We start from the raw sequence: 57,671 nt of genomic DNA, 5'->3' as shown, positions 1-57,671 counted from the left end.
AACACTGCGCAGCAAGTTCAGACATGGTGTTTTGTGCATCAACAACCGTAAAATCCTCCATGGATTCTATCTGTATAGCACTAATAGAAAAATATTTACCAGAAAATCCTATAGCTACAATTGACTTTTGTTCACTACCATCCCGAGTGAACTCACCTGCAGTGGTACAACCAACAATGTCTATACCTTTTAAGCAAAGTGTCATTGCGGCTGCTAATTCATCTAATTGATAGACAGCTGAACAGTAGAAAAGTACAAAATCAATATCAGGATGATTTAATTGTTGTTGTATTTCTTGACTGGCTTTTAAGGGATCAATTGATTTACTAACAGCGACTATTGTTTTTATATTTGTCATGTCTCGGCCTAATAGTGTTAACGTTTTTATATGCCAATGCAGGTTGATTAGGTACATTTTATTATTTGAAATGAACATAGCAAGTGACGTTATCAATGAACACTTGAGTAAACTACATAACTATAATAACTATACTTTTTAATAATATATGCTAACAAAGGCCTTAAATCTATATAAGTCTATTTTATCGGTTTAAACTAATATTTGGTGATATAAATGTGATCATATTTATATCAAGTTGTTAATTAGGATACCTTTTTTATTTTAATAGGCCGATTACCATACTTATTAACAACACATAATTTGGGACTTTCAATAGTAACTAAGCACTCTAAACACTGTATACATTCACCGTAATCAATTGAACCATCTTGATTGATAGCGTCAATATCACATTTTTTGTTACGACATAATTGACAAGGGCTGCCACATTCTTTTCTTCTTGTTAACCATTTCAGTAAAGGAAAACGACCAATAATGGCTAATCCTGCTCCTAAGGGGCAAAGATACCGACAATAAAACTTATGAATTTTTAAGCTTAATAATAATAAAAGAACAGCGTAGAGAACAAAAGGCCAATAGCGAACAAAATTTAAGGTGAGACTGGTTTTAAAAGGCTCAATTTCGGCAAGCTTCTCTGCTAAAGAAAGTGAATAAAATGATGTGCCAACTAAGATGAATAAAATAATGTACTTAATTTTTTGTGCCTGTTTATGATGTTTAGGTGATATTTTTATCTGTCTTATACTGAGTTTTTTTGCTAATAACCCCATCATTTCTTGAAGGGCACCAAAAGGGCATAACCAACCGCAAAAGAGTCCCCGTCCGAAAATAAATAGACTAATGAATACAAATAGCCATAGGATGAAAATAACCGGGTCTAATAAAAATACTTCAAGTGTAAAGCCATTACTTACTGACAATAATAAGGTATATATATTGACAACAGAAAGTTGTCCTTGGGTGTAGTATCCGATGTAAAAAATAGTAAATATTAGCATAGTAAAACGTATTCTATGGGTAGCATTAACATGGCTAGCGAGTTGCTTTTGTTTCAAAAACAGTAAAGATAAAATAATTAGGTATAGTGAGATTACTGCTATTTCAACTGTACGGCTGAGCCATATTCTTATCCACAAAGGTTGTTTTTTTTCTATCACAACGTCAGGCGTGTAAAATAATTTTTCCGGTAAATCCAGATCAGTGGTGAATTGGTATTGCTGTTTAGACAAGAATGACTGGTTATAATTGACGGCGAGCGATACCTCGAAGGGTTTACTTATTTCAAAGCCAGATTGTGATTTGATTCTGAATACTTTTTGTTGATTAATATCCGGGATTTCCATATTGAACGAAGGTTCATAGTAGCTATAAAAATCGATATCACGAATATCTACCGGAAACTCGCCTTGAATAATACTTAGGCGAGGAGGGACTGTTTGGGGAATAAAATTTTCACTGACATAAGAATAAGTACCACGATTAAATACCATTAAAGCATGTTCACCAGGCTTTAGGCTTTCAAGTAAGCGTTGATATTCCATTTCACCTAAAAGGTTTTTACCGATAATAGGAATGTTAACAAAGGCAAAATACAACTCAATAAAGTCTCTACCTTTAGCGTCAGACGATTGGGCTAATTCAGTAATAACGCTTACTAATTCACTGGAGACGTCTTCAGCAAGTTTTAAGCTTTGCTTGGTACTTATTTTCCAATGCGATATATGGCCTTGTTCAATAAGTTGTTTAAAGCTGAGTTTTTGAAAAAAATCTGTTTTAATTTTTACCGTTGCAGTGGCGGCGAAACCTTCTAATTTAGCCCTAGCAACTTTCAAGGCTGAGGCAATAATAGTATCGTTAATCACCATAACAGATATCGTTGCTCTTGTTATGCCATCAAAGTTAGTTATACCTAGGGTATTTTCGTCTTGGGCATTAATAATAAAACGCTCTTTGATAGAATGCCCTTCATACTGGTCGATAAAGTCGAACATAGGCTTTTCGCCAAGACCATGTAAAAAAATAGGTTCATGATGATTTAGTACTTTAAAACCGGCAAATACGCCATTGATATCAATACCCATTAATAGATTAATGGTTTGACCTGAAAAACCGATGAAATTAGTGAAATCGTCAGATTCAAAAACATAACCTAGTAGTTGACTAAGTTGGTAAACAGGGATTATGGCTAAATCGGGGTCAGCAGTGCCAATACGTGTAGCACTAGGGAAAATAGCTTTTATGTTTGCAGGGATAGCCGTTACTTCACTGTTTTCAAATGAGTTTGACTCTTGATAAGCAAAGGCAGGTGTTAAATAAATACAAAAAAATAAGCAGACAAAATAAAAAGGGAGTCTTAATAAGGTCACTATGTTCAAATTAGACTCCAAAGCTTATGAGTTAAAGCCCTTCTAGGGGAAGTGAAGGGCTATGTTACTATTTAAAAGAAACCTAATGGGCTTGTGCTATAACTCACTAATAAGTTTTTAGTTTGTTGGTAATGATCAAGCATCATTTTATGTGTTTCGCGGCCAATACCTGATTTCTTATAACCACCAAATGCAGCATGAGCAGGGTATAAATGGTAACAGTTAGTCCATACACGACCAGACTCAATACCACGACCCATACGGTGAGCAAGGTTAGCATCACGTGTCCAAACACCAGCACCTAAACCAAAGGCACTATCATTAGCTATTGCTAACGCTTCTTCAGCATCTTTAAAGGTAGTAACAGAGATAACCGGACCAAAAATTTCTTCTTGGAAAACTCTCATTGAGTTATTACCTTTTAAAATAGTTGGTTGGATGTAGTAACCACTACCTAGTGGGCCGTCTAAATTTTCAGCAGCACCACCAGAAAGCACAACGGCACCTTCATCTTTACCAATTTGTAGGTAACCTTGGATTTTTTCATATTGTTCTTTAGAAGCTTGTGCGCCAACCATAGTATTAACATCAAGCGGATTACCGCGAACAATATTTTTGGTTTTCTCAAGTACTTTTTCCATGAACTCATCAAAAATATCTTCTTGTACTAGGGCACGAGAAGGACAGGTACATACTTCACCTTGGTTAAAGAAACCTAAAGCAAAACCTTCAGCACATTTATCAAGGTAATCATCTTCAAATTGAGTAATATCACTAAAAAATATGTTTGGTGATTTACCGCCAAGCTCGACAGTCGAAGGAATTAAATTTTCAGCCGCACATTTTAATATATGCTGGCCAACAGGTGTTGAACCGGTAAAAGCAATTTTACCAATACGGGTACTAGTGGCTAGTGCTTCACCGGCTTCTTTACCGTAACCATTAACAATGTTTAATACACCATCAGGTAACAAGTCAGCAATCAACTCCATAAATATCAGAATACTTGCAGGTGTTTGCTCTGCAGGTTTAAGAATAATACAGTTACCTGCGGCAAGTGCTGGAGCTAATTTCCATGCCGCCATTAGCATAGGAAAGTTCCAGGGAATTATTTGACCAACAACACCGATAGGCTCATGGAAATGATAAGCAACCGTATCGTCATCTATCTGTGAAAGAGTACCTTCTTGAGCACGGATACAACCCGCATAATAACGGTAATGATCAGCAGCTAACGGGATGTCAGCATTCAATGTTTCACGAACTGGTTTACCATTATCCCATGTTTCTGCTACCGCGATTAATTCAAGGTTTTCTTCAATACGGTCGGCAATTTTTAATAAGATGTTTGAACGTTCTTGCACTGAGGTTTTCCCCCATGCCGCTTTTGCCGCATGAGCCGCATCAAGTGCTAATTCAATATCTTCAGCACTTGAACGTGGAATTTCACAAATGACTTCACCTGTCACAGGAGTCGTGTTGGTAAAATAATTCCCTTTTACCGGAGCAACCCATTGACCGCCGATAAAATTTTCATATCTTGATTTAAATGTAACTACAGAATTTTCGCTTCCGGGATTTGCATAGATCATAATTCACCTCAGATGTTAGACCCACCAAAATTTGATCTGTTTTGGGGGGCTGTATTATTATCGCGTCATTAATTAAACAGTGTTTGTCTATGGATATAATAGGGTCTTATTGGCAAGTTAAACTATGCTCCCTTGGCATAAAAAAACTCATACTTTAGGATGGGAGCTGTTGGCTAGCACTTGTAGATAGGCAGATATGGCAGTAGAAGTAATGTTAATGAGTTGGCTATTATCAAGGTGGTACGCCTGGCAATATTTAATTTTAGCTAGGGCTAAACTCAGACGTATAAAATGTTTATCTTGGCTCAATGTTAATAAACAAAGCGGTATTGCTTTTAATCGAGTGTTGGGGTTAACATCAAAAGCACTATATATAACGAAATAAGCTGATTTTTCAATTGTTAATGCTTGCGTTGCGTAGCAAAGGCCTTGACATCGAGGCGCTAAAAAAAGTGGGTATGCACTAATAATATAGCTGGTAATCGTGGCGAGTATTTGTTCAGTAGCGGCAATATCTGCTAGCCATAACGCATTACGTTGATCACTTACACAGACTTGATTTCTCTGAAAGCTTGACTCATTTATGAGCTCATTTATAGTTAATTGTTTTTTAGCTTGCTGGTATAGTTTGGTGAACAAGTTAGGTAGTGATGTTTTATTTGCTGATTGTTTTATATTAAGACATTTTTTGCCCACATTAATCGCTTGATCGCTATTAACGTCTTTTATTAGCGTATTAGATAAGATGACCAATGGCAATATTAAGTTGCTACTAGGCAGTGTGGGTAACGACTCTGTGTTGGTTTTAAGCGGGGCGTTAGTGCTTTTAATTTCACCGTAGTCATCAATTTCTTGGTAGTAGGGATCTTGCAACCATAAATGATAGCGTGTAATAAGCGTGTTGATTGCTGGGGAATATTTTTTTTGATGATGTGGGTGACTTTCATTGCCCTGTGCATTTTCTTGGACATTATTTTTTGACTGTTTTCTGTTTTTATCTAACGCTATTTTTGTCGGTTTAGGTTGCTTTGACTGATTAGCCTGCTTAGGTAATAAAGCAATTAAATTTGCTATTTTTTCACTATCAGCATTAGCGGTAACTAAGGTAATTTTAGTTGCTTGGTAAAGGCGTTGATGAAAAGTCGTTAAGTCGTTAAGTGATAATTTTCCAATGGTTGCGCTAGTGCCGCCGTGGCAAAAATCATTTTTATTATTATCTAGATTGTTGTTTTGGACGCTGCTTTCAGGGCTTTCTTTATTTGCTTGTTCTGCGCCGATCAACTCCTGATAAATAACACCTCTGTCATTACCATCATGAAGTTCACAGTGTAAATCCTCAGCATCGAAAATAGGATTAAATAAACCGTTTAATAAGTAATTAATCGCTAACATAAAGGTATGAGAGCACTGGCTTTGGCAATGAAAATAAGTGGTTTTTGCAAATGTTGATGCATTAATTTTAGCATCGGTTAGTGATGTCAGTTGAAATAAAGTTTCTGCTTTGGGAAAAGCCGTGCTGCGACGAAAAACCATATGTTCAACGGCATGAGCAACACCACTATTATCAAAAATGGGCGTATTAACAACAAAAAGTGCGCTAAAGCCATCATTATTGAGTATATTAATATGTTTCAAACCATTTTTATGGCGATAAATAGCTTCTATCATTTGGTCATTTTTTTCATTGCTAAAGCCAAGATCATACTTTCATACGTGCAATGTTTAACCTGGTGTCTTTAGCATGTTTCATTGCCTTCTGGTTAACACGCTTTACTATTGGTTTTGATGGGGTAGTTGCATTGGCTATCGCCTGTTGAATTAAATGGTGATCTTCAGATTTACTACAGACGGGATCAGTTTTATGCATGTCGCCAGTCATCATAAAGGCTTGACAACGACAACCACCAAAGTCTTTTTCTTTTTCATCACAACCTTTACAGGGTTGTGGCATCCAATCATCGCCGCGAAAATAATCAAAAGAAAAGTCTTGCAGCCATATATCGGCAATAGATTTGTCTCTAACATTAGGAAAAGTGAGTGGCAGCATTTTTGCGCTATGACAAGGTAAAGCTGAGCCATCAGGTGTAACAGTTAAAAAGGTTGATCCCCAGCCATTCATACACGCTTTGGGACGCGTTTCAAAATAATCAGGCGTGACAAAAATAAAATGCGGCCCTTTGCCTTGTTGCTCATCTCTAAATTCATTAACAATACGTTCAGCTTCAATTAGCTGTTCTCGCGTCGGTAATAAATGGTCACGGTTTTCATACGCCCAGCCATAATATTGGGCTGTTGCTAACTCGACATAGTCAGCCTCTAGCTCACAACTTAAGCGCATAATATCAGCAATTTGGTCAAGGTTTTGTTTGGATAAAACAAAGTTAAGCACCATAGGGTAACCTTGCGCTTTAACCGATTTAGCCATATTAAATTTTTGTTGGTAGGCATTACCGCGACCTGCAATCGCATCATTTAACTCAGGATCAGCCCCTTGAAAACTTATTTGGATATGATCTAAGCCGGCTTCTTTGAGCTTAGCTATACGTTTTTCGGTTAAACCGATACCCGAAGTAATTAAATTGGTATAAAAACCTAAATCTCTAGAATGTTTGACCAGTGCTTCTAAATCTTTTCGTAGTAAAGGTTCACCACCAGAAAAACCGAGCTGTACCGCGCCAAGGTCTCTTGCTTCGCTAAATACCTGACACCATTGCTCTGTGCTTAACTCATTTTTTGTTTCACTTAAATTCGTTGGATTTGAGCAATATGGGCAGTGCAGAGGACAATCATAAGTTAGCTCTGCAAGTAGCCAAAGTGGCGGGCCAACTATGCCAGCGGAAATGGTAGTTGAATCTTGCTTTGAGATGTCAGTTATGGGTTGATTAGTCATAATAAAGCCACTTTTTTTCAATTGCTGTGGTGATAAACTCATTTACATCTGTGGTTAAGTCTCCGGCATCTGGGAACTTAATGTGCAATGCGTCAGTAATCTGTTGTACGTTTTTCTCGCTATCAATAAGCTGCATAATTTCGCCAGCACCGCCATTGAGTTTAACCATGCCCTCCGGAAATAATAACACAAAGCAGTCTTGCGCTTTTTCCCACTGAAAGCGGAACATCGCATTAAGTGATGGGGTCATTGTCGGGCTTATTTTTGAGGGTATTATAGGTGTAGTCACTTAAATAGTCCTTTATGATAAATAGGGTTACTAAGGGTTTCTTGACCAAGTATCACTTGATAAGGCGCTCTATTTTGTTGATAAGCCAAGGTCATTGAATCTAACATACTCCATAAAATGTCCAGTTTAAATTGTAAAATATTTAAGGCATCTTCTTGTGCTTCGCGGCTAGTAAAATGATCTAAGGTTATTTGCAAACCATGATTCACATCACGACGGGCTTGCGACAAACGCATTTGAAAATATTCTAACCCTTCAGGTTTTATCCAGGGATAATTTTGTGGCCAACTATTAAGGCGGCTTTGATGTATTTCAGGCGCAAACATTTCAGTTAATGATGAACAGGCTGCTTCTTGCCAGCTAGCTTTGCGTGCAAAATTTACATAAGCGTCTACTGCAAAACGTACACCGGGAAGTACAAATTTTTCATCCAATAAATCTTGTCTGTCTAGGCCAACCGCTTCGCCTAAACGTAACCAAGCTTCGATACCACCTAAGGTTTTTTCACCGGCATTGCCATCGTGATCTAGAATACGCTGGATCCATAAGCGTCTCGTTTCTATGTCACGACAATTTGCCATAATTGCGGCATCTTTAATCGGTATATTTACTTGATAATAAAATCGATTAGCAACCCAACCTCTAATTTCTTCTTCGCTACACTCTCCTTTATGCATAGCAATATGGAAAGGGTGGTGAATATGGTATAGCTGACCTTTGTCTCTAAGTTTATGTTCAAACTGTTCTTTGGTCCAAGCTTGCATAAAAGTGGATCCTTTAAAGTGAGGTTAAATCGTGATTTCCATGCCATCGGTGGCAATTTCAACATCATTGTCTAAAACAAACTGATGCTCAGGAGATTCTTCATTTAAAATGGGGTTAGTATTATTAATGTGGATAAGGATTTTTCGATCTATTGTAAATTTATTCAATAGAGCAACCGTACCAAAGTCACCATTGACAGGCATATGCCCCATCTCAGAGCCTAATTTAGTCCCCACACCTTGGGCAATCATTTCATCGTCTAGCCATAACGTACCGTCAATGAGGACGCAGCTTGCTTCGGATAATATGCGTTCAACTTCTGGCGTGCTTTGAACAATACCCGGCAAATAAAATAAATATTTACCGGTACTTTTATCAATAATTTTTAAACCAATATTATTACCATCCACCACTTTATCGCGATAGCGTGAATAAGGCGGAGCATTTGATTCGATAATAACAGGCACGAAGGCTAACCCGTCAACACCCTTTACATCAAAGGCTTGTTGTTGTTCGGTATCTATTTTGGTGAAATTTAGACCGCCATGCCAATGTTCTAGCAAGTTAAATAATGGGTAAGCCGTTGTTAAATCTTCATAGACAACATCACTGCAATACACATCAAGTGGCAGGCCTTCACGCAAGGTTACTAGCCCAGTGGTATGATCTATTTGGCTGTCAGTTAAAATGGCTGCACGAATGTTAGTACCACGACTACCTTGCTCAGGCCAAAGTTGTGGAGATTTATTTATTTGTTCACGAATATCGGGAGATGCATTGATCAATACCCAATCTTTGCCATTAGGGCTGACGGCAATAGACGATTGAGTGCGTGCGGTTGCTTTCATTGTACCGTCACGTAAGCCTTTACAGTTTGCGCAGTGACAATTCCATTGTGGAAATCCACCGCCTGCAGCTGAGCCTAGAACTAAAATTTTCATATGTGCCTCGAAATCAAGACAAAGGGGGAAATAAAAAATTGCCTAGTGATAAACTAATTACCTCAGTATTTAAGCATTGGCTATCACTGAGGTAATTTATTCTTATTAATTTTTTTAATTAACGATTACTGATGTAAAGAGTTACTTCAAATCCTAAACGCATTTCTTCAAAGTTAGGCTTAATCCACATAATTTATTCCTCGCTGGTTAATAATATTAATTTATTTTTTATTTAGTACCCTTTTACTATATTTAATTTTCATTTAATAAAACATCCTACTTTAGATGGAAAAGGATGGGGCGTAGGCATGAATAAGTTGTGAGTTATTAGGTGCTAGGTGGTGTGATTGGTGATTAGGCAAAAAAACCATTCAATTATGAATTAAAGCACAGGCTTTACATATGTACGTTTTGCAAAGTGGTTAGTTGCCTTAACTAAAGCGTTAATAATTTTTGGTTCATTGGCAACATGTCCCGCCATTTCAATGATTGAAAATTCAGCTTCAGGCCAGTGTTGTTTTAATAGCCATGCTTGTTGAAGTGGGCAGACCATATCATGGCGCCCATGAATAATTTTTGTTGGGATGTGTCGAATATTATCGATAAGTTCAAGCAAAGGCTTTTGGGCAATAAAACATTCATTTATTGAATAATACAGCTGAATAATGGCAGGGGACTTATCGTCTTCATTTATTGATTTTTCCATTGAACTTTCTTCAACGCTTAATGATTTTTGCCAATAGATAAGACTAGCTTCCCAGTGTTGCAATTTATTAAAAATAGCGTCTGATACCTTAGTGTCATCACTGGTGAGTTGTTGATAAATTGCTGATAGCGGTTGCGCTTGTTGTGATAAAGGTAAATGGTTAACTAAGTTATGCCACGCCTCAGGATAAATTTTCGCTGCGCCATTTTCGCTGTAAACCCAATCAATATCTTCTTTACGAGCAAGAAACACTCCGCGTAATATTAAGCCGGATACTTGCTCAGCAAAGTGATGGGCATAATATAAAGCGAGTGTGGCTCCCCAAGAGCCACCAAAAACTAACCATTTTGTAATACCAATATGCTGTCGTATGGCCTCCATATCTTGAATAAGATTCGCAGTGGTATTTTGTGTTAATGACCCATAAGGTCGAGACCGTCCACAGCCTCGTTGATCAAATAAAATAATATGATAAAGCTGAGGATCAAAAAAACAGCGATGTGATGGTCGACATCCAGAGCCTGGCCCACCATGCAAAAACACCACCGGAATTCCTAAAGGATTTCCGCATTGCTCTATATAAAGGTGATGAGCTTGCGTTGAGTCTTCAGCTGTTATTGCGTCAGTTAGCACATCATTAGTGACGGTTAGATGATAATGATTAAAAGGCTCAATGGCCGGGTAGAGTGATAACATTTACTTATACCTGTTATTTTCAGCTTATCTTTTTTGACTAAATTTAGGACTAAAGCTGATCAGTGCTAATACGGCTGTTATTAACGTGGCGCCTAGTACTACGGCAAAAGCGGTCAAATTAAGTTGCCCAAACAGTGCGAAGCGCAATAATTCAACACAATAAGTAAAAGGATTGTACTGACATAGCCAGTATATCCAAATGCTGGCTTCTTGCATTTTCCACAAGGGATATAACGCACTAGAAAGAAAGAACATGGGGAAAATAACAAAGTTCATCACCCCGGCAAAGTTTTCTAACTGTTTGATTAAACTCGATAAAAGTAAGCCTAAAGCGCCAAGAAAAAAAGCAATCATAAAAACAGCGGGTGCTGCCGTTAAGTAACCTAAAAGCGATATATCAACATCAACCAGTTGTGCACAAAGTAAAAAAACATACACTTGCATTAAGGATAAAAGGGCAATGGAAATCAGTTTACAGCACAATAAAAAAGGCATAGGTAACGGACTCATTAACAATACTTTCATACTGCCCATCTCGCGATCATACACCATTGACAGTGAGCTTTGCATGCCATTGAATAGTACTATCATGCAGCATAAGCCGGGAATGATATATTCTTGGTAGGTAATATAGGTGCCATAGGGTTCCATAATAGAAACGCCCAATGCAGCCCTAAAACCAGCGGCAAAAACAATTAGCCATAACAGGGGGCGAACCAAGGCGCTAAATAAGCGCGAACGTTGTTGAAAAAAACGTGATATTTCACGTTTAACAATACCTAAGCAGCAATAAAAATAGTGGTTTAAGGTCATACTGCCTCCGTATTTTTGGTTAAAGTAAAATACAATTGGTAAATATCATCGACATTATATTGTTCACACAATTGACTACTTTGAGCTTGCGCTTGAATTTCACCTTTGTTGATAACAATAAGTTGATCGCTCGGCTCTACTTCATCCATTAAGTGTGTTGTCCACAACACACAAATTTCCCGTTGGGCGCATAAATTGCGAACGTAAGAAATAATTAATAAACGGCTATCAACATCTAAGCCAACGGTGGCTTCGTCAAGTAATAACACTTTAGGTTGATGAATGAGTGCACGTGCAATTTCTACCCGTCGTCTATGTCCACCATTTAAGGTTCTTACTTTATCGTGTAAACGCTCAGTTAAACTTAATTGAGATAAAATGAGTTCAATATTTATCAGTGCTTTTTTCGGTGCTATACCATGCAAAGAAGCGTAATAGAGGAGGTTTTGTTTTACTGATAAATCTAGGTCTAAGGTGCTTTGTTGAAAAACAACGCCCATTTCAGACATTAGCTTTGATTTATGATCACTTAAATTATTTTCGTTAATCTTAATTGTGCCATGCACGGTTTGAGTAAGCCCTGTTAATAATGAAAACAAGGTACTTTTACCTGCGCCATTGGGACCCAATAACACGTTAAATCCGTTATTTAATGTTAGATTTACATTGTTCAGTGCTTTTTTTTTGCCATAAGCGAAAGATAAATTGTTGGTCACTATGCCCATACTATTATTTCCTCACTTATCGTTAATGTGTTTGATAGCCACACCCCAAGGGTAACGACCTACTTTTATTGATTTTATGACTTTCATTTTATTGACATCAATAATAGATACATCACCACTAATACCGTTGGTAGTAAGCAGTTGGCTTTGATCTTGATTGAGCGCTAATTGCCAAACTCGGCGGCCCACTAATAAATATTTCTCAATCTCCATGCTTTCTCTATTAATAACAGCGATATGGTTTGCTGGCCCTAAAGCAACAAACGCATAATGGCCATCACGACTTAATTCTATGCCGACAGGTTGTACTCTATCTCGGTGAATGCCGCGAATATTGAAATTAAATTCTTTGACGATTTTTTTACTAGCCACATCAATAACAACGACAGCGCCACCTATTTCAGAGCTTACCCATAAATGCTGATTATCTCGAGTGAACTGTGCTGATCTAGGCCTTGCCCCCACTAAGGTATTAGCAATGATTTTATTGGTTTTAGTGTCTATCCAGTGCACCATGTTAGTTGTTTCTGAGGTAACAACAACCAGGTTGCCATCAGGACTTACCGCCAAACCTTCTGGTTCAACGCCAACCTCAATTTGAGCAATCACTACGCTAGAAGCAATATCTATTACCGTTAAAATAGCATCGTCTTCATTTGAGGTATAAATAGTTTTACCATTAGGGTGAAGCGCGATTGTTTCAGGGTCTTCACCTGAAGGTAATTCGCCAACAATCACTTCTGTATTTAAGTCGAGTATTTGAATACGGTCAGAATCACTGGCACAGATGTAAGCAAGTGATTGGTCATGGTTAAAAATAATACCTCTTGGCCTTTGGCCTACCGATATTTCTTTAATCACTTGTTGTTTTTGAAGGTCTATCACTGAAATGTTATCGTCTTTTTCGTTGGTAACATAAGCAAATTCAGCCGCTGTTACACATAAAATTTGGCTAATAAACAATAAACCAAGTAAAAATTTAATTTTCATAATATACCTTTTAAAAGTGAGATTTTTAAAATAGATGCTTTTAATATGAGTATTGGACTGTGCATATTTGAATCGTTAATTGGCATTGCAGTGAGATTCCTGTTGATCAAAACCTAACGTATCTAATTCAGTTCTAGGGTGTAAAATTCCCGCTTGAGGAGATTGAGACACCAAAGCATGAGGCTGAATTAATGCCATTGGCATTCTTAGCTGTCCATTCCAAGTGCGAAAACTTAGCTTGCGTCCTTTATAAGCCGCCAATTTAAAGTCAGCAGATTTAATGTAAGCAGCTAGCTCTGTAACTGATGCGGAGTTGATTTTATGAACAGCTTGGGCAACGGATCGAACTGCAAGGTAGCCAGTAAAGTCAATTTCATTCATATACCGGCTCGTTAATTTTTTAAAGCGCGTTTGTAATTGCGCAGCTCCCCATTGCTCTATAACTTTATGCCAAGACAATGCTTCAAGACCTGCAGAGCCAACAACGGGTCTGGGTAGGTAAGTATTAAAAGGAATGTACTCGGCAAAATCTTTAGTTTGGTCGGCAACATAGACAACATCATATTCTTCTGATGTTTGGGTGAAAAGCGGTATTTCTTGTTGGGCGCTTCGTCTGAGATCGGTATTAAAACTCCATATTTTCTCTGAAATTACTTTCAGACCGTAGCGCTTAGCAGAGCGTTTAAATGAGTTCGCTAAAGCAATATCAGCTGGTTTTTCGCCACGAATTAGCAATACTTGAGTCAATCGTCGATAAAGCAACCATTGGGCAAGGGCATCAGACTTCATGGCATTACTTGGGGCAGTATGTAAAATTTTATTTAAACATTGGCCATTACGTAATTTATTTGAAAATTCACTTATGTTAAACAACAAAATTTTTTTATTTTGTGCCCACACGTTGATTTCATTCAACACAGGTAATGGCGTATCAAGTATGAAAATAGCTTTTCCAAGACTGAATTCTTCTTTTAAACGTTTAAGTAAGTTTTGCTGTTTTGTAAACTCAAAAGATGTCAGGGAAAAATGCTGCTGTAAAAACTTTCCCGTAGTATTTGAATCTTCTATTGCCAACCTTACCCCTTGATAACCACTGTCGGGTGCCATTTTTATAACATTTGATAAAGCTGGTGCGTGCTGTTTTTGTAGCTTTAGATAAGTAATGTTAATAGATAAAGGCGTTGAAAAAGCGCTAAAGCTAATTAAAAAAGCAAAAGAGATAATGCCTATTAGTGTTGATTTTTTAGGTGGATTTTTTTTTAACATGGTAATTTAATCTCAGCTATAGAAGTCATAACGTCTTATTATTTATCATCATATAGTAGTAATGAATCGATTTATAGATGCAACGCTTATAGCGAATAAGTCATTAACCTACTGTTTTTTAAGTGCTTATGTGCATTTTTATAGTTGAGGTCGATTAAAATCATACTAAAGGATGAGGGGAACATATCTAAAGTACAGTTCGGAAATAACAAACGATTCGCTAGACTAGCTTTATACAATTTAAAAATTGAACTAAGAGGTTTTAAAAATGATTAAGTTAAACTTTAAGCGTACATGCTTGATAGCCTGTGTATCCCTTTTTTCGTATGGAGTATCAGGTCACGGACCGGTAACGCCGCAATCAATAGACACATCTGAATTACCTCAATTAGGGGAAGAGTGGCTAGAAAGAAACCCTTATCGTGAGGTAACAGGTGATGTGCGTAAAAGTGTACTTAGCATTGGTGCATCTGCCTATAATCAAAATTGTGCTCGTTGTCATGGCTTAGGTGGCATTTCTGGAGGTATAGCACCTGACCTTCGTATCCTAGCAACTGATTATGATGGTGATGAATGGTATGGCTATCGTGTACAAAATGGTGCGGTACGCAACGGCGCTGTCTATATGCCAAAAATGACTGAACATTTATCTCAAGAAGCACTTTGGGCTGTTCGAACTTGGTTAGAGTCTGTGAGAAATGATGAAGAGTAACTCACGTTTACTTTTTCTCGTCTTAAGCTGTTGCTGGTTTCTTTGTGCAACAGCTTTTTCGCGTTCTTATGATGATATCATTGAAAAAAATGAAATTATTATTGCAGTCTATAGTGACTTTAGGCCTTTTTCTTATGTGGATAAAGGTGAAGAAAAGGGCATAGATGTCGATTTAGCACACGCCATCGCAAAAGAACTCGGTGTTAAACTTAAGCTCCGTTGGATGACTGCCGATGAGACTGTTGATGACGATCTGCGCAACAATCTCTGGAAAGGGCACTTTCTTAAACGCACAGTCGCTGATTTGATGTTAAGAGTACCATATGATAGAGATTACTCTTTATTACGTGATGATATTGGCGAGCTAGTTCATCAGCATGTTCATATGTTTGCACCTTTTCATACTGAATCGTGGAAAGTTATCTTTAATAGTAAAAAAATTGAATCAGTCGAAACCATTGCTGTATTTCAATATCATGATGTTGGTGTTGAAGTCGATTCAATTCCTCAGTTTTATCTCACTTCTGCCTTTCAAGGTCGGATGAGAGATCGAGCTAAACAATTCCCAACGATTAGCGAAGCCATTAGTGCCATGACCGAAAGTAAAGTTGATGCCGTAATGGGACTTACCAGCCAGATTAGTCACTATCAAGGTGAGCTTTCTAAAACAAACTATCCACTTGCTAAAAATGCTTTTCCTATGATGGGACAGCAAGAATGGGATATCGGTATGGCGGTTAAAAATGATTATAGACAGTTAGGTTATATGGTAGCTGATATCGTTGAAAGCATGATAAATACAGGTGAAATAGAGAAAATATTCGCTAAATATCATGTTATCTACAAAATACCCAATTTGTATAAAGCTGCTGAATAAGTAGTCATCCTAAGTGATGAGGCAAATTCATACTGCGGTTCAGTAGTTAATACTAAAGTAACATTTTATGATTAATCCAACCTGCATAATTCAAATATATTTAGCAAGTTATATCAACGTATAAATAGCATCATAAGCAAATTGTATATTAAATTTCATGAGGGAAAAACAATGATTAAAATGACTAAAAATAAAACCAAAGCATTGTCATTATCGATGATAGTCTCATTAGCGTTAACAGGCATGGCAAATGCTAATGTGACTGATAAAGACATTCTAAATGACCAAATGACAACAGATGACGTTGTTTCTTACGGCCTAGGCCTTAAAGGACAACGTTACAGTCCATTGAAAAAAATCAATACTGAAACTGTTAAAGAAATGCGACCTGTTTGGGCTTTTTCGCTTGGCGGTGAAAAACAACGTGGGCAAGAATCACAACCCATGATTAAAGATGGCGTGATGTATATTACTGGCTCTTATTCTCGTGTTTATGCTATTGATGCCAGAACAGGTGATGAACTTTGGCAATATGATGCAAGGTTACCTGATGGCATAATGCCATGTTGTGACGTAATAAACCGTGGTGTTGCTTTATACGGCGACTTAGTTATTTTTGGCACGCTAGACGCGAAGCTAGTTGCGTTGGATAAAAATTCCGGTAATGTTGTTTGGAAAAAGACAGTAGAAGATTATAAAGCTGGCTATTCAATCACAGCTGCGCCAATTGTCGTTAAAGGCAATGTTATTACCGGTGTTGCTGGTGGTGAGTTTGGTGTTGTCGGTAAAGTAAGAGCGTATGATGCTAAAAACGGTAAACTTGTATGGGAACGTCCTACTGTTGAAGGCCATATGGGTTATATTTGGAAAGATGGTAAGAAAATGGAAAATGGTATTTCTGGCGGTCAAGCCGGAAAAACGTGGCCAGGTGACTTATGGAAATCAGGTGGTGCTGCGCCATGGCTAGGTGGTACTTACGATGTTGATACAGATTTACTGTTTTTTGGTACGGGTAACCCTGCACCTTGGAACTCACATTTACGCCCAGGTGATAACCTTTTTTCATCATCTCGTTTAGCGATTGATCCTGATACCGGCAAAATTGTTTGGCATTTCCAAACGACTCCGCATGATGGTTGGGATTTTGATGGTGTAAACGAGTTAGTTTCTTTTGACTACAAGCAAAATGGAAAAACGATAAAAGCGGCAGCTACTGCTGACCGTAATGGTTTCATGTATGTACTTAACCGTGAAAATGGTGATTTCATTAGAGGCTTCCCATTTGTAGATAAAATTTCTTGGGCTTCAGGTCTAGATAAAAACGGTCGTCCTCTTTACATTGATAGCAACAGACCCAGTAATCCGGCTGATTCTAAAGATGGTAAAAAAGGTAGCTCTGTTGTTGCTACACCTGCTTTCTTAGGCGCTAAAAACTGGATGCCAGTTGCTTACAGTAAAGACACTGAATTATTCTATGTACCATCAAATGAATGGTCTATGGATATTTGGAATGAACCAACAGCCTATAAAAAAGGCTCAGCTTATTTAGGTGCTGGCTTTACTATTAAAGCAATCAATGAAGATTACATTGGTGTTTTAAGAGCGATGGATCCTAAAACGGGTAAAGAAGTTTGGCGTTTCAAAAACTATTCACCGTTATGGGCTGGTGTGTTAGCGACTGCAGGTAACTTAGTATTTACCGGTAACCCTGAAGGCTACTTGTTAGGCTTGAATGCTAAAACCGGTGATGTTGAATATAAGTTCAACACTGGCTCTGGTATCGTTGGTTCTCCTATTACTTGGGAAATGGATGGTGAGCAATATATTTCAGTACTATCTGGCTGGGGTGGCGCTGTTCCTCTATGGGGCGGTGATGTAGCTAAACGTGTTAAACACTTAAACCAAGGTGGTAGTGTTTGGACATTTAAGTTACCTAAATAATAAACACTTATTTCTAGTAAACCTAAACAGTTACTATTGATCTAAGTTGCATATCTAATGTGGAGCTAATGTGAAGCTAACGTTAGCGATACAAGTACACTATAATTGGAAAATTTATTTTGATTGTAGTGTACTTTTATAATAGAAATTTCATTGAAAAAACCAACCATTCAAACATGCATATATTCACATCAATGTCATAGCTTTGACTACAAAGTAAATTAAAAATCCGACCAACATACCCTTTACTCTTAAATAAGGGCTAGATAAAAGCTACAAAAATATAAGCGATAGGTGTATTATTTTGTTAAAAAAATCAATAGGTAATAAAACATCAAGCAACACAGGAACCGCTATATCCTTATTAAGTGAAATGGTGATTCACCCGTTAAGAGAAAGGCTCTATAATGAATTGCACAGTCGTCCTTTTCAATCAATCTCAAACCCTTCGCAACTTACGCATATTGTTATTCAGCATCAAGGTGAACTAAAACAGCAAGAGTATGCATTTATTTCTCTGCTATGTAATCGCTTTCAAATCAGTTGTCCCGCAGAACCTATGCCTTGTTTTTATCAAGACTTTGGTTTGTTCAACTTACGCTGGGAAAGACATTTAGAGTACTCTACCTATACTTTTATTCATCAAGCGCCATTAACTGACCAGCCTTTTATCAAAAATGCTATCGATTATGTGCCAAGTGGTTGGTTTGAACATATGCCAGGCGAAGTAATTTCTGCTGTACATCTAGTGATTGAACCTGAAGATATTAAGGTTTCAAATGAACATAAAGTAGAGATATTTTTTGATAATATGCTGTTAATTGCCAGTGCGCCAGTAAATTCAAAGGCTAAGGTATGGAGCTCGTTTAAATTACATGAGGATGGTTTTGCTCGTTTTTTGATTTATCAGCAAGACCTATCATCTGAACAGTTAGGACGATTGGTACAACAACTGTTACAACTTGACACCTACAGATTAATGGCAACCTTGGGGCTACCATTAGCACAAGCTATTAATAGCGAACTCAATCAACTGGATTTACAGCTTCAAGAAGTAACTACTTGTATCGCCTTCGGCACAGAGAAAAATGACCGTGAATTACTGACCCAAGTATCAAAAATAGCAGCTAAAGTTGAGGATTTTCGTAGCCAAAGTACCTACCGGTTTTCGGCAACTAATGCCTATTACGACGTGTTTTTACAACGAATAGAAGAATTAAAAGAAGACGAAGTTTCAGGTTATATGACTCTACAAGAATTTTTAATGCGTAGAATTACTCCAGCGGTTAAAACCTGTCAAACAGCGGCCAATCATTTAGAAGATATTTCTAGGCGAGTGACCCGTGCTAGTGATTTACTACGTACACGAGTCGATATGGTACTGCAAGAGCAAAATCAAAAATTACTCAAATCAATGAATCGTCGTGCTCGTATACAAATGCGCTTGCAACAAACAGTTGAAGGCTTATCTGTTGCCGCTATTAGTTACTATGGTATGCAGTTATTTGAAACCATGCTAAGTTCTTTACCTTCTTTAGGCGTTGCATATAATCACGATTTGGTCAGTGGTTTTTCAGTACCTATTGTTATTTTTCTGGTCTTTGTTGGTACTCGTTTTGTTCATAAAGATTTGATGAAAAACCTTGATGAAAAAACCGATAAATAACCATAAAATAAGCTTGATTACTATAGATATTCGGCTAACCAGCTGTTGCTGAGCGAAGTATGGGAATCCAGTAATATCAATACAGTCTCGTACTGTTCTCTAGTTAAACAAGTATTATGACGACATGTTATGTCTTGGATTCTTTTGATTCGCATTACAACTTTCATTATGTTGAAAAATCAGACTAATTATACCATTTTTCAATGTCAAAATTAGTCAAAAAATGCTAAGACTTGAGCCAATAAGGATTCTGATTAGTCTTCAGATGCCTGAGAACTCAATTACATTTTTATCGATACTAAAAAGGTAGTGTTGGACAGGAAAATAGACATTACTTGTTTACTTCTGTGGCGTTTTGGGGCATGTAGCGCTATAGAAAACAAGGCCAAAGCAACGGTTAATAATGAGCATATATGTACCACCTTTTTTTCTGCCAAAGGTTGGTATAGGTTTAGTGCTTGAAGGTTTAGTGATTTAGTACAGTGTCAATATTAGTGAGTACGACAACTGTTGCGCTACCTTTGCGCAGCATAAAGAGTGGTTGGCTTATTTAAAGATAAGATAATAGAAATTGTTATTTAGTAGCTGTACGATTGGCTGAAAGGCTAATTTTTCGGTTTATATTTTTAACCATCATACTGATTAATTATAGACTTTTCAGTGACGAAAAAAACCAGTATCAAGATACTGGTTTTTCATCAACAAGCACAAATTAGCTTATTTATTAGTCATAAATTATTTAGCAGCGGTAGTCGCTTTTGCCATAGTTTCTTTAGCAGTGCTGGTCGCTTTTGCCATAGAATCTTTAGCCACGCTAGTCGCGTTTGCCATAGAATCTTTAATTAAGTTGGTCACTTCTTCAGAAGTTTTAGTGACAACATCATAAGTCTCTTTAGCTGAAGCAGTAACTTTCGCTTGAAGCGCTTCAGTGTAAGCTTTTTGTGACTCAATCGCTGCGGCTAAATCTTTCTGAGCTGACAATGCTTTAGTTTGAGCTGCACTGTCGTTCAGGATCGTAGTCATTAATGCTGATTGCTGATTGATTAATTGCTCAACCGTTTTAGTATTAAGTTCTACAAGGGTATTAAATGGCTTCATTGCTGCAGTGAACTGGTCTGTATTGTTTAATGATTTCATTGCAGTAGTAAATTGTTCAGTTAATTGTGTAAACATAATGATAGTTCCTATTTAGTTTTATATTATACTGCGGTGCAGCAATTTAATTCAAATTGAGTATAAGTGCTCACAACAGAGTCGTCAATGTTTTTTTGCTGCTGTGCAGCATAAAGTTTTAATGCCAGTTCAAGTCATTGTAAAATAATAGTTATAATTTAAAAGTAAATCTTTGATTCAGTTTAAATCTATAGCGTTAATACAAGTTTTAGTTATTTTTTAGATATAATGTTAACTTCAGCTTTTGGTATAGCTTTAACTTCAGCTTTTGGCGTAGCTTTAACTTCAGCTTTTGGTGTGGTTTTTACTTTAGCTTTTTTTGGTGCGGCTTTAGTTGTTGTTAGTGCTGATGTTTGTACTGCAGTCTGTTTCGCTGGCTGAGTTTTATTTTTATTGAGCACTTCTGGAGCAACGGCGACATTTTCCACTAAAGTTTCATTCACTTTAGTGGAAAATACGGCAAAAGAATCATTAAGAATTTCTTCTGCATCTTTTTGCGCATGGGTGAGTGTTTCAGAGGTTTGTTTTATGGCATCAGTTAATTCATTTTGCACATAGGCACTAAATTTTGCTTGTTCGGCAACAAAAATGTTTATGTCTGGTGTTGTCATTATCTTTTGACTAAATGACATACTGTCATTAAACAAACTGGTAATGAGCAATCCTTGTTGATGTGCAATAGCATTTGCTGTTGATATATTTAATTTGACCAACTTATCAATTGGGTCTGATGAGGTTTGAAATAAATCTGTAAATTGATTAAACATAAACTTCTCCTTAATTTTTGCTGATAAGCAGCATCATTTGGTGAGAATTTAACCAATCTTTAAGTTTTTAGTCAATTATTATTTTGTTGCAGTGCAACATTTTGTTACTGTTTATCTGTTGGCTTCTGGAATTTAGTCCAAATATTCATATTTTGTTCGACAATACTGCTAAATAAACCAAAAGGAGAGTTTTTATTAATGTCATTGCTCAGTTTTAAAATATCATCCTGATGTTCAATAAAAGCAGCAAGACTTTGTTCAAGAAATTGTTGTAAATAATCTTGATTATCATTGCCATAAAAACATATTAAGCGCTTCAATAAGGTATTGGTTAACAGCGATTGTCGCTCACTTGTTTCTTCTTCACTTATAATTTGAACTAAAATACTACGAGTTTTATCTTCACTTGTTTTCGAGTCAACTATTTTAAACTCTTGATTCGATATAACTAATTCTCTAATATAATCCAAATTTACATAATGACTCTTTGTAGTGTCATACAGACGACGGTTTGGATATCTTTTAATTGTGATCAAGGGTAATAATCTCAGTCGGTTATTAATTTTCACTTACGATAAGTTACTAAAAATTTACTGCAAGTAATATTGGTGTTCAGTATAACAGATATACTCTCTAGAAAAAAAGCGACCTTTCTGGTCGCTTTTTAGTTTAACTTTCAGCTTAGCTATCAGGTTAGCAAGATAACGCAGAAAAGAGGGGGGTTATCACGAGACTAATTACGCTTTTTAACGTAACTGCCTGGTGCCGCTTCTATACTTACATGTTTTTTAGAGCCTTGTTTACGTGCGGTTACTTGCTGACCTGATTGAGGAGCAACCCAATTTTCCCAATCTGTCCACCAAGACCCTTCTTTTTTGGTCGAACCTTCAAACCAATGCTCTGCAGAGTCAGAAAGTTCGTCATTAACCCAATGTGGATATTTGCCATGATCGACAGAGTTAACCACACCGGCTAAGTGACCAGAGCCAGCTAAAACAAACCTTGTAGGTCCAGAAAGCACTTTAGCTCCTTTGTATGATGCTTGCCACAAAACAATGTGATCGGCAATGGTGGCTAAGAAATAACTGGGTGTTTTAATTTTACTGAGTTCAATAGCAACACCCTCAATTTCAACGGCACCATCTTTTATCAAGTTATTTTCTTGATAGGTATGCTTGATATAAAAATCAAAGGTTTCTGCTGGTAAATTTGAAGAGTCGCTGTTCCAGTATAAAAGATCGAACGGCGCAGGGTCTTTGCCCTTTAGGTAGTTATTGACAAAATATGACCAAAATAGGCTGTTTTCACGTAACATGCTAAACGCTAAACCAAGCACGCGGCCATCTAAGATGCCTTTCTCTTTAATATTTTTTTTCAAGAAAGGTAATACTTCCTCAGACAGATAAACACCTATTTCACCCGGTTCTTCAAAATCTAATAATGTGGTTAAAAAGGTTAACGAGTTTATTCGAGTATCACCTTTTGCCAATAAGTATGACTGGGTTGTTGCTAATAATGTGCCGCCAATGCAATAACCAACCACATTGATTTTGCTTGATTTTGTGACTTCTTCAATCACATCGAGTGCGGCAATTGGCCCTTCTTTCATATAGTCATTAAAGCCTTTATGAGAAAGTTTTGCGTCTGGATTTACCCATGAAATGATAAATACCGTATGCCCCTGACTTACTGCCCATTTTATCAGTGATTTTTTCTCGTCCATGTCTAAGACATAATACTTATTAACACAAGGTGGAATAAACAATAGTGGGACTTCATTAACTTTTTTAGTGCTGGCTTTGTACTGAATCAATTGAATTAAGTCATTTTGGTAAATGACATCACCAGGGGTATAGGCTAAGTTTTCACCTAAAGTAAACGCATCAGGGTCTGTTTGGGTGATCTTAAGTGCATCGGCAGGACTTTGTTGTAAGTCTTGGATAAAGTTTTGTAACCCCTTGATTAGGTTTTCGCCTTTAGACTCTAAAATGTCTCGACAAACTTCTGGATTGGTTAATGCATTATTGGTTGGAGAAACAGAATTGATATATTGTCGAGTATAAAATTTAACTTGCTCTTCGGCTTTGGCATCCTCGAAATGTAAACTGTTAACCATTTCTTGCATCATGTTAGAATTTAATAGATAAGACTGTTTTAAATAGTTATAAACAGGGTTTTCAGACCATTCGCTGTCTTTAAACCTTCGATCATTATGCTGCTCTGACACCACAGGCTCAACTTTTGTACCCATTAATGCTTTAGTCGCACTCTGCCAAAGCTCAGCTTGCTGATTCATAAAAGACATTTGTTTATTAAATAACATGGCAGTATCAACTTTTACCCCTTTAGATAAAAGTTGAGATAATTTTTCTGAATCCATCATTGAATTTAAACTTTTTTTATCAGGATCATGTAAAACTTGTTTGACCAGACTATTAAATACCTCTGTGTATTGCCCTAAAAAATCAATTACTTCCTTCTGTTGACTTGATTCCATAATATATCCCTTTAAATTATATGATTACAATTTATCTGCGGTTAAAAAACACAAAGTAAAAGTATTTTTAACAAATTATCAACAAACAAGTTACAAACAATATTAATAAGATACAAACATATTTGCTTATTATTTATGTTAACCGTGTCTTCAAACGTAAATTTAAGCTACATAATGCGTGTTTATAATGAGTGAACACTTAAGATATATTTATTTTTGACGCGGTGCAGCAAAATATTATTGACCAATACAGATTTGCTATGTACACTCATTTTATATATAAATGCTGCACCGCAGGATAAACAACATATGATGTATCAAACTTACGATTTATATACTCGCTCAGCCGAAATGATGAATGGTTTTATCGCCTTGAGTCAGCAATTCATAACTCACCCGTTTAACCCTTATGCAAAGACCTTGTTAGGAAAAAGCATTAGTGCGGGACTTGATAGTGCCTATCACTACACTAAAATTTATGACAAACAAGCTTATGATGTTAAAACAACTTTAATTGATGGCAAATCTATTGGTGTTACCGAACAAGTCATTCTAAAAAAACCTTTTTGTAATTTAATTCATTTCGCACAAGATACCAATGTTAAGCAACCCAAACTATTTTTAGTGGCGCCGCTTTCAGGTCATCATGGCACTTTATTAAAAGCTACAATAGAGCGTTTAGTTGCAGACCATGATGTTTACATTACTGATTGGCTAGATGCTAAACATGTGCCTTTATCTGAAGGAAGTTTTGGTTTTGATGATTACGTAAGTTACTTAATTGATTTTATGCATGAGATCGGTGAAAACACTCACGTATTAGCCGTTTGTCAACCTACGGTTCAGGCGTTAATAGCAACAGCGGTAATGGCTAAAGCGAAAGATCCTTGCAGCCCTAAATCACTTACATTGATGGCGGGTCCTATTGATACTAGTATTAATCCTAACGAGCTTAATAGATATGCTAATAGTAAAGATTTAAGTTGGTTTGAAAATAACGTGATTATGACCGTGCCTAATCGCTTTCCAGGTGCTGGAAGAAAAGTATATCCTGGCTTTATCCAATTAGCTTCTTTTCTGTTGATGAACATAGAAAGCCATATAAATAAACATACTGATTATCTTAGCCATGTTTTTCATGGCAAAGAAGAAAAGAGAGCAAGTCACCGTGATTTTTATGATGAATACCTAGCGGTATTAGATCTTAATGGTGAGTTCTATTTAGAAACGATTGACCGAGTTTTTATTAATCAAGACCTAGCCAATGGTAAAATGACTTACCGAGGTGAACTAGTTGATTTATCGGCAATAACTCATACTCCTTTGCATACCATTGAAGGGCGAGACGATGATATTTGTTCTTTAGGTCAAACTGAAGCAGCACAATCTTTATGTGCCAATATTTCAGCGAAAGATAAACTGCATGAAATTTTTGATGGTGTAGGTCATTTTGGCACCTTCAGTGGCTCAGGTTTTCGCAATAGAATCGCGCCTAGTATCACAAAATTTATTAAAAAATATAACTAACTGTTATCATAAAAATAGTTTACTGATTAACTCAAAAGTAGGTTTGATCAAACCTACTTTCTCATCACTTGTACGTCCGTAGCCATTAAGTTGTATTTTTGAGCGCTTGAGCTAGTCTAATTCAAGGTGCTGTAATGTAAAAAGAGTTATTCTGTTACAAGTCAGCCCAAGCATAAAATGATAGGGTGCAAATACAGCTTCGATGGGCTTAAAATTACTATGCTTGACTCAAATCAGGTTAATTAATACCAAAAATCTGTATTTTTTATGGTAACGGATATGAGTAATGGATATAGGTAACCCGACTATCTTGCTACCCAACCACCATCTAATACCATAGTTTGTCCAGTCATATTTTTAGCTAGATCACTGGCTAAATAAGTCACTGAAGCACATATTTCTTCTATATCAATAAAAGCTTTTTTTGGCATGGGGGCCAACATAATATTGTTAACAACTTCTTCTTCACTAATGCCATGTTCTTTTGCTGTATCAGCAATTTGTTTCTCAACGAGTGGCGTTTTTACATAGGCAGGGCAAATGGTATTAATCGTAATATCTTGCTCGCCAGTTTCTAACGCAATCACTTTAGAAAAACCAATAATGCCGTGCTTGGCAGCAACATAGGCACTTTTGTATGGCGATGCTACTAAACCATGTAAAGAGCCAATATTAATAATGCGACCAAAATTATTAGCTCTCATCAAAGGTAATATTGCTTTGGTCATCATTGCGGGTCCGACTAATAATACATTAGTAATTAATTGCCATTTATCAGCTGGGAAATCTTCTAATTTAGCAACATATTGAATACCTGCATTATTGACTAAAACATCGATACGGTTATTAAATTCATTTGCATGAGCAATAACATTATCAATATCAGTTTGAACCGTCACATCAAGCTTAAACGCTAAGGCATCTCCTCCTGACTGGTTAATAGCTTGAGCAACTTCTTGTGCCACAACTAAATTAATATCGCTAATAAGGACTTTATAACCTTGCTTAGCTAAATTTTTTGCTATTCCTAAGCCAATACCACTGACAGAACCCGTTACCAAAGCTGTTTTCTTTTGAGTCATGTTTTACTTCCCTTTATTTATTGCGTCAAATAACAACAGAATATAATGATACGCTCATAATGTTAACAAAACTATTTCATTTTTGAGTGATAATTAAACTAATGGTGTTTTTATACAGCAACATTCACAAAACGTTAATGTGTAGACATTATAGTAAATAACACCCATTTTTTTAGCGTAATTAATAACCAGTAGAAAGTTGTTTTAGAACAATAAAGAACCACTAAAAATTTGTTTTAAACACAAACACTGACTAGAGTTATTTAACAAGCTAGTAACATAATAGAAAGTGAAAGCGGTAAAATATATAGCATTAAAAAATTAACATCGATTTTTTTCAAACGTTAGTATGCTAGTTGTACGATAGGTGTTGGTATATTGCTCACGTTGAAAGTGGAAGTAGTGTTAATAAACGGATTATAAATCTCTATAGAATCATTATAAAATACAACAAGGAGTACAAATATGGGACGCATTGCATTAGTAACAGGTGGAACACGTGGGATAGGCGAGTCTATTAGCATAATGCTAAAAGAGCATGGTTACACTGTTATCGCGAATTATGCTGGCAATGATCAAGCAGCTCAAGAGTTCACCGAGCGAACAGGTATTAAGTCGTTTAAATTTGACGTCAGCGATTTTGAAAGTGTAAGTAAAAGTATTCATGATATAGAATCTGAAATCGGGTCAATCGATATTCTTGTAAATAATGCCGGTATTACTAGGGATGGTACCATGCACCGAATGGATTTTGAGCAATGGAATAAAGTTATTCAAACCAATTTATCTTCTTGTTTTAATACTTCTCGCGCTGTTATTGAGGGTATGAGAGCGCGCTCATTCGGGCGCATTGTTAATATAGGATCGGTTAATGGCCAGGCAGGTCAATATGGTCAAGTGAACTATGCAGCCGCTAAATCTGGTATCCATGGTTTTACCAAAGCATTGGCACAAGAAGGCGCTGCAAAAGGCATTACCGTCAATGCGATTGCCCCAGGTTATGTTGAAACGGATATGGTGCGAGCAGTTCCTGCTGATGTTTTAGACAAAATTGTTAGAACAATACCGGTAGGGCGATTAGGTCAACCAGAAGATATCGCACGTTCTGTATTATTTTTAGTGGCCGATGAAGCAGGTTTTGTTACTGGCTCGACCTTATCCATTAATGGTGGTCAGCACATGTACTAATTATATACCTGCTTAACTTTAAGATGCAGATTTCAGTATGTTGACAAGGGTGCAGCCGTTATCTTTATATCGTAACTTGATCTGACTTGCTAGCTTAACGCTAAAACTGCATTTTGAAGTGGAAAAGATATAGAAAATATCATGTTATAACTTTTATATTATTAAAGTAGATGAACAATTATCTACTTTTTATTTTGCATGTATAGCACTTTTTTCTAACTCTTTAGACTTTCTTTATTTACTTATATTTTGTTATTTGCAAAAAATTATTCGAGTTTTACATTGAGTGCTGAAATCAACATACATATGAATCCGTTAAATTAGCGAGGAAAAATTATTATGAATGTAAATAGTGTTGTAGTGTTAAGTGCCGTGCGTTCTGCTGTTGGTACTTTTGCGGGTGGTTTAAAAGACATAGAGCCGGCTGAGTTGGCAGGACAAGTATTAGCCGAAAGTATCAAAAAATCAGGAGTAGACGCGGAGCAATATGAATCAGTGATAGTGGGTAATACTATACCAACTGAATCCCGCTTTCCCTATGTTGCGCGAGTAGCCTCTATTCAAGCGGGCATGTCTTTAAACTCTACTGCAATGGCGCTTAATCGCTTATGCAGTTCTGGCTTGCAAGCAGTGGTGAGTTCGGCCCAAGGTATTATGTTAGGTGATCATCAGCTAGCGATTGGCGGTGGTGTTGAAAATATGTCACGTGGGGGATATTTGTCACCGGCTATGCGTGCCGGTGCTCGTATGGGCGACAGTGCCATGATTGATATGATGGTGTCGACATTAACTGACCCATTTGGCGTTGGTCACATGGGTATTACTGCTGAAAACCTAGCGACTAAATGGCATTTAAGCCGTGAAGCACAAGATGCTTACGCTGCAGAGTCACACACTCGTGCCGCTAAAGCCGTAGAGGCGGGTTATTTTAAAAGCCAGATTGTGCCAATAGAGCTTAAGAGTCGCCGCGGCAGCACTTTCTTTGAAACGGATGAACATATAAAAGCAGGCACAACGGCAGAGTTATTAGCCGGAATGCGTCCAGCATTTAAAAAAGACGGTAGCGTAACCGCAGGTAACGCCTCCGGTATAAACGATGCTGCATCTTTCTTAACGCTAGCGAGTGAAAACTATGCAAGCCATAATAATTTATCGCCAATTGCACGTATGGTTTCTTATGCGGTTGCGGGTGTTCCTAACGATGTTATGGGCGAAGGTCCTATTCCAGCCTCTAAAGCGGCATTGGCTAAAGCCGGCTTGTCTATTACTGATATGGATGTTATTGAATCCAACGAAGCCTTTGCAGCACAAGCGTTAACCGTTGCTAAAGGACTTGATTTAGACCCACTAAAAACTAATCCCAATGGTGGCGCAATTGCTTTAGGTCACCCTATTGGTGCTTCAGGAGCAGTCATTGCCACTAAAGCTATTCACGAGCTACATCGTGTAGGTGGCAAGTATGCACTTGTTACTATGTGCATTGGTGGCGGACAAGGTATTGCCGTTATATTTGAACGTTTATAAATCTAAACTGATCGTTTAATCGTACTAATAGGGCAACATTGTGTTGCCCTATTTTTATTTAAGGCACTTATTATAAAGCGCTTATTGTATAGCGTGACGGTTTAGATAACCGTAGTTAATTTCCAGCAACATCAGTTTTTTTGTTCGCTTGAAACAAGAATGAATGCAATGGAAAAATTACCAAACACGCGTTGAAGCACAGCAATACATATTGAGTTACATATTGCATTAGATATTGAATTAGATAGTAATGTTTTATAGCAGTTGCCGCTTTCATCATTTTGGTTACAAAAGCCCAAACGATGATGAAAGCGAAATAATGAAATTGAAAAAAGTCGCTTAACTAGCTTGTCTAAATTTAGTTGAGCCGATTACCTTGTTGAGTTTATTTAGGTTTATTTACCTTATTAAAAGGCATTTTTAATAAGGTAAATAAACTGGCATTTTTTTTATTGGCGGGAAAACTTTTAAGACCTATCGCTAAATCCTCATCACTTCTTTGTGCCTGTGACTTATAACTAGCAAATATTCTATCCCACCAACTAACACTAAACCCATAATTGCTATTAGTTTCTTCTACTACTTGGCTGTGATGAATACGGTGTAATTCTTGCGTAATAAGTATGGTTCGTAATGGTCGCTCTAACCAAGGGGGTAATCGAATATTGGCATGATTGAATAGCGAAAAGCCATTGAGCGCTACTTCAAAAATAATCACCGCAAGTGCAGGTACGCCAAGTACAATAACCGCTAAGCCTTTAAGTAATATACTTAACACTATTTCAATGGGATGAAAGCGCAAGCCCGTACTGGCATCGGTATGACTGTCGGCATGATGAACTTTATGAACACGCCACAGTATAGGCACAAGATGAAAAAGTCGATGTTGCCAATAAATCATTAAATCTAATAATAATAAACTCAAAGCGATACTCAGCCAATTTGGCAAGTTAATGACATTGAATAGGCCAATACCTTGTGCTGAACTATACAAAGCAATACCGGTAACACCAATAGGTACTAATAGCCTAGCAACGACTGACGATAAAATTAACAAAGAAAAGTTACCTAACCAACGATCACCTTTAGTCAGTTTGCTTTTACGTGCAGGAAAGCAGCTTTCTAGCACTAACATAGTGATAAAAATGGCAAAGAAAATACTTAATCGTAAACTGGTATCTGACATTTATTGCCCCTCGGTTAACTTATCTTTATCATTATTTTTCGCCGTCTTAGTTGGCTTTTTTAAGCTGTGTTCTTTTAATGTATGATAGCCGCCATAAACCCGTGTAACAATTGTTATTGCCGCTAATGAAGCAAAGCCATAGGCAAGTTCAGCAAAATATTGTGGCCATAAACAAAATGTGACAAAAATAAGAATGGTCTCGGTGCCTTCGGTTAAGCCATTTAAATAATAAAAACTTTTGTAAGCAAATTGTGGTTTGTCCAAGTTGAGTTTTTCGGCTGGAATAGCAAAAGCTAAAAAGCTCGATCCAGTACCCATAAATACCGCTAACAATACTGCGGCGGCTAAAGCATTTTGCTCGGGGTTAGCCAATGCAAAACCTAAGGGTATCGCGGCATAAAATAAAAAGTCGAGGCAAATATCTAAAAAGCCACCTGCGCTGGTGCTGTTGTTTTGGTGCCGTGCTAGTGCACCATCTAAACCATCAAATAGCCGGTTTAGTACAATGGCGGCTAAAGCTAAATTCCATAAGTTTAAGGCTAAAAAAGGCACGGCTAACAAACCTATTATAAAACCGACTAGGGTGAGTTGATCTGCGGTTACTTGGCGTTTATCTAACAAACTAACCACAGGCTGTAACAAAGGCTTTATCAAAGGCGTAATATATTTATCTAGCATAAGTCTGTTTCTTAAATGTCTTGTTGTGGTGTTTTCAAGTGCAACACTTTGCCATTAGCCGCTATGGCGTCTGACTCATCATGTGTCACCATAATAACAGGTAATTGGTGTTGTCTAATTTGTTCAAAGACTAACTGTCGAGTCTCTTGGCGTAACTGACTATCTAATTTACTAAATGGCTCATCCAATAATATGGCTTTAGGTTGACTCAATAATACCCGTAACAAGGCCACACGTGCTTGCTGTCCGCCAGATAAACTCTCAGGTTGGCGATTTTCTAAACCAGCTAAACCCACATCAGACAGTGCCTGACTAATTTTTATTGCGCGTGTTTTGTTATCGCCTTTAGGCATCGCAAAAGCAATATTACCGGCAACAGATAAATGCGAAAATAACAAAGCGTCTTGAAACAATAATCCGATATTACGCTGATAACTGGCGACTTTGGTAATATTTTCACCGTTGAGATAAAGCTGACCATCAGCTTGAAATTCTTTGGGCAACATACCGGTTAGCCAATTTAATAACGTTGATTTTCCACTGCCTGAAGGTCCCATTATGGTCAGTACGTCACCACCTTTTATCGTTTCGTTAAGTGCTAGTAAAGGTGTTTGCTGGCGCATTATGGTTAAGTTTTTTATCTGTAAACTGTTGTTCTCAAAAGAACTGCTCATCGGTTAACCTTAGTGATATAACTTACTGTTTTGTTATTGTGCTTTACTTGAGCCTTTTGTCTGTTTTTTCGCATCGATATTAGCCAAATTAGCGAAAAAGCGATGGCGGGTAAAAGCATCTGTATTAGCGCATAAACCGCACTTGTGCGGCGACTCGCGCCGTTGGCTAAGCTTACCGCTTCGGTGGTCACGGTATTAAGCCGTCCACCACCGACTAATAATGTTGGTAAATATTGGCTAAAACTAATGGCAAGTCCTAATGCACTGGCCATCATTATAGGCATTAATAATTGTGGCAAACTCAGCTGTAAAAATATTTTAATCGGCGATGCACCTAAGCTTGCCGCCACTTGTGCATAACGCGAGTCAAGCAGGCGATAACTGGTGGCTAAAGATAAAAATACATAAGGTAAAACAAACAGTAAATGTGCCAAGGCAACATTGATAAAGGTTGCTTTACTATGAACCGCTTCTTGTAGCCAGACTAAGCCAAATAAAAAAGCAATGCTGGGGATCATTAACGGCAAATAAATAATGACACTACTAAAGCGTGAGAGCTGAGCCCCGTTTTGTTTTTCAAACTCTAAGGTCAGCAAAGTTAAAATGAGGGCAATGCTAGTCGCGACCAAGCCAATGGAGAGTGAGTTTATTATCGGTGTTTGTACTTGTAGCAAAGCCGATTGCCAATGCATTATTACCCATTGTTCAGGCAGTGCTAACGGAAACTGCCAGAAGCCGGCAAATGACCAAAACACCATGCCAATCAACGCCAAGGCAATAAAGCCGATTAACAACAGGGTAAAAATATTGATGATTTTAGACCAGAAAACATCACCATATGTGCGCTGACCGTTACTTAAGCTTTTACTGCTTATAGTTTGAGTTAGCTTTTCTAATAGCCACCAAGTGAATAGCACCGAAAGCGTAATGAATAATTGTAATATTGCCCCAGCGGACGCTTTTATTCGCAAGCTTAAATCGACATCATGAAACCAGTTCATAATGGCAACCGCTAATGTCGGTGGTGTATTTGGCCCCAATATTAAAGGCATTTCTACACTGGCACTGGCGTATGCGAGTATGGCTAACATGGGTAAACGCATTAACGGATAAATGTTAGGTAGCACGGCCTTGAAAAACCCCGTTATCGGATAATAGCCTAAGCTAAGCGCAACACGATATTGCGCCCGTAACTTGATATTAAGCTCGGGTTGAGCAATAGCGCCCAAAGTCATTAATAATAAAAAAGGCAGCTCTTTTAGTGTTAAACCCATAATAATACTAATACCGTAAGGGTCATGGGGCAGTAACCAATCTGTCGGACTTTGCCAACCGGTTAACCAAGGTGACAGTAGGCGAGCAATCATGCCTGAAGGTGTGATCAAAAAGGCAATAGCTATTGCGGCCGCGGCATGGGGTATCACTAAAATAGGCCCTAACAAACGTTGAATACGGGCTAACCACGGGCTATCAAAATAATTGGCTAACAGTAAAAGTGTCATAATAAAAGCTAATAAACCACTGACAATACTGCTGAAAAAACTCAAGCCGATCATTTGAGCTATGCCGGGTGTTTGTACTAGTTGCTGAAAGCCTTGTAAGCCAAACTGAGTTCTGTCTAAAGCCGGTAACCAACCAAAGGCCGGTAAAAGCACACCTAATAAACCACCCAGCACAGGTAAAATTAATATCGCTATTAATAATTTAGGGCTGAACTTTACCACGGTACTAAAAAGTGTGTCGAGCAGCTTGGTCTCATCTTTTAGAGGACGGTTGTTTAAGGAATTACTCGTCAGCTTATGGCTCATTTGTTATTGCGCTCCATAACGTTTTAACCATTCACGGGTTAATAATATTGACCAACTGGGATGGGGCTCACTTAATGCTGTGATTTTACTGCTAACAGGTAAGGCGCTTGGGTGCTGTTGCTCAATACTAAACAATAATTGTTCTTGCTGACTTAGTTGCGACACATCGAGAACCGTGCTGTCGCCCCATATTTTAGCTTGTTGTTTTTTAGCCTGCGCCTCAACACTGAGCATAAAATTGGCTACTACTTTTGCGGCATCACTATTTGCGGCATTATAAGGAATAGCGATAAAATGAATATTACTTAAACTACCATCTTGCATGACGAAGCTACGGGTATTTTTGGGTAAGTTATAGCGTTCAACCGCTGCCGGTACTTGCGCAGCAGAGAAGGTAAAGCCTAAGTTTATCTCGCCGTCACCAACAAGTCTTTGTAATGCTGTGCCACTGGCAACAAAATATCGCCCTTGATGCCACAAATACGGATGCAGTTTATCTAAAAATGACCATAAAACGGGTAGCAATGTTGCTTGGCTTTGCGTTGTTACTGCTTGATATAGACCTGACTTTACTTGCGCTGGCTGATGCTGATTAAGTGTGATTAAGGCATACTTTAAAAAGCTTAATGATAAAAAATCAGGCGGTTTTGGGTAAGTAAAGCGACCAGGGTTTTGCTCAGCCCAAGTTAATAATTGGCTAATATTTTTTGGTGCATGGCGAATACTATCTTGATATGTATTTATTGGCTTATTGATATTAGTTAAAGGTGTGTAATAAAAGGTTAGCGAAGCTTGTCCCCAAGGTGCTTCCATGCCTTGCGTTGGCAAGCCAAAATCACGGGTCATTGCCTCATTCTCTCTGGGGTTCGTTAGCCAAAAGTTAGGTAATTGTGAAACCCAACCTTGCGCTAAGAGCTGATACTTTGCCATTGATGCAAAATTTTCACCATTGATCCAAACTAAATCAACTTGTCCTTGCTGATGATTATTTGCTGACTTTTCTGCTAAAACACGACTAACAGCTTCGCTGGTGTCGGTTAGTTTTACATGCTGTAAGTCAATGTTATATTCTTGCTTTACTCGCTTAGCAAGCCATTGAATATAGCTATTAATTTGCGGGTCACCGCCCCAAGCATGAAAATAAACTGAGGGGTTTTTTCCTAATGTTTCTCCCGTACTCCACTTTGTTTGTATCGGTGAGTTGTTTGATATTAATACGCTGTTCACTTTAGCGACTGAGCTTGTTTCAGGGGGCGCTGCAAAGGCAGTGTTGGCATAACTTAATGAGCTTGTAGTAAATAGCATGGTAAACAGCAGGGTGAACCCAGCTAAAAACCTTAACCTAGGTAACCAAACAGTGGGCATAACTGCCTTAACCCTTGAGGTTTTTGATACGGGTGTCATAAAGTTATTGGCTTGTTGATACGATAACGACATGACGGTTTGATGCGGAAAATGAGTGGCAAAAAGAGTCGAGAAACGACCCCTTTCACCATTCAAAAAACACTTCGATTTACCTAGCGGCATTGAGTGCCCAATCATAATTTAAGAAATTCGTTGCCATGTCTTCCGACTTTAAACCTGCTTGTTGCGCTGGTGTTAAGTTCAATGCTTCACGGTAGAGCAATACGAAAGCAGATAGAGAATGACTGCCACGAAAGCCTTGTGTGAAGTCATCGCCATACCATTTGAAAATAGCGGAAAGCTCCATTGCATCTTCAGTAAAACGATTACGGCTCTTATCGGTTAAAAAACGTATCGTTTGCTCACTTAATTGTTGCTCTAGTTTGTCAGCGCTATAAGCTTCTTCACGCAAAGCAGGGCAGCCAATGCTGGCACAATTTACCGCAAAGTGAATACGCGGATCGCCATATTTATTATCGCCACGAATTAATTCATGCTCAATATTGTCTAAGCTACGCGTTTCACCAAGCAGAGGAATAAACTTCTTACTCCACGGTGAACTAAAAAAGCTACCAAGATCTTTTATCGACTTTATATCAGGGTAAGCCGTTAGAATCAGTTCAACTGTCCAAGCATTGTAAGCATTGATCAAAAATGACAATTGCTTAGGGGCAGGCCATTGCTCAAACGTTTGTTTATCAATCTTACCAAGGGCAGTTAAATAAGCCGTTAGCTTTACATGATCAGTTTTCATGCCGGCATAATTTACTTGGCTTGAATGACCATCATTAATTGGCGAAACGTGCTGAGTTAATAAAGCCTGCCATGGTTGATGCAAGGTCTCTTGCGCCGTACTAACGGCGCTAAAAACTGCGCTTAACAGTAACAATACAGCTAACGGCAAAGATTTAGCCCTTAAAAGGGCTTTGTTTAAGTTAATCATGGGTATTAACCTCTTCTCCAGGTGTGGAATTTCTCTAACCAGCTTAAAACGGTTTCTGGTGCATGGTTACGTTTCCACTCACCTGCTGCGTATTTATTGCCTTCAGCCCACGTTGGGTAGCTGTGAATCGTGCCTAAAATTTTGTTTAAGCCTAAGCCATGCTTCATTGCCAATACGAACTCAGCGATTAAATCACCAGCATGTTCAGAGACAATAGTGACACCCAGTATTGTATCTTTACCTTTTGGTGTGATCACTTTAATAAAACCATTGGCCGCACTGTCAGTAATTGCTCGGTCTAACTCTTCAAAGTCATATCGGGTAATTTCATAATCGATACCTTGTTCAATAGCTTCTTGTTCATTAATACCGACACGTGCAACCTCAGGGTCAATAAATGTTGCCCATGGAATAACGCGGTAATCGACTTTAAATTTCTTAAAGGTGCCAAATAATGCATTAACTGCGGCATACCAACCTTGATGAGCGGCAACATGGGTAAACTGATAAGGACCAACAATGTCACCAGCGGCAAAGATATTAGGGTATAAAGTTTCTAAATATTCATTGGTTTGAATGGTACGGTTAGTTTCTATACCTAACTCTTCAAGACCGTAGCCTTCTAAGCGAGCAGAACGGCCAACAGCACATAATAACTGGTCGTATTCAATAGCTATTTCTTCTTCTTGATCTGTACCTTGTTCGTGCTTAAGGTTTTTCACAATGATGAATTTTTTACCGTCACGTTGTTCACAACGTAAAGCTTGGTGAGAAGTTAAAATATTCACGCCACTTTTTTGTAATGACTGACTAGCAAATTCAGAGACTTCAAGGTCTTCCCTGATCATGATGCGCTCAGCCATTTCAATTTGTATCACTTGTGAGCCTAAACGAGCGAAACTTTGTGCAAGTTCACTACCAATAGGACCGCCGCCTAATACCACTAATTTTTTCGGTGCGCTATCAAGTTTGGCAAATTCTGTCCACAAGGTGTCACTAGTAACATAACCACTGGTTTCAATACCCGGTAGCTGTGGTACAAATGGACGCGCACCAGTGGCAATAACAATACTGCGGGCCGTTAGTGTTTGCGTGCTACCATCGTTAAGTTTAATTTCTACAGTCCACGGGTTGGTTAGCTTAGCGTAACCTTTAGTGACTTCAACACCTAAGTCCGTGTAACGTTCAACACTGTCGTGTGGCGCAATATCGGCAATCACTTGATGAACACGTGCCATGACTTTCTTAAAAGAAAACTCTGGGGTCGCGTTCTCTAAACCATAGTGTTCACCATGTTTAATTTGATCGACTATTTTTGCACTTTTAATGATTGCCTTACTAGGAACACAACCATAATTTAAACAGTCGCCGCCCATTTCGCCGGCTTCAATTAACGTTACTTTTGCTTTTACTGCCGCCGCAATATAACTGGTGACTAAACCACCAGCGCCGGCACCGATAACAATTAAGTTACGATCAAAACTTTTTGGTTTTTGCCATTTTTTATAGACTTGACGTTGTTTTATTTTGTTAATGATAGTTTTAGCAATAAGGGGTAAAAGACCGAGTAATACAAAAGATAAAATAAGCTTAGGTGATAATATACCTGACAAGCTCTCTATTTCAGCTAATTGCGTACCTGCGTTAACATAAACCATGGTGCCTAAAAACATGCCTATTTGGCTGACCCAATAAAACGTCCAGGCTTTAATACCGGTAACCGCCATTAATAAATTAACTAAAAAGAAAGGAAAAACAGGTACTAAACGTAAGGTGAACAGATAAAATGCCCCTTCTTTTTTTACACCAGCATCAATGGCTTTTAAGCGTTCAGGAAATTTAGCCTTAATGGTATCGCGCAGTAGATAACGTGAGACCAAGAAGGCTAATAATGCACCAAGGCTAGAGGCAAATGAGGCAATAACCAAGCCTTGGGCTAAGCCAAACAAAGCGCCTGAAGCCAAGGTTAAAATGGCAGCGCCAGGTAATGACAGCGCAGCGACTAAAACGTAAAGGGTAAAAAAGCCCCCAATAACCAATAATGGCGATTGTTCGCGCCACTGGCCAAATTGCGCCATTGAGGCTTTTAATCCCTCTAAAGTAAGTAACCTATTGAGATCAAAATAAAAAAACAATGCCACCAGTGTGATGGCGATAACGAATAATAATAACTTCTTAAACATAAAAACTGTCCTTAAAAACTGTGCTGTATTGTGAATTTGGCATTGATAGGTAATTCAGGAAAAACCAAGGTTGAACCAAAATATCCGCCTTCAAATACTGGCCGCCAATTCTTTTGATTCGTGACATTATCGATATCGAAACGCAATTTAGTGTGCTCGCCAATTCGGTAACTGGTGTTAAGACCTAAGGTGTATTGATCGCGTATGTTGACTGTTGCTAAAAAATCTAGTGGGTAACTTGAGGTATATAATGCCGCAAAGCCTGCTTGCCAAGACTCTGTAATATAAAGGCCACCATTAATACTTAATGATTGCTCTGGTATGCCTTGTACACGTCTATTAGAACGAGGAAAAGCCGTGAAGTTTGGTGCTCCTACGCTAGTACCTTGAATAATATCGGGACGAGAATTATCAAAGGCATCAGCAATTTGCGACGAACTTTGACTACTGGCAGAATTATCATAACGAGCATCAAGATAACTGTAACCTATGTTAAACCAATAGGGCGCGGCATCATAAAACACTTGCAGTTCAACACCTTTAGTTTTTATGCCTGTGTTACTGCCGTCGCGATTACGTAAGCTACGACGCTGATTAAACAATGCTCCGTCAATATACCAAGCGCTGTTGTCGGGTATATATTTAATGCCCACTTCATTGAGCGTATTTTCAGTGGCAAAGTTCTGTGTATTAATTAAGTTATCAGCGCCTAATGAATTACCACCGGCCATGCTATTTGAAGTTGCTTCGTTATAACTCGTTGCAGCATAAACAGTTAAGTCAGCATTTAGCTTGTAATTAACGCTGGCTTGGCCTGAATGTAAGGTTTTATTAATACTATCTTGTGCCGCTTTTTGTCCCGCAGGTGCAATAGGATCTCGTGCTTGTACATCATAAAAATCAATACGATAACCAAAGTTTGTTCTTAGACGATCGCTCCATTGACTGTCTTGTTGAATGGCAAAGCCCGTTTGCCAGCTGGTAGAGTCGGTAGTATCTGATAACGAATAGTCACCAAGGTTGTCATTATTGACATCATACTGACCACCGGGTGAAACAAATACACCGGGGCGCAACTCCACAAGTCTAGCTTGTTGTTCTACTGTTAGGGGAATGCGGCGGCCCTCAACAGGGCCAGTTAAATCAATAGGGTCATCAGCTTCGGTGGTAAATTGGCTATAACCGCGCACTTTATTATAACGGACATCAAAAGCGAGAATGGTTTGTTGCTGATTGTTCCAATCATGACTTAGCTCAAGTCGGTTTTGCGCGGTATCGGCAGCATCTATAATTTCCACAAAGCTATTTTGAGCAATTTCATCACGGGTTAAATGTTGATAATAAGTGCTATTTTTTAATTGTGTTTGGCTGCTTAGTTCGCGGGTGTAGATGCTGTGTAATAAAAAAGTGTTAGCTTCGTTTTCATTATCAGGATCGGTTAATACCGTACTACGGCTAATTTGTACTTGTCCGGTTGGTGAAATTACTGCTCCAGCGCCGGGTATAAGGCTACCATTAGGTTGTACGCCTTGGCCGGTAATATATAAGCCGCTGTCGATTAGCGCTTGTGTTGGCCTATTAATGCCAGCATTGTCGGTAAATTCAACTTGGTATAATTCAAGGTTAATATCCCACGTGCTTTGGTTATCAGGCAATAAACGAAAGGCGGCGTAAAAGCTGTCACTTTTAAAGCTTGAGTAATCATAAAAGCTGCCATTATCAATGTGCTCGGCGCTGACTCTAAAACCACTCTCACCCTCAACAATTGGCGCACCTATATCAAGTTGTGCACTGTATTGATCCCATCGCCCAGCAGTCAACTTTACTTTTGCAGCACTTTTTTCAGTTGATGCGCGTTTAGATTGTAAATTAACAAAACCACCGTTACGTTGGCTACTACCAAATAACACCGGTGGCGCACCTTTTATTACATCAAGCTGCTCGACAGAATTAAAAGAAAGTGGTACACCAAAGCCGTTATTTCCGGCTTGGCGACGCATACCGTCTTGAAAAAGCTCGCCTAATTGACCACGTAAAGTAGGTAAGCTTGGCGCACCAAAACCACTGGCTGAGTAGCTGTTAGGCGTTACGGCTAAAATATCTTGCAAGTCAGTTATGTTTAATTGTTCCATCATGGCGCTAGTAATAGGCGTCATAGAACGCGCAATATCAGCTAAGCCTAAGTCATCGCCAAATGGCCCATTTATTTTGGTGTTTTTGGGCGAAAAACCATGATTAATAATGCGTTGACCTGCAACTTCAATAACTTCAACATCAGTTTCCTTAGCTTCTTCAGCAATGGCTATATGAGCGTGAAAAATAAAGTGCATACTAAGGGCTATTAAACTGTATTTCATTTGAGAGTACCTAAAATATTGTTATTAATATTTTTGTTATTAATCATGCTTGATTATGAACTTATTAAAAATGTTATGTCAGTCTAGACCTAGATTAAAAGTAATAAATTTCAGGCTTTTAATTTATATTGGTTTTTAATCTTAGTCATTAGTCAAAATAGCGTTTTAAAATTTCTTATGGATCGATTAAAAAGACATCAGCTATAAAACGAAGTTAATGTACTAATGAGGGAATAACGATAGTGAAAATATTGGCAATATTACTCAGATTTTTTTAGAGTATTGATGAGCTAAATTGAAAGAGCTGTAGTTGATGTTGAAAACTTGCTGATAGCTAACCAATTTACAGTTTTTGAGAGTTTTTGAGAGTTTAAATATAAACAAGACTTGGCCCAGTAAAAACTAAAAATACGCATTAATCTTTGTGTTTATCAGCAGTTTTGAGCTTGATGGGTGTTGCAGCAGGAGCCGATATTATTTTTTCTTCTTCTTCTTTTTTACGTACGGGGTAAGATGATGAGTTAGCGTTAGTTTGAATGTTTTTGTTAATAAAGTCTAGGGTAGACTTATGCATTTCCTTCAATATATGCTTTTGATCTTAATAAATATACAGCCAAACCATCACAAGTAGCAAGATTATACTTATTGAAGTGGCTTGGCTATAGGCCTACATGTCGTGGCTAATTTGAGAACAAAGTGATTAAAATAATTTTGTTCTCAGTCATAAGCGAATAACTAGTCTTTAGTGACTACTTCTTTTACGCTTGTGGCGATTTTTGCAACAACACGACGATTTAACTTATGGGCAGCAATGGTATTATCTGTTGATAATAATTGAGTTTGACCATAGCCTTTAGTCGTTAATCGACTAGCGTCAATATTGAACTTGTTTACCAGGATGCTTTTTACTGATTCTGCACGTTTTTTCGACATCATTAAGTTATAGTCGGCAGTACCTGTAATAGAAGTGTGTCCTTCAATTTCAACTGAAGTATTAGTATATTCTTTCATAAAATCAGCTAATCGTTGAATATCATCGACTAATGCAGGCTCAACAATAGAGCTGTTATTAGCAAAGGCAATATTAAGCTTAATTTCAACCGCCTGTTCAGAATATAAAGTACAGCCCATAGAATCTACTTTCACGGTCACAGGGGTGTCAGTACAGCGATCAATGTTATCACTAACACCATCGTTGTCACTGTCTAAAGCTTTTGCTACAACAGCAGGCACTGCTGCTACTGTAGGTTTGATGCTTACGGGTGCTTGCTTAACATCGCCAAAGGCATATTTAAGGCCTAATTTTACACCCTGATCGATATAACCATAATCAACATCTTTATAAATAGCGGCTTCACTGTAAAAAGATAAACGGTCGTTAACCTCAAAGTTATAACCGGCACCAATATTTACTGCATTGTAGCTTCTCACATTACTAAAGCGTTTTACGCCAGCAAACATATATAAGTCGCTATCTTCTAGTTTGTAAATAGCGTCAACGCCTCCACGAGTGCCGTAATCCTTATCAGTACCGTTGTTTACGTCATAGCGAGTTCTTGCAATTTCAACGCGCACATTCCAGTAGTCATTAATAATTTTTTGTAAATCGATACCGATGGATTTACCGGCCTCAATTTGGTCCCAATCCATTCTTGCTTCTTTGTTAGTACTCGATTTTATGTAATCGCCAAAGACGCCAAGTTCCCATGTTTTATCAATAGTTTCAGCAGCTAGTGGTGAGCTAATAAGGGCTGCGAGTAGAGAAATTTTAAATGCTTTCATTGCTAATTCCTTGTTTAGGTCTAAATAATTTTAATAAATTCTGTTTTGTATAACTTTTGTATAACGAAGATGATTAAAGAAAGTCATAAATTAATTTCTCAGTTAAGTTTCTAATACGTATTTTGACAATTATTTTTATAAAAGGCTACATATTACCTATTTTATTTTGATTAAAATCAACTGAGAGTCTTGATGTGTTTTAGTTGTAAGTAATTAATTCTACTGAGAACTAGCGAGAGCTAATGCGTAAATGATAATTGAAAATAAAAGTAGGGCGATTTTTGATGTTACAGGCGGTTGCTAGCTAGATTAGGCTAAAGTTGCAGAGGTGAATTGAGTTTAATTTAGTTGAACTGAGGTTAAAGAAGAGGGGCTTATTTTACCCCTCTTTACATTGCTATTTTTTTTGACTTTGTAAGCAATTTTGTTATCAGGTTATTTTTTTACCCACTGCCCAGCAGCATTTTGAATAAAATGGCCGGTCTGAGTTTTATTTAAGGCTTTTTCAGCGGCTAGTGCGGTGACTTGCGCCATGGTGATGTTATTTTTACGCGCTAGGTTAAGGTAAATACTTTTACGTTTTTCGTTAACATTTGCCACTAAGCTTTGCGCTTCAACGTCCTCTACCACTAGGCCTAAGTAACCGTTTTGCATTTCGCCAATCAAGCCTTGTTGCTTGGCGTCGTCTAGTGAAATAGCCCATGCGGAAAATGTCATGGTTACAGCTAGCAGCGCACAAGTTAATTTTTTAACTATGTTGTTGGTCATGTTATTAGATTTTTTACTTGTTAATTTATGAGTTAATCTATTAGATAAGTTATTCATAATTACTCCTTAAAATACGTCGCTATCGGCACTAAAAATGTCATCAAGTTGTTTATCGACTTTTACCCTGATTTCATGATCAATTTTTAAATTTAAATTAATCGTGATCGGTTCTTTAGCGCTAACTTCTATTTTATGTGTACAGCCACTGATTATAAAAATAGCTAACACTGTGGTTAGTATTTTATTCATATTTACTCCTTATTTTTTTGTAACCCTTTGATAATACGTTCTTCAAATTTTTCGGTAATTGACATTGATTCAAGCAAGCCTAATAAGTCATAGCTTAAGTTCAAGTTCAGATTCACATCGTTGTCGATGTCTGGATTTCGGCCTTTGATCACGGTTTTTAATAACATATAGCCGTCATCTGCCATTGAAATATCAGAAGACAACTGATGATAGTGTAAGTTCTGCAGGGCATCAAACGCTAACTTTAACTGGCTGTTATTCGCTTTTAGCTCAGCTACCGCCGGATTATTCATCACTTGAATAAGGCCATTAGTCACATTATGCAGTTCGCCTTTTCCGATAGTATATTTTTCGCCATCATAACTAATAGGCAACTGGCCTGAGATGTTGCCGGTTACTACAATACCTTGCTTTTTGTCTAGCGCCAACACTTGCTCTAAGTCTATACTAGTTAGCTGAACGTCAACTGAATGACCATGCTCAAGCGGCCATTGAATTTTTGGAATGGCAAAGCTACCGCCTAAGATATTACCTTTGATTTTTGACGCTGATATTGTAAAGTCTTTTTCATAACTAAAAGCGGTGTTAACGGAGAGTTTTGATATTGGTGTTGGGATATCTATCAATGCAATCGTGAGGTTTTCTTTTCGATCATTAGAGACATCATGTGGCGTGGTTAACTTGCCCGCTAAAAATTGAAAATTTTGCTGCCAATTAAGCTCTTGTAGCCAAATGCCATCTACTTCACCGCTGACTGATTTCATTGCTATTGATATGGCTAGTGGTGTTTTTTCAAAATCTGTTAAATCATTTACCTGACCTTTTACGCTGTAGCTCAATGTGCCTTCAACTAAGGCTATTTTTGTTGGTAATTCAATATTTAGAGCAAGCAGGTCAGTTAACTGAAGCTCTTCAGCCGTTAATGCGATGTTAGGTTTATCTACTGCGCCCGATATTGTTAAATTTCCTAGCGCTACATTATCGGCAGTGGCTGTAGCATTTATTTCAATGTTATTTAAATTACCGGCAATAGTGCTGCTTAGCGCTAATTTTTTGACTGTAATCATTTTACCCACACGCAATTTTTCAGCCTGACTTTGCACTTTTACATTTAAGTTAATGGCACGCTTACCTGGTATTTTCGCCTTATTGTTAACTTTTACAGGGTTTTGACTTTGCAAAGCGGTTTGTTGTTGAATCGGGTGGTGTATTTCTACACTGCCTTGTACTTTCGTGGTTAACTGTTTAATCGAGAATAGCTTTTTATTCGTTGTTTTTTGCTTTGTCGACATGGCGATCTTGTTGCTAGTAAACGATGAGTTTTCATCAAGGTTTATGATTGTTTGCGCGTGGCTTTGGCTAAGAGAACCTTGCAGCTTGACTATAACCGGTGCATAAGTGAAATTATTAATGCTTGAGAGTAACAGTGGGCTATCAAGTTTAAAATTTAGTTGAGCCATTAATGGACTTTCTTTTACTGGGTCTTCTGTTACTGGATTATTGTTGCGACTTGGGTCAACGTTGAGATAATGCTTTAGGTTGAAGGCCATATTATCTAAGTTCAGTTGATGCACTTGCTGAGCACTTTCTGCCTTGATTGCTATGCCAGATAACGACAACTCTTGGTCGTTTAGGTTAAAAGCTAATCTGCCCTTTGGCTGAAAGGCTAATTGCTCAACGGGGTTGTCTTTTAGTAGCGTGATGAGTAAAGGCGATAGCGCGTTGTTGTTTAAGTAATCAATCAGGTGAGGCTGACTATATTGCAGCTGCAAACTGTTGTTATGTTGAAATTCAACTTCAAGTTCAGCAGGGCTGTTAAGCGCTTTATCTTCTTTTTTTGAGGTTTTTTTGCTTAAGTTAGACGTGCTTAAATTAGCTGTATTTAAGTTAACCGTGTTTAAGTTAATTTTGCTGTGCAGATTAAGCGTGCCCGAGAGTTCAAAGGGTCCACTCGCTTTAACACCTTGAGCAGCAGCAAGTGAAAAATCTTTTAATTGCCCGTCTAAGGTTAATTGTCCTGCTTGATAATTTAATAAGCTATAAAATTCACCGCTAGTGTTAAGCGAGCCTAAAGATTTTACTATTGCCGGTGCTAGTGGCAGTTTATGTGCGAATAAAAACTGTTTTAAGGGGGTTAACTGACCCGATATTTTTAAGGCCAAGGGTGCTTTTTTATGCGGGTTAGTCGATAAATCAACAGATAATAAAACGCTATGCTGAAGATCTTTTAGTGAAAACCCTAGGGTATTTTCACTAACTGAAAACTGGCCTATATAAGGTGCTTTTTTTGTGGCATTACTGTTATTTATTGTACTGCTATTTTTCGGCGAAAAAGGCGAATAACTTATCGCTGCCACCTGAATATTAAAAGGTAACTTAAGCTGTGCAAGTTGCGTTAAATAAGTGTTTAGCTGTTCTGTTAACCTTGCTGGGTTATTTTTTTTCGGGCTACTTTTGAATAGAGTCAGTAAGTCTGCTGTGCCTTTGACCGTTATTGAAGCAATATCGATGCGTTGAATTTTTTGCTCAGCAGCTAATGCCAAGGTTATTACCATATCTTCAATATTGATGTCTGCTTTCGGTGTTTGCAGGCATAAGTGATTTATCGCCAGCTTTAAATCTGTTGTGAGGTGAAAGTCTAGACAAGTAATTTTTGCGTCATATAACGCCAATTCATCATTACTAAAATTTTTTACAATAGCAACGCGGGCAAAATAGACCAAAAAGAGGCTAGTTATAATAGTGCTTAGTACAAGGGCAAGTGTAATTAAGCTTTTTTTGGGGACTATCATTTGTGGGTATTTATTCCTTCGTCCATGGGCTTTCTGGCTGTGTTTAATCCATTTGTACCGCTACTTTATGGCTGTTGGGTCATAGGATCAATAAAAATCATGGATTTAAATACCTAGCTAAAAAATAGCGTCCGAAAAAATTATTATTTTCTCACACATGAGCATATTTTAATTACGCTATAGAAGCGTTATGATATTGGAATTTTTCACGTAAAGACTATAAAGAGAGACACATGTCAGCTGTTCCATTAGAACGTATTACCATAGAACCTACTTCACCCGCCACAGCCTGTGTTATCTGGTTACATGGCTTAGGAGACTCTGGTGCAGGATTTTCGCCTATTGTGCCAGAACTAGGTTTGCCTAAAAACCACGCGGTACGCTTTGTGTTTCCACATGCGCCAGAGCAAGCAGTGACTATTAACCAAGGCCATGTCATGCGTTCATGGTATGACATAAAAAGTATGGATTTACATAACCGTGCTGATATGGACGGTGTACTTAAGTCTGAAGTCAAAATTCGAGCCTTAATTGCCGAGCAAGTTACAGCGGGTATACCTGCAAACAATATTATTTTAGCGGGCTTTAGCCAAGGCGGCGTGATGAGCATGTTTACCGGCTTGCGTTACCCTGAAAAGCTTGCAGGCATTATGGCGTTATCATGCTATTTACCTAACGCTGATGCATTACCCGAGCAACTAAGTGCGGCAAATAGCGATACAGAAATTTTGCAACAACACGGCGATAATGACGATGTTGTGCCTTTAAGTGCAGGTAAAATGGCTAATACCTTACTTAATGCGAAAAACTACCCAGTAAAATGGCAAACTTATCCGATGGCGCATAGTGTTCATCCAACACAAATCCGTGATATTGCCACATGGTTAGTGGCACGATTAAATCTAGCGTAAAGCTAAGTCATCGAAGGGGAGATAAAATGCCAGAAGTTAAGGTTAAACTTGTTTTTGAGAAAGAAAACAAAAATAGTATCCGTTTTAAAGAAGTAGCTGAGCCAGGCAAGGCTGAAGCTATGGGTAGTATCTATTTACAAAAGTGGCTTGTGGGTGATGCTAAATCAATTGAAATTTCGGTGAAAGTTCCAGACTAGTGATTTTGAATTAATTTGTTTTCAGCTGACTATTGCTCAGTTATTTCGACGAAACACCAAGTTTTGTCGTTAAAAGATAGCATTTATGAAAAATGATGAAGACTTAGAGCATCCTGCGTAGTGGTCAAGTAAAACTGACCACTAATTTATATTCTAGTCAGTATCTTTTCTCTGACTCATTTTGTATTCCTCTCCTGTTTTGAGCTCCAAACCCATAGGTAAAAGTCTTTGCAGTTCAAGCGCTGTAGTTTTTATTGCGCTTAGCCTATCCATGGTCAGTTTGTCCATAACTAGCTCAACGTAGTGTATTTTTAACCATAACGGGTTTAACAACAATATTTTTAACAATCATGGTTTTAATACTAATACCCTTAGCAGATAAATGAATTACCCCAGCTTTTGAAAGACTAATAAGCGATTGTTTGCTGGCATAGCATGATCATTTTCTAGCGATAAACCGACACTCTGCGCTAAGGCCATTATTGCCTCAATATCGCGAATAGCACTTTGGCTATCACGCTCTTTTAACCAGATATCAAAACCGGCATTACTCTCGCTTGTGTACTGGCCTTGATAATTAAATGGCCCATAAACACAACATTTACCCTGTTGATTTAAATGTTGTGATACACCACTAAAAAATGCTTGCACTAATGGCCAGCTAATAATGTGCAAGGTATTCGCTGTGTATATGGCGTCAATTTTTTCAATTGGCCAAGGATGGTTGAGATCAAGTTTAATAGGGGGAAGTAAGTTACCGGCAGGATATTCTCTTAACCATTGGCTAATGCCTTGATGATTTATTAATATATCGCTGGTCTGCCAACTTAACCACGGCATGTTGGGCGCAAAAAATACCGCATGTTGGCCAGAGCCTGAACCGACCTCTAACACAGTTTTACTGGCGCTAAAGCTATCAGCTAGCGCAGCTAAAATAGCGACTTTATTGTTTTCACAGGCTTGGGAGAAGGGTTTGTTCATGGTTGTTTACTCAATTTTTCACTCAGTTCTTTACTCATATGATGACTAGCGTGGCTAACCGTTTTCATCGTTTAATTTATAAGGCAGTAGTGCTTGGCACTGCGCTTGATAAGTACGCATTTGTTGCTGCTCTTGCAAACAAAAGGCTTTGATAGCAGGTTTAAAACCCGCATGTTTGATCCAATGATATGACGTGGTTAGCTTAGGTTCAAAGCCTCGGGCTATTTTATGTTCACCTTGGGTACCTGGGTGAAATAAGCTCAGTTTATTTTCAATACAAAAATCTATGCCTTGGTAGTAACACAATTCAAAATGTAAATTGTTGTAGCTCTTCGTGCAACCCCAATAGCGACCATATAAATGCTTGTCGTCAAAAAAGAACCAAGCACAGGCGATGTCTTCGCCGTTACAGTTAGCGATGATCAACAAGATATGCTCAGGTAACTTTTCTACTATTGACTTAAAAAAATTAAACGATAAATGTGGTGTATGTCCACGTTTTAAATAAGTTAGCTGATAAGTTAAATAGAAAAACTCAAGTTCTTTTTCACTAATATCTTTACCGGTAACGCGTCTAATCTCAATGTTTTGTTGCGCCATTGAAAGACGCTCTTTGCGAGTGTTTTTTCTTTTTCTGGCGGTGAAGCGTGAGAGGAAATCGTCAAAGTCACGGTAGTTATAGTTTAGCCAATGAAATTGCACCGTGTTACGTTGGTAAACATCATCAGACTTTTGCTGTGTTGGTAAGCAATATAATAAGTGCCAGCTATTTAAGTTTTTATGTTGGCAATGGTGTGTTAATACCTCGAAAACATCAGCAAGGCCAACATGGTTAGATAATAATTTATGGCTAGTGACCGGCGTAAAAGGCGTGGTAGCGACTAATTTAGGGTAGTAGGGCATATTATGCTTTTCATAGGCTTCGGCCCATGCCCAATCAAAAACATATTCTCCCCATGAATGAGATTTAACGTACATGGGCAGAATAGCGTTAATTTCATTTTTATCGTTATCACGCAGTTGTAAGTGATGAGGTTGCCAACCTTGAGCACCACTAACCGAGCCACTCGTTTCTAAACACTGGAGAAATTGATAATTTGAAAACACCGATGGCTGTCGATTTAGCCGTTGCCAGTCTTGTTCAGCTATAGCTGAAATATTATTTACGATTTCAATTTTCAATGATTATTCTGTTACTTAAGTTACTCATCTCTGCAGCTTAACAGATGGTGAATTTAATAGGTATAAAGCTTTTTAAGTAACTCATGTGTGGCAATTTCAGAGCAATACTTACCTGTAACAACAAAGTCATATCTTTAGATTTAATTCACTTGGTATAATGGTAAAAACGTAATTAGGGTAATAAAAGCAATGAGCATTGAAAAAACACTGAAGTCATTTTTAAATCAAGTTAAAGAAACACAAATAATTTGGGCGTTACAAGATAAAAACAGCGAAGATTGGGTGGTACTTGATTCAATTAACTTTGAAAATACTGAAGTTATGCCACTTTGGTCAACACAAGCACTGGCCAAAAGTCATTGTATTGAAGAGTGGGCTGATTATATACCTGCGGCTATTACGTTAGCTGATTGGATGGAATTCTGGATTGAAGACTTACTCGAAGATGGCGTTATTATCGGTATTAATTGGCAAGAAAATGATGAGTGTTTGGAGTTAGAACTGCCTGAGTTTACTCAAGCACTGGCAGCAGTTGAAACCTTATAACTAGCCAAGCCAAACAGTTACTATGTTAACCTTATAAGCGCCTACTATCGCGTTAGTGAACACAGCATATTGCCAGACCAATCAAGCTTACTCTTGCAATATGTGTGTTCATAGCTCCTTCTGGGCAAATATCTAGCGGTTATTATTGCCCGTTATTCATTGTTAAGCCCTAAATCCTCCTAAAACGGTAACTTGTCTTTTTGATGAAATAATAAATTTTTTTATTTAATGAATTTATTATTTCACAGACTTAAGTGTCATTTGTTTACTTTTTAGGCGCCAGGTAAAATCACCTAGACATAAAATGACAGGCTGTTTTTTACAGTTAACTTCAGTCTGTTACATTAAATCATTAAGTGCTTACATCGCTATTTAAAATAGTTATTAAAGCCTTTGCGTTATGTTGAACCGATAAACTGCATTTATATTTCAAAAAAATTATTAACTATATTTTAATCATACCTCAACTAAAAATAATGAAATATTTTTACAACTTATCGGGTCAAATTATGGAGTTACCAATTATGCAGCTCCTGTGATGTCGAATTAAAGCTATAGAACCAATGAATTATTTTGGCAATAAATGGGTAATGTAAAATGAAGTTAATCGTTACGCTTAAAAAAATAGGAAGAAAGCATGATTAAAGCAATATTGGAAAAAAGTTATGACATATTAAATTCAACAAAAAAATTGGATTTTCTTGCGCCATTATTATTGCGTTTGTATTTGGTGCCTATTTTTTGGATGGCGGGTACCACTAAAATAGATGGTTTTGATAATATTGTGCAATGGTTTGGTAATGACGATTGGGGCTTAGGTTTACCCTTTCCTTATATTATGGCCATTTTAGCCGTAGGTGCTGAAGTTATTGGTGCTATTGCCTTATTACTTGGCTTAGGCGTGCGCCTAATAGCTGTGCCTTTGATGTTTACTATGTTTATAGCGATGACATCTGTGCACGGACAATATGGCTGGCAAGCGATTGCAGATGCTAATGCACCATTTGCTAACGAGCGAGTAGAGGCAAGCGTTGAGAAAAAAGAAATGATTGTTTCTATTTTGCAAGAACACGGTAACTACGAGTGGCTTACCAGCAGCGGCAATATTACTATTTTAAATAACGGTATTGAGTTCGCAGCGACTTATTTTATTATGCTATTGGCACTGTTTTTTATCGGTGGCGGGCGCTATGTCAGCCTTGATTACTGGTTTAAACGAAAAGTATTACCAAACGCATAAATAACTTACAAAGATATCAATATAATGAATCAAGATACCAAAAACTAAATTTTAAGGTGCGGCAATTGCACTAGCTGTTGCAGCTTTAATGGGCTGCAACAGCGGTATCAGTTAAAACATCAAATAAAACAGCAGTAGCAAATAATACTGTTGAAATGGCACACTGTTGCGGTGTCAAATCAGTATAATGGTCATAATAACTTTATTGCGACTGAAGATGCCTGTAAAGGTCAAGCCGCTTGCAAAGGTGATAACTTTGCAAGTTTATGTGACAAGCTTCTCACCCAAAACCCTAGGACGGTATCAGTCAATTAGCCTTGAATTATTCACTCTCATGGTTAGATGCAGACATACTCGCTAGTCGATAATGTGATACTTAGAATGCAGTGATTTTAGAGTCTTGAGATAAGTTTCTTACCTCTTTTTACAATTTAACAACAAAGTAAGTATTGCTACCCTTCTCAAATAAGACTATTTTTATTTGCAACTAAAAGAGTTAATAACGTTCATAAACTCGTTCATATATAATGAGATAAATATACATAAACTTGTTCATATATAATGAGATAAATATATAGTGAGACAAATACCCGTAGTAAGTAAATGTTATGGAAATAAATTAACTCTTATGATCAACTTCCTCCCTAAGCGCATTGTTGTCAATATGGTTGTCAGCATTACTATCACAACTTTATCTGGCTGTGCATCATTTGAGCTCACTGATCTTTTTCAGGGTTATAATAGCCAAATGAAGCCCGTGAAAGCGGCCCAACGCCAAGGTGAATTTGTTAAAGCGCAAAATCTACTAGGTGAACGTGCTCAAAGTAATAACAGTTACGTCTTAAATTTACTTGAAAGAGGGCGCTTAGAGTTTTTAGCCGCCGATTGGCAAGCTAGCCAAAAAAGCTTTGCTCAAGCCTATATTGAGATTGAAGAACAAGCTAACAAGGCAAAAATTCAAATCAGTAAAGGCTTTGAAAATTTAAGCGCAGTCGTCAGTAACGACAATGCGACTTCTTATCAAGTGCCTTATTATGAACAAACTATGCTGCATAGTTATCAGGCGCTAAATTACTTATTTCAACATGATTTAGTTGGCGCGTTAGTTGAGATACGTCGAGCAAATTTAGTGCAAGAGAAGGCACTTAAAGCTTATAAAAACGAAGTTTATCAAGCGCAAAATGAGCTTAATAACTCAGGCATGACCACAGATAGCCTCTATAGTGGTTATCCAAGTATGGCAAGTGCGATTGGTCAAGTGAAAAATGGTTTTCAAAATGCCTTTACCTTTTATCTTTCTGGCATCTTATATGAAGCCAGTGGCGAGCTAAATGACGCTTACATAGATTATAAGCGTGCTATAGAAATATACCCAGAGAACCATTACTTGCAACAAGATGTTTTACGCTTAGCCGCTAAGTTAGGTATGCAAGACGACTTAGTGGGCTTGCAACAACGTTTTGGAAAATATCAAGCACAAACGTCAAAAGAGCAAGGGCAAGTCGTTGTGTTTATTGAGCAAAACATTGTCAATAGTAAGCAAGATATTGGCTTAAATCTGCCAGTAGGTCGAAGCAACAGCGGCTTAAAGTTTTTCAGTTTTTCTTTACCTGTGTATCAAGAGACTTTACCAAAGCACAGTAAACTTACCTTTAAAAGCCAAGACCAAAGCTATTTGTCGAATGAAATTGTTCGTATTCAATCGTTAGCTGCGAAAAATTTACAAGACCAATTACCCGCACTACTGACCCGACAAGTCGTTCGCGTTGTTGCGAAAGAACAAATGCGACAAAAATTGAGTCGAGAGGCGGGCGATGTCGGTAATATTTTAGCCAGTATTTACAATATTGCCTCAGAAAGAGCAGATACTCGAAGTTGGTCAACCTTGCCCGATCAAGTGGATATTGTGCGGATGAATTTACCCGCTGGTAAGCAAGTATTACAAGTGCAGCTAAATGGACAACAAAAAAACATTGAAGTTGACGTGCAGCCAAATAGAATCACCTTAATTAATTTTTCTGCTATCGGTAGCTATACTGGTTATCAAGCGATAAATTTATAAATAACTAATGCATTAGGAGGGAGTATGTTCAATAGTAAAAATATGACCAGCATGGTCCAAAATATTACCGGCTGTTTATCGGTGATATTAGTGAGCGTTTTTATTACCACCGGCTGTGCGAATAATAAGCCTCCTGTGACCTCTGGCACAGGCACCAGTGCCATGACCCAAGGTGATGACTTTAGTAAACACCTTGAAGTACAAAACGCTGATTTAGCGAGAAAAATCGTGATTAGCGACGTTAAGTCGCGCAAAAACAATGGCTTATTACAAGTCAACTTAACCTTGACTAGCCGTTATGAAAAATCACAAAAATTACAATATCATTTCAATTGGTTTGACGAAGCAGGCTTTGTTATTGAAGCCGGAAAAACACCCTGGATACCATTGGAATTACACGGAAAACAATCCACCACTTTAGCCGGATTAGCGCCGAATATTAATGTCAGTACATTTAATGTTTATGTTCGTGCAATCCCTGAAAAAGCATATAAATATTAATCGTTAAGGAATAGCATTATGAATAAATTAGCATTGGTAACAACACTCGGCTTAACCCTAGTATTCGCCGCGGGTTGTGCTAATAAAGCGGTGGTTCGCTATGGCGATGCCACCGCGGTAGAAACTACCGATATTAACTTTGGTTCAACGGACTTACAAAAGGTTGCTGCCCAAATGACCGACTCGTTATTATTGTCACCAGTAGTGGGCACATTAACGCAAAATACCCGCCCAGTAATGTTTGTTGAACACTTAAAAAATAAAACCAGTGAGCATATTGATACCGAGTCAATCACCGACTCCATTTCTACTAAGCTTTTGCGTTCTGGCAAGTTCCGTTTTGTAGATATGGGTCGAGTAGAAGCGGCACGTGAGCAATTAAAATTTCAACATGACGGCGGCATGGTTGACCCAAACACAGCGTCACAGTTTGGCCGTCAAATTGGTGCGCAATATATGTTATACGGTAACTTATCGAGTATCGTTAAAAGCAACCAAGATAAGTCTGATGTTTACTATAAATTCACTTTACGTTTAATGGATCTTGAAAGTGGTTTAGTTGAATGGGCCGATGAAACCGAAATTCGTAAAACGAAAGCTAAAGAATCAGTGGGTTGGTAAGCGTTAAAGTGAGATAGTTTTAGAGACCTTGAGCGTGCTGCTTAAAAAATAGATAGTGTGGTAAAAAGCAGCACGTTCATAGACGCTATACTTCAAGTGCTATTTATCACACGCTATTTATTACACTCTATTTATTACCTTATATTTAATAAATAAAGGAGAGCAAAATGAAAACAATCACGCTAGCGTTAATTTTCTGGTTGGCATTGATCCCTTTGGCTAATGCTGATTATGAGCGCAATAAAGCTGTGCCGGTTGAAAAAGTTTTATTTGGTCAGGTGTTATCGGTACGAAATATTACCGAACAGGAGTTGATTCAAGATAAAAACCAAGGTTGGAAAACCTTTGGTGGTGCGTTAATTGGTGGTGCAATAGGCAATCAATTTGGTAGCGGTAGTGGCCGCGGCGTAGCAACAATATTAGGCGCTATTATTGGTGGTTCAATCAGTCATGATAGAAACCCTAAATATCAAGAAAAAACCCTACTGTTAGTCGAGCTAATGATCAAAGTTAATAACGGTGATGAATACATGGTGATACAAGACCTAGACCATCGTATGCTATTTCAGTCAAAAGACCCGGTTCGCATGATTTATCTCGCCAATGGCACAGTACGTATTGATAAACAAATGTAAGCTGGCTGGTTAAGCGTGTACAAAAGCTCTAAAAACAAAACCTAGAGATAATGCTAAGCTTCGGTTTACCTTTTGAATAGCTTTTTTTACGTAGACTCTATTTTATTGAAAACGTCAAAACTGAATTTCGGATTATTAAACTCTCTTAATAATCTGATTTTAAAACGATAGTTTCAGTGGTATAAAACCAGTACTTAGTACAATCCATGAGAGAAACCAAATAAATAGCTCGGTGAGAATACTGATTTCTATCCATAAAAATACCTATATCATAATAAGAGGCTAAAATTAGTGAGGAATGAGTAGTAACCAGTAGCATTAATTTTAGCTGCGCTTCAAACCCAGAGATCATTTTTAGCCGTAAGGTCACCACCCGTATCGCCGGTATTAACAACACCCTTGGGTTCCACAATCATAATTTTACACTCGCTGCTAGCAGAGGGTTTATGCTCTACACCTTTTGGAATAACAAACATTTCACCTGACTCTAGCGAAACTATACCATCACGAAATTCAATAGTAAGGCAGCCTTCAATAACAATAAACACTTCGTCAGTTTCCGGGTGATCGTGCCAAACAAATTCACCGGCTACTTTAACTAATTTAAATTGGTATTCATTCATTTCAGCAATGACACGAGGTGACCAATGCTCAGAAAATTTTGTGAATTTTTCGTTGAAATTAATAGGTGAAAATTTCATGTTGACTCCATGGTTGCTCGTGCAGCTAACCATATATTATGTTGTAAACGTTGGATTAACTTTTATTTATTTGAGTAGTTAACAACTGACCTGAAATTTATTTTATGTTACCTCTTTCGTTTTTATATTTAATTTTTATCTGTATCTGTACCACATTATTTCGACCTTGTTAGAGCTGTCTCTTTGGATAAATTGAACACGGCTAATGCAAACTTATGCCATATTTGAGGCATTCGCTTTTAAAGACACTTAACACTTGGGATTATATTTTGTATCGGTTAACGCCGCAACATTACTTTGTTAAGTGATTTCAGTGCCCTGAACCTTCTGTAGTGATGCTGACGTATATATATCCATCATTTGGTGACTCTGCATTCCCTACAATTGTTGTTGCTCGCCACTGTGTAATCAGGAATATAAATACTGCCAAAGGCTTAAGGGATGGTAGCGGAGTAATGTTTTTCTTAATCCATTCTCTCTGGTCGATATCAGGTTCTTGACCCGTGTATTGCTCAAACTGGCTTACAGCGTGAACAAGCTCTCTATTTTCTTCAATGTTTAACTCAAACAAAATATTTCCGTGCTTGAGAAATAAACTTTTATAATCGGCATTAGCTACTTTGATGTCAGAGTGTTTTATTATCAGTGGATCGACCATATTATTTATTTAACGCCGTAATAAGTGGTGAGTAATAGTTGGTTACAATGGAGCGAAGCGAAACGATCTAACTGTTACGAATCCGACCTGATTGCCTGTTATGTGCTTTATTTAAATAACACAGCTAGTATTGCTAATATTGCCGGTAAACCCTGAATAGCCCATATTGATTTCTTAACTGTAAAGCCGCCATATATTGCTGCAACAATTACACATAACAAAAAGAACACTTGTATTTGTTGTCCTAATAAATCGTCTGAATGTAATAGCCCCCAAAAAAGTCCGGCGGCCAAAAATCCATTATATAGCCCTTGATTAGCAGCCATAACTTTTAGTAATTCCCCTTCTTCTTTAGGAATACCAAAAATCTTAAGGGTCCGAGGTCTATGCCAGAGAAACATCTCTAAGACTAAAATATATAAATGCTCCACCGCAACAAGCATAACTAAGATTAAAGATATGTAATGCATGATCCCTCTCTATGTAAAATTTTAAGACTGTTCACTAAAATATTATTACGTTTATGATTTGTGAAATACGGCTAATCAATATGATGAGCGTCTTGTTAGCAGTACTTTACACGAACTTTTTATAATTTAATGACTTGAGGTAATTGGACAAACGATTCTTAACTTGTGGAGTTAAACCTAAACTAATTAGAAATGTTGAAAAAATAGAAATAAACATGATGCTTTTAATTACTTTAGCGCCAGTTAGCAACGCGACAAGTATTAATAAAGCAACATAACCTAAACCGATTAGTCCCAAGAAAAGACAAATCCCTTTAATATCATTATTCATAGTAATTCCTTAACTGAATATAAAATTTTATGTTAATCCGAAAATTTAAATCAGTACTCATAATCACGAGTACTGCTTCTACTTGTTTAATATTATCATTTCTTTAGCGACAAGAGCCGCAGAAGGTAAAAACATTGTTGAAACAATTCGTTGATCGATGACAACTTCGTGTTTATCTTTTAAGGTTTGTTTATTTTGGGCGATGGCACCATTTTTATTTAACTGACTTTCAACAAGAAAGGGTAATAAAGAACCTTGTTTTGTCCATAATTTAGACCTTTCTGTTGAATCTGGAAAGCCAGCAACTTTTTTACCTTTGACAAGAAACTCTCCCGTAGATAAAACAACATTAGCAAAAGCACCTGCTCCATGTCCGCCTCCCCCAATAATTCCACCTGATTCGTATATTTTTGCAATTATCGATTGTATTTCTTTGTTATTAGCAACATCAAATAAA

General features: G+C 37.7%; 54 protein-coding genes (2 of these 54 cut by a window edge). 15 read left to right on the top strand and 39 right to left on the bottom strand.

The window, feature by feature from the left end; genetic code table 11:
- The 14 genes from nosP to H4J59_RS04815 all read right to left on the bottom strand — a co-directional run.
- Positions 1-358, bottom strand: the start of a protein-coding gene (nosP, locus tag H4J59_RS04880) for a nitric oxide-sensing protein NosP (RefSeq protein WP_182237288.1). 809 nt of this gene lie to the left of the window's left edge; only the first 358 of its 1,167 coding nucleotides appear in the window; the start codon lies at positions 356-358; its stop codon lies off the left edge, out of view.
- Positions 359-603: 245 nt separating this feature from the next.
- Positions 604-2,679, bottom strand: coding sequence for a 4Fe-4S binding protein (locus tag H4J59_RS04875; protein WP_182237568.1), 2,076 nt, complete (start codon positions 2,677-2,679; stop codon positions 604-606).
- Positions 2,680-2,798: 119 nt separating this feature from the next.
- Complete coding sequence (locus tag H4J59_RS04870; protein ID WP_182237286.1) at positions 2,799-4,319, bottom strand: aldehyde dehydrogenase family protein; 1,521 nt, start codon at positions 4,317-4,319, stop codon at positions 2,799-2,801.
- A gap of 147 nt (positions 4,320-4,466) precedes the next feature.
- Complete coding sequence (locus H4J59_RS04865) at positions 4,467-5,987, bottom strand: insulinase family protein (RefSeq protein WP_182237284.1); 1,521 nt, start codon at positions 5,985-5,987, stop codon at positions 4,467-4,469.
- A gap of 31 nt (positions 5,988-6,018) precedes the next feature.
- A complete protein-coding gene (gene pqqE / locus H4J59_RS04860; protein ID WP_182189098.1) occupies positions 6,019-7,209 on the bottom strand; it encodes a pyrroloquinoline quinone biosynthesis protein PqqE in 1,191 nt (396 codons plus the stop codon).
- Positions 7,202-7,498 carry a pyrroloquinoline quinone biosynthesis peptide chaperone PqqD gene (gene pqqD, locus H4J59_RS04855; protein WP_310733159.1) on the bottom strand — a complete coding sequence of 99 codons (297 nt, stop codon included), beginning with the start codon at positions 7,496-7,498 and terminating at the stop codon, positions 7,202-7,204. The genes pqqE and pqqD overlap by 8 nt, the downstream gene beginning before the upstream one ends.
- A complete protein-coding gene (gene pqqC, locus H4J59_RS04850) occupies positions 7,495-8,262 on the bottom strand; it encodes a pyrroloquinoline-quinone synthase PqqC (protein ID WP_182189097.1) in 768 nt (255 codons plus the stop codon). The genes pqqD and pqqC overlap by 4 nt, the downstream gene beginning before the upstream one ends.
- A gap of 24 nt (positions 8,263-8,286) precedes the next feature.
- A complete protein-coding gene (gene pqqB, locus H4J59_RS04845; protein ID WP_182237282.1) occupies positions 8,287-9,204 on the bottom strand; it encodes a pyrroloquinoline quinone biosynthesis protein PqqB in 918 nt (305 codons plus the stop codon).
- Positions 9,205-9,322: 118 nt separating this feature from the next.
- Positions 9,323-9,394, bottom strand: coding sequence for a pyrroloquinoline quinone precursor peptide PqqA (gene pqqA / locus H4J59_RS04840; RefSeq protein ID WP_081154332.1), 72 nt, complete (start codon positions 9,392-9,394; stop codon positions 9,323-9,325).
- 192 nt (positions 9,395-9,586) lie between these two features.
- A complete protein-coding gene (pip, locus tag H4J59_RS04835) occupies positions 9,587-10,606 on the bottom strand; it encodes a prolyl aminopeptidase (protein ID WP_182189095.1) in 1,020 nt (339 codons plus the stop codon).
- Positions 10,607-10,630: 24 nt separating this feature from the next.
- Positions 10,631-11,419, bottom strand: a complete 789-nt coding sequence (locus H4J59_RS04830; protein ID WP_182237280.1) for an ABC transporter permease — start codon at positions 11,417-11,419, stop codon at positions 10,631-10,633.
- The gene (locus H4J59_RS04825; protein ID WP_182237278.1) at positions 11,416-12,144 is read right to left on the bottom strand and encodes an ABC transporter ATP-binding protein; all 729 of its coding nucleotides are present in this window, start codon (positions 12,142-12,144) and stop codon (positions 11,416-11,418) included. Before H4J59_RS04825 ends, H4J59_RS04830 begins: the two co-directional genes overlap by 4 nt.
- A 12-nt stretch (positions 12,145-12,156) precedes the next feature.
- Entirely contained in the window at positions 12,157-13,134 is a 978-nt protein-coding gene (locus tag H4J59_RS04820; protein ID WP_182237276.1) for a YVTN family beta-propeller repeat protein, read from the bottom strand.
- A gap of 75 nt (positions 13,135-13,209) precedes the next feature.
- Positions 13,210-14,400, bottom strand: coding sequence for an ABC transporter substrate-binding protein (locus H4J59_RS04815; RefSeq protein WP_182237274.1), 1,191 nt, complete (start codon positions 14,398-14,400; stop codon positions 13,210-13,212).
- Positions 14,401-14,668: 268 nt separating this feature from the next.
- Between H4J59_RS04815 and pedF the strand changes: the two genes are divergently transcribed.
- From pedF to H4J59_RS04795, 4 genes are all read left to right on the top strand, one after another.
- Entirely contained in the window at positions 14,669-15,112 is a 444-nt protein-coding gene (pedF, locus tag H4J59_RS04810) for a cytochrome c-550 PedF (protein WP_182237272.1), read from the top strand.
- Positions 15,099-15,989: a substrate-binding periplasmic protein gene (locus H4J59_RS04805; protein ID WP_404852001.1), complete on the top strand. Its 891-nt coding sequence runs from the start codon at positions 15,099-15,101 to the stop codon at positions 15,987-15,989. The genes pedF and H4J59_RS04805 overlap by 14 nt, the downstream gene beginning before the upstream one ends.
- 180 nt (positions 15,990-16,169) lie before the next feature.
- Positions 16,170-17,930 carry a PQQ-dependent methanol/ethanol family dehydrogenase gene (locus tag H4J59_RS04800; RefSeq protein ID WP_182237562.1) on the top strand — a complete coding sequence of 587 codons (1,761 nt, stop codon included), beginning with the start codon at positions 16,170-16,172 and terminating at the stop codon, positions 17,928-17,930.
- Positions 17,931-18,234: 304 nt separating this feature from the next.
- Entirely contained in the window at positions 18,235-19,596 is a 1,362-nt protein-coding gene (locus H4J59_RS04795; protein ID WP_182237270.1) for a DUF3422 family protein, read from the top strand.
- Between the two features lie 735 nt (positions 19,597-20,331).
- Here H4J59_RS04795 and phaP (H4J59_RS04790) read toward each other — a convergent pair.
- The 4 genes from phaP (H4J59_RS04790) to H4J59_RS04775 form a co-directional block, all read right to left on the bottom strand.
- The gene (phaP, locus tag H4J59_RS04790; protein WP_182237268.1) at positions 20,332-20,769 is read right to left on the bottom strand and encodes a TIGR01841 family phasin; all 438 of its coding nucleotides are present in this window, start codon (positions 20,767-20,769) and stop codon (positions 20,332-20,334) included.
- 212 nt (positions 20,770-20,981) lie between these two features.
- A complete protein-coding gene (gene phaP / locus H4J59_RS04785) occupies positions 20,982-21,536 on the bottom strand; it encodes a TIGR01841 family phasin (RefSeq protein ID WP_182237266.1) in 555 nt (184 codons plus the stop codon).
- Positions 21,537-21,640: 104 nt separating this feature from the next.
- Positions 21,641-22,105: a polyhydroxyalkanoate synthesis repressor PhaR gene (gene phaR / locus H4J59_RS04780; protein ID WP_310649792.1), complete on the bottom strand. Its 465-nt coding sequence runs from the start codon at positions 22,103-22,105 to the stop codon at positions 21,641-21,643.
- A 164-nt stretch (positions 22,106-22,269) separates the two neighbouring features.
- Positions 22,270-24,033, bottom strand: coding sequence for an alpha/beta hydrolase (locus H4J59_RS04775; RefSeq protein WP_182237263.1), 1,764 nt, complete (start codon positions 24,031-24,033; stop codon positions 22,270-22,272).
- Between the two features lie 309 nt (positions 24,034-24,342).
- Here H4J59_RS04775 and H4J59_RS04770 point away from each other — a divergent pair, with 309 nt between their 5' ends.
- Entirely contained in the window at positions 24,343-25,560 is a 1,218-nt protein-coding gene (locus H4J59_RS04770) for a polyhydroxyalkanoate depolymerase (RefSeq protein ID WP_182237261.1), read from the top strand.
- Positions 25,561-25,865: 305 nt separating this feature from the next.
- On the opposite strand, the gene H4J59_RS04765 is transcribed toward H4J59_RS04770, so the two are convergent.
- On the bottom strand, positions 25,866-26,642 hold the full coding sequence (locus tag H4J59_RS04765; RefSeq protein WP_182237259.1) for a 3-hydroxybutyrate dehydrogenase: 777 nt from the start codon (positions 26,640-26,642) through the stop codon (positions 25,866-25,868).
- A gap of 465 nt (positions 26,643-27,107) precedes the next feature.
- Here H4J59_RS04765 and phbB point away from each other — a divergent pair, with 465 nt between their 5' ends.
- Together phbB and bktB are read left to right on the top strand one after the other, a co-directional pair.
- The gene (phbB, locus tag H4J59_RS04760) at positions 27,108-27,830 is read left to right on the top strand and encodes an acetoacetyl-CoA reductase (protein ID WP_182237257.1); all 723 of its coding nucleotides are present in this window, start codon (positions 27,108-27,110) and stop codon (positions 27,828-27,830) included.
- Positions 27,831-28,169: 339 nt separating this feature from the next.
- Positions 28,170-29,354 (top strand): beta-ketothiolase BktB, encoded by a 1,185-nt coding sequence (gene bktB / locus H4J59_RS04755; protein WP_182237255.1) that lies wholly within the window; start codon positions 28,170-28,172, stop codon positions 29,352-29,354.
- A gap of 385 nt (positions 29,355-29,739) precedes the next feature.
- On the opposite strand, the gene H4J59_RS04750 is transcribed toward bktB, so the two are convergent.
- From H4J59_RS04750 to H4J59_RS04690, 13 genes are all read right to left on the bottom strand, one after another.
- Positions 29,740-30,540, bottom strand: a complete 801-nt coding sequence (locus H4J59_RS04750) for a sterol desaturase family protein (protein ID WP_182237253.1) — start codon at positions 30,538-30,540, stop codon at positions 29,740-29,742.
- A complete protein-coding gene (locus H4J59_RS04745) occupies positions 30,541-31,218 on the bottom strand; it encodes a CDP-alcohol phosphatidyltransferase family protein (protein WP_182237251.1) in 678 nt (225 codons plus the stop codon). It abuts the gene before it with no gap.
- An 11-nt stretch (positions 31,219-31,229) separates the two neighbouring features.
- A complete protein-coding gene (locus H4J59_RS04740; RefSeq protein WP_182237249.1) occupies positions 31,230-31,892 on the bottom strand; it encodes an ATP-binding cassette domain-containing protein in 663 nt (220 codons plus the stop codon).
- Positions 31,889-33,700, bottom strand: coding sequence for an ABC transporter permease (locus H4J59_RS04735; RefSeq protein ID WP_182237247.1), 1,812 nt, complete (start codon positions 33,698-33,700; stop codon positions 31,889-31,891). Before H4J59_RS04735 ends, H4J59_RS04740 begins: the two co-directional genes overlap by 4 nt.
- A gap of 3 nt (positions 33,701-33,703) precedes the next feature.
- The gene (locus H4J59_RS04730; RefSeq protein WP_404852002.1) at positions 33,704-35,065 is read right to left on the bottom strand and encodes an ABC transporter substrate-binding protein; all 1,362 of its coding nucleotides are present in this window, start codon (positions 35,063-35,065) and stop codon (positions 33,704-33,706) included.
- Positions 35,066-35,213: 148 nt separating this feature from the next.
- Positions 35,214-36,047 carry a DUF547 domain-containing protein gene (locus H4J59_RS04725; RefSeq protein WP_182237245.1) on the bottom strand — a complete coding sequence of 278 codons (834 nt, stop codon included), beginning with the start codon at positions 36,045-36,047 and terminating at the stop codon, positions 35,214-35,216.
- 5 nt (positions 36,048-36,052) lie between these two features.
- On the bottom strand, positions 36,053-38,230 hold the full coding sequence (locus H4J59_RS04720; protein ID WP_182237243.1) for an FAD-dependent oxidoreductase: 2,178 nt from the start codon (positions 38,228-38,230) through the stop codon (positions 36,053-36,055).
- Positions 38,231-38,241: 11 nt separating this feature from the next.
- On the bottom strand, positions 38,242-40,587 hold the full coding sequence (locus H4J59_RS04715) for a TonB-dependent siderophore receptor (RefSeq protein WP_182237241.1): 2,346 nt from the start codon (positions 40,585-40,587) through the stop codon (positions 38,242-38,244).
- A gap of 415 nt (positions 40,588-41,002) precedes the next feature.
- Positions 41,003-41,161, bottom strand: coding sequence for a hypothetical protein (locus tag H4J59_RS04710; RefSeq protein WP_182237239.1), 159 nt, complete (start codon positions 41,159-41,161; stop codon positions 41,003-41,005).
- A 161-nt stretch (positions 41,162-41,322) separates the two neighbouring features.
- Positions 41,323-42,369: an OmpA family protein gene (locus tag H4J59_RS04705; protein ID WP_182237237.1), complete on the bottom strand. Its 1,047-nt coding sequence runs from the start codon at positions 42,367-42,369 to the stop codon at positions 41,323-41,325.
- 435 nt (positions 42,370-42,804) lie between these two features.
- Positions 42,805-43,137, bottom strand: a complete 333-nt coding sequence (locus H4J59_RS04700) for a YdbL family protein (protein ID WP_182237550.1) — start codon at positions 43,135-43,137, stop codon at positions 42,805-42,807.
- A gap of 66 nt (positions 43,138-43,203) precedes the next feature.
- A complete protein-coding gene (locus H4J59_RS04695; RefSeq protein ID WP_182237235.1) occupies positions 43,204-43,386 on the bottom strand; it encodes a YnbE family lipoprotein in 183 nt (60 codons plus the stop codon).
- Positions 43,387-43,388: 2 nt separating this feature from the next.
- On the bottom strand, positions 43,389-46,178 hold the full coding sequence (locus H4J59_RS04690; protein ID WP_182237233.1) for a YdbH domain-containing protein: 2,790 nt from the start codon (positions 46,176-46,178) through the stop codon (positions 43,389-43,391).
- 233 nt (positions 46,179-46,411) lie between these two features.
- Between H4J59_RS04690 and H4J59_RS04685 the strand changes: the two genes are divergently transcribed.
- Together H4J59_RS04685 and H4J59_RS04680 are read left to right on the top strand one after the other, a co-directional pair.
- Positions 46,412-47,089, top strand: coding sequence for an alpha/beta hydrolase (locus H4J59_RS04685; RefSeq protein WP_182237231.1), 678 nt, complete (start codon positions 46,412-46,414; stop codon positions 47,087-47,089).
- 26 nt (positions 47,090-47,115) lie between these two features.
- A complete protein-coding gene (locus H4J59_RS04680; protein WP_182135332.1) occupies positions 47,116-47,286 on the top strand; it encodes a hypothetical protein in 171 nt (56 codons plus the stop codon).
- 387 nt (positions 47,287-47,673) lie between these two features.
- Here H4J59_RS04680 and H4J59_RS04675 read toward each other — a convergent pair whose 3' ends face one another.
- A complete protein-coding gene (locus H4J59_RS04675) occupies positions 47,674-48,267 on the bottom strand; it encodes a DUF938 domain-containing protein (RefSeq protein WP_182237229.1) in 594 nt (197 codons plus the stop codon).
- Between the two features lie 54 nt (positions 48,268-48,321).
- Complete coding sequence (locus tag H4J59_RS04670; RefSeq protein ID WP_182237227.1) at positions 48,322-49,449, bottom strand: GNAT family N-acetyltransferase; 1,128 nt, start codon at positions 49,447-49,449, stop codon at positions 48,322-48,324.
- Between the two features lie 189 nt (positions 49,450-49,638).
- Between H4J59_RS04670 and H4J59_RS04665 the strand changes: the two genes are divergently transcribed.
- The 6 genes from H4J59_RS04665 (at position 49,639) to H4J59_RS04640 (ending at position 55,054) form a co-directional block, all read left to right on the top strand.
- A complete protein-coding gene (locus H4J59_RS04665) occupies positions 49,639-49,995 on the top strand; it encodes a DUF2750 domain-containing protein (RefSeq protein ID WP_182237225.1) in 357 nt (118 codons plus the stop codon).
- A 637-nt stretch (positions 49,996-50,632) separates the two neighbouring features.
- Complete coding sequence (locus tag H4J59_RS04660; RefSeq protein ID WP_182237223.1) at positions 50,633-51,235, top strand: DoxX family protein; 603 nt, start codon at positions 50,633-50,635, stop codon at positions 51,233-51,235.
- A gap of 628 nt (positions 51,236-51,863) precedes the next feature.
- Positions 51,864-53,297 (top strand): COG3014 family protein, encoded by a 1,434-nt coding sequence (locus H4J59_RS04655; RefSeq protein ID WP_259369387.1) that lies wholly within the window; start codon positions 51,864-51,866, stop codon positions 53,295-53,297.
- A gap of 24 nt (positions 53,298-53,321) precedes the next feature.
- Positions 53,322-53,798, top strand: a complete 477-nt coding sequence (locus tag H4J59_RS04650) for a YcfL family protein (protein ID WP_259369386.1) — start codon at positions 53,322-53,324, stop codon at positions 53,796-53,798.
- Between the two features lie 18 nt (positions 53,799-53,816).
- The gene (gene lpoB, locus H4J59_RS04645) at positions 53,817-54,419 is read left to right on the top strand and encodes a penicillin-binding protein activator LpoB (RefSeq protein WP_182237221.1); all 603 of its coding nucleotides are present in this window, start codon (positions 53,817-53,819) and stop codon (positions 54,417-54,419) included.
- Between the two features lie 167 nt (positions 54,420-54,586).
- Entirely contained in the window at positions 54,587-55,054 is a 468-nt protein-coding gene (locus tag H4J59_RS04640; RefSeq protein WP_182237219.1) for a glycine zipper 2TM domain-containing protein, read from the top strand.
- A 335-nt stretch (positions 55,055-55,389) separates the two neighbouring features.
- On the opposite strand, the gene H4J59_RS04635 is transcribed toward H4J59_RS04640, so the two are convergent.
- From H4J59_RS04635 to H4J59_RS04615, 5 genes are all read right to left on the bottom strand, one after another.
- Positions 55,390-55,755 (bottom strand): cupin domain-containing protein, encoded by a 366-nt coding sequence (locus H4J59_RS04635; RefSeq protein ID WP_182237217.1) that lies wholly within the window; start codon positions 55,753-55,755, stop codon positions 55,390-55,392.
- Between the two features lie 310 nt (positions 55,756-56,065).
- The gene (locus tag H4J59_RS04630; RefSeq protein WP_182237215.1) at positions 56,066-56,413 is read right to left on the bottom strand and encodes a hypothetical protein; all 348 of its coding nucleotides are present in this window, start codon (positions 56,411-56,413) and stop codon (positions 56,066-56,068) included.
- Positions 56,414-56,520: 107 nt separating this feature from the next.
- A complete protein-coding gene (locus H4J59_RS04625; protein WP_182237213.1) occupies positions 56,521-56,883 on the bottom strand; it encodes a DUF1304 domain-containing protein in 363 nt (120 codons plus the stop codon).
- A gap of 106 nt (positions 56,884-56,989) precedes the next feature.
- A complete protein-coding gene (locus H4J59_RS04620) occupies positions 56,990-57,214 on the bottom strand; it encodes a hypothetical protein (RefSeq protein WP_182237211.1) in 225 nt (74 codons plus the stop codon).
- A 78-nt stretch (positions 57,215-57,292) separates the two neighbouring features.
- A protein-coding gene (locus tag H4J59_RS04615) for a type 1 glutamine amidotransferase domain-containing protein (protein WP_182237209.1) crosses the window boundary here: on the bottom strand, positions 57,293-57,671 show its 3' portion. The gene runs 371 nt beyond the window's last position; only the last 379 of its 750 coding nucleotides appear in the window; its start codon lies beyond the right edge, outside the window — the gene reads right to left on this strand; its stop codon occupies positions 57,293-57,295.

Origin of the sequence: Colwellia sp. MB02u-10, from assembly GCF_014077185.1 — a bacterium.
Taxonomy (GTDB): domain Bacteria; phylum Pseudomonadota; class Gammaproteobacteria; order Enterobacterales; family Alteromonadaceae; genus Cognaticolwellia.
Note: the sequence above shows the minus strand (reverse complement) of the source record. Positions and strands in the feature narration are given on the sequence as shown.

Excerpts from the sequence above, each read along its gene's own strand:
- H4J59_RS04870 (WP_182237286.1), bottom strand. The coding sequence starts at position 4,319 with ATGATCTATGCAAATCCCGGAAGCGAAAATTCTGTAGTTACATTTAAA.
- H4J59_RS04865 (WP_182237284.1), bottom strand. The coding sequence starts at position 5,987 with ATGATAGAAGCTATTTATCGCCATAAAAATGGTTTGAAACATATTAAT.
- pqqE (WP_182189098.1), bottom strand. The coding sequence starts at position 7,209 with ATGACTAATCAACCCATAACTGACATCTCAAAGCAAGATTCAACTACC.
- pqqC (WP_182189097.1), bottom strand. The coding sequence starts at position 8,262 with ATGCAAGCTTGGACCAAAGAACAGTTTGAACATAAACTTAGAGACAAA.
- pqqB (WP_182237282.1), bottom strand. The coding sequence starts at position 9,204 with ATGAAAATTTTAGTTCTAGGCTCAGCTGCAGGCGGTGGATTTCCACAA.
- pip (WP_182189095.1), bottom strand. The coding sequence starts at position 10,606 with ATGTTATCACTCTACCCGGCCATTGAGCCTTTTAATCATTATCATCTA.
- H4J59_RS04830 (WP_182237280.1), bottom strand. The coding sequence starts at position 11,419 with ATGACCTTAAACCACTATTTTTATTGCTGCTTAGGTATTGTTAAACGT.
- H4J59_RS04825 (WP_182237278.1), bottom strand. The coding sequence starts at position 12,144 with ATGGGCATAGTGACCAACAATTTATCTTTCGCTTATGGCAAAAAAAAA.
- H4J59_RS04820 (WP_182237276.1), bottom strand. The coding sequence starts at position 13,134 with ATGAAAATTAAATTTTTACTTGGTTTATTGTTTATTAGCCAAATTTTA.
- H4J59_RS04815 (WP_182237274.1), bottom strand. The coding sequence starts at position 14,400 with ATGTTAAAAAAAAATCCACCTAAAAAATCAACACTAATAGGCATTATC.
- pedF (WP_182237272.1), top strand. The coding sequence starts at position 14,669 with ATGATTAAGTTAAACTTTAAGCGTACATGCTTGATAGCCTGTGTATCC.
- H4J59_RS04805 (WP_404852001.1), top strand. The coding sequence starts at position 15,099 with ATGATGAAGAGTAACTCACGTTTACTTTTTCTCGTCTTAAGCTGTTGC.
- H4J59_RS04800 (WP_182237562.1), top strand. The coding sequence starts at position 16,170 with ATGACTAAAAATAAAACCAAAGCATTGTCATTATCGATGATAGTCTCA.
- phaP (WP_182237268.1), bottom strand. The coding sequence starts at position 20,769 with ATGTTTACACAATTAACTGAACAATTTACTACTGCAATGAAATCATTA.
- phaP (WP_182237266.1), bottom strand. The coding sequence starts at position 21,536 with ATGTTTAATCAATTTACAGATTTATTTCAAACCTCATCAGACCCAATT.
- H4J59_RS04775 (WP_182237263.1), bottom strand. The coding sequence starts at position 24,033 with ATGGAATCAAGTCAACAGAAGGAAGTAATTGATTTTTTAGGGCAATAC.
- H4J59_RS04770 (WP_182237261.1), top strand. The coding sequence starts at position 24,343 with ATGATGTATCAAACTTACGATTTATATACTCGCTCAGCCGAAATGATG.
- H4J59_RS04765 (WP_182237259.1), bottom strand. The coding sequence starts at position 26,642 with ATGACTCAAAAGAAAACAGCTTTGGTAACGGGTTCTGTCAGTGGTATT.
- phbB (WP_182237257.1), top strand. The coding sequence starts at position 27,108 with ATGGGACGCATTGCATTAGTAACAGGTGGAACACGTGGGATAGGCGAG.
- bktB (WP_182237255.1), top strand. The coding sequence starts at position 28,170 with ATGAATGTAAATAGTGTTGTAGTGTTAAGTGCCGTGCGTTCTGCTGTT.
- H4J59_RS04750 (WP_182237253.1), bottom strand. The coding sequence starts at position 30,540 with ATGTCAGATACCAGTTTACGATTAAGTATTTTCTTTGCCATTTTTATC.
- H4J59_RS04745 (WP_182237251.1), bottom strand. The coding sequence starts at position 31,218 with ATGCTAGATAAATATATTACGCCTTTGATAAAGCCTTTGTTACAGCCT.
- H4J59_RS04740 (WP_182237249.1), bottom strand. The coding sequence starts at position 31,892 with ATGAGCAGTTCTTTTGAGAACAACAGTTTACAGATAAAAAACTTAACC.
- H4J59_RS04735 (WP_182237247.1), bottom strand. The coding sequence starts at position 33,700 with ATGAGCCATAAGCTGACGAGTAATTCCTTAAACAACCGTCCTCTAAAA.
- H4J59_RS04730 (WP_404852002.1), bottom strand. The coding sequence starts at position 35,065 with ATGCCCACTGTTTGGTTACCTAGGTTAAGGTTTTTAGCTGGGTTCACC.
- H4J59_RS04725 (WP_182237245.1), bottom strand. The coding sequence starts at position 36,047 with ATGATTAACTTAAACAAAGCCCTTTTAAGGGCTAAATCTTTGCCGTTA.
- H4J59_RS04720 (WP_182237243.1), bottom strand. The coding sequence starts at position 38,230 with ATGTTTAAGAAGTTATTATTATTCGTTATCGCCATCACACTGGTGGCA.
- H4J59_RS04715 (WP_182237241.1), bottom strand. The coding sequence starts at position 40,587 with ATGAAATACAGTTTAATAGCCCTTAGTATGCACTTTATTTTTCACGCT.
- H4J59_RS04710 (WP_182237239.1), bottom strand. The coding sequence starts at position 41,161 with ATGCATAAGTCTACCCTAGACTTTATTAACAAAAACATTCAAACTAAC.
- H4J59_RS04705 (WP_182237237.1), bottom strand. The coding sequence starts at position 42,369 with ATGAAAGCATTTAAAATTTCTCTACTCGCAGCCCTTATTAGCTCACCA.
- H4J59_RS04700 (WP_182237550.1), bottom strand. The coding sequence starts at position 43,137 with ATGACCAACAACATAGTTAAAAAATTAACTTGTGCGCTGCTAGCTGTA.
- H4J59_RS04695 (WP_182237235.1), bottom strand. The coding sequence starts at position 43,386 with ATGAATAAAATACTAACCACAGTGTTAGCTATTTTTATAATCAGTGGC.
- H4J59_RS04690 (WP_182237233.1), bottom strand. The coding sequence starts at position 46,178 with ATGATAGTCCCCAAAAAAAGCTTAATTACACTTGCCCTTGTACTAAGC.
- H4J59_RS04685 (WP_182237231.1), top strand. The coding sequence starts at position 46,412 with ATGTCAGCTGTTCCATTAGAACGTATTACCATAGAACCTACTTCACCC.
- H4J59_RS04680 (WP_182135332.1), top strand. The coding sequence starts at position 47,116 with ATGCCAGAAGTTAAGGTTAAACTTGTTTTTGAGAAAGAAAACAAAAAT.
- H4J59_RS04675 (WP_182237229.1), bottom strand. The coding sequence starts at position 48,267 with ATGAACAAACCCTTCTCCCAAGCCTGTGAAAACAATAAAGTCGCTATT.
- H4J59_RS04665 (WP_182237225.1), top strand. The coding sequence starts at position 49,639 with ATGAGCATTGAAAAAACACTGAAGTCATTTTTAAATCAAGTTAAAGAA.
- H4J59_RS04660 (WP_182237223.1), top strand. The coding sequence starts at position 50,633 with ATGATTAAAGCAATATTGGAAAAAAGTTATGACATATTAAATTCAACA.
- H4J59_RS04655 (WP_259369387.1), top strand. The coding sequence starts at position 51,864 with ATGATCAACTTCCTCCCTAAGCGCATTGTTGTCAATATGGTTGTCAGC.
- H4J59_RS04650 (WP_259369386.1), top strand. The coding sequence starts at position 53,322 with ATGTTCAATAGTAAAAATATGACCAGCATGGTCCAAAATATTACCGGC.
- lpoB (WP_182237221.1), top strand. The coding sequence starts at position 53,817 with ATGAATAAATTAGCATTGGTAACAACACTCGGCTTAACCCTAGTATTC.
- H4J59_RS04640 (WP_182237219.1), top strand. The coding sequence starts at position 54,587 with ATGAAAACAATCACGCTAGCGTTAATTTTCTGGTTGGCATTGATCCCT.
- H4J59_RS04635 (WP_182237217.1), bottom strand. The coding sequence starts at position 55,755 with ATGAAATTTTCACCTATTAATTTCAACGAAAAATTCACAAAATTTTCT.
- H4J59_RS04630 (WP_182237215.1), bottom strand. The coding sequence starts at position 56,413 with ATGGTCGATCCACTGATAATAAAACACTCTGACATCAAAGTAGCTAAT.
- H4J59_RS04625 (WP_182237213.1), bottom strand. The coding sequence starts at position 56,883 with ATGCATTACATATCTTTAATCTTAGTTATGCTTGTTGCGGTGGAGCAT.
- H4J59_RS04620 (WP_182237211.1), bottom strand. The coding sequence starts at position 57,214 with ATGAATAATGATATTAAAGGGATTTGTCTTTTCTTGGGACTAATCGGT.